Source organism: Streptomyces sp. NPDC047869 (assembly GCF_040704065.1).
Classification (GTDB): Bacteria; Actinomycetota; Actinomycetes; order Streptomycetales; family Streptomycetaceae; genus Streptomyces.
Genome location: NZ_JBEYRK010000004.1, coordinates 229,433 through 283,696, shown reverse-complemented (window position 1 = coordinate 283,696; position 54,264 = coordinate 229,433). Strand labels below are relative to the sequence as shown.

58 protein-coding genes and 1 tRNA gene (2 of these 59 only partly in view) are annotated in these 54,264 nt (G+C 71.7%); 29 read left to right on the top strand and 30 right to left on the bottom strand.

The window, feature by feature from the left end; genetic code table 11:
• A protein-coding gene (locus AB0924_RS08160; RefSeq protein WP_358927165.1) for an O-methyltransferase crosses the window boundary here: on the top strand, nt 1-365 show its 3' portion. It extends 304 nt beyond the left edge of the window; 365 of the gene's 669 nt are visible here — the last part of the coding sequence; its start codon lies off the left edge, out of view; the stop codon is at nt 363-365.
• 39 nt (nt 366-404) lie between these two features.
• Here AB0924_RS08160 and AB0924_RS08155 read toward each other — a convergent pair whose 3' ends face one another.
• On the bottom strand, nt 405-797 hold the full coding sequence (locus AB0924_RS08155) for a hypothetical protein (RefSeq protein ID WP_366910954.1): 393 nt from the start codon (nt 795-797) through the stop codon (nt 405-407).
• Nucleotides 798-931: 134 nt separating this feature from the next.
• Here AB0924_RS08155 and AB0924_RS08150 point away from each other — a divergent pair, with 134 nt between their 5' ends.
• On the top strand, nt 932-1,366 hold the full coding sequence (locus AB0924_RS08150; RefSeq protein ID WP_358927167.1) for a DUF1992 domain-containing protein: 435 nt from the start codon (nt 932-934) through the stop codon (nt 1,364-1,366).
• Between the two features lie 25 nt (nt 1,367-1,391).
• On the opposite strand, the gene AB0924_RS08145 is transcribed toward AB0924_RS08150, so the two are convergent.
• Both AB0924_RS08145 and AB0924_RS08140 read right to left on the bottom strand, forming a co-directional pair.
• A complete protein-coding gene (locus tag AB0924_RS08145; RefSeq protein WP_366910953.1) occupies nt 1,392-2,312 on the bottom strand; it encodes a hypothetical protein in 921 nt (306 codons plus the stop codon).
• Between the two features lie 2 nt (nt 2,313-2,314).
• Nucleotides 2,315-2,983, bottom strand: a complete 669-nt coding sequence (locus tag AB0924_RS08140) for a hypothetical protein (RefSeq protein WP_358927169.1) — start codon at nt 2,981-2,983, stop codon at nt 2,315-2,317.
• A 148-nt stretch (nt 2,984-3,131) separates the two neighbouring features.
• Here AB0924_RS08140 and AB0924_RS08135 point away from each other — a divergent pair, with 148 nt between their 5' ends.
• Nucleotides 3,132-3,641, top strand: a complete 510-nt coding sequence (locus tag AB0924_RS08135; protein ID WP_366910952.1) for a GNAT family N-acetyltransferase — start codon at nt 3,132-3,134, stop codon at nt 3,639-3,641.
• On the opposite strand, the gene AB0924_RS08130 is transcribed toward AB0924_RS08135, so the two are convergent.
• Nucleotides 3,628-5,667: an MDR family MFS transporter gene (locus tag AB0924_RS08130; RefSeq protein ID WP_358927171.1), complete on the bottom strand. Its 2,040-nt coding sequence runs from the start codon at nt 5,665-5,667 to the stop codon at nt 3,628-3,630. The two genes, AB0924_RS08135 and AB0924_RS08130, sit on opposite strands and share 14 nt — an antisense overlap.
• Nucleotides 5,668-5,886: 219 nt before the next feature.
• Between AB0924_RS08130 and AB0924_RS08125 the strand changes: the two genes are divergently transcribed.
• Nucleotides 5,887-6,846, top strand: a complete 960-nt coding sequence (locus tag AB0924_RS08125; RefSeq protein ID WP_366910951.1) for a peptidoglycan-binding protein — start codon at nt 5,887-5,889, stop codon at nt 6,844-6,846.
• Nucleotides 6,847-6,937: 91 nt separating this feature from the next.
• Here the strand turns inward: AB0924_RS08125 and AB0924_RS08120 are convergent, their stop codons facing one another.
• On the bottom strand, nt 6,938-7,606 hold the full coding sequence (locus AB0924_RS08120; protein ID WP_366910950.1) for an HAD-IA family hydrolase: 669 nt from the start codon (nt 7,604-7,606) through the stop codon (nt 6,938-6,940).
• Between the two features lie 188 nt (nt 7,607-7,794).
• The gene (locus tag AB0924_RS08115) at nt 7,795-8,376 is read right to left on the bottom strand and encodes a TMEM165/GDT1 family protein (RefSeq protein WP_358927174.1); all 582 of its coding nucleotides are present in this window, start codon (nt 8,374-8,376) and stop codon (nt 7,795-7,797) included.
• Nucleotides 8,377-8,752: 376 nt separating this feature from the next.
• Here AB0924_RS08115 and AB0924_RS08110 point away from each other — a divergent pair, with 376 nt between their 5' ends.
• On the top strand, nt 8,753-9,397 hold the full coding sequence (locus tag AB0924_RS08110) for an HNH endonuclease family protein (RefSeq protein WP_358927175.1): 645 nt from the start codon (nt 8,753-8,755) through the stop codon (nt 9,395-9,397).
• Between the two features lie 100 nt (nt 9,398-9,497).
• Here AB0924_RS08110 and AB0924_RS08105 read toward each other — a convergent pair whose 3' ends face one another.
• The 3 genes from AB0924_RS08105 to AB0924_RS08095 form a co-directional block, all read right to left on the bottom strand.
• Complete coding sequence (locus tag AB0924_RS08105; protein ID WP_358927176.1) at nt 9,498-10,151, bottom strand: VTT domain-containing protein; 654 nt, start codon at nt 10,149-10,151, stop codon at nt 9,498-9,500.
• A 180-nt stretch (nt 10,152-10,331) separates the two neighbouring features.
• Entirely contained in the window at nt 10,332-10,787 is a 456-nt protein-coding gene (locus AB0924_RS08100; protein ID WP_358927177.1) for a DoxX family protein, read from the bottom strand.
• 425 nt (nt 10,788-11,212) lie between these two features.
• Entirely contained in the window at nt 11,213-11,446 is a 234-nt protein-coding gene (locus AB0924_RS08095; protein WP_358927178.1) for a DUF2277 domain-containing protein, read from the bottom strand.
• A gap of 93 nt (nt 11,447-11,539) precedes the next feature.
• On the opposite strand from AB0924_RS08095, the gene AB0924_RS08090 reads away from it, so the two are divergent.
• Nucleotides 11,540-12,493 (top strand): 2-dehydropantoate 2-reductase, encoded by a 954-nt coding sequence (locus tag AB0924_RS08090; protein WP_366910949.1) that lies wholly within the window; start codon nt 11,540-11,542, stop codon nt 12,491-12,493.
• A gap of 72 nt (nt 12,494-12,565) precedes the next feature.
• Complete coding sequence (locus AB0924_RS08085; RefSeq protein ID WP_358927180.1) at nt 12,566-12,919, top strand: hypothetical protein; 354 nt, start codon at nt 12,566-12,568, stop codon at nt 12,917-12,919.
• Nucleotides 12,920-13,050: 131 nt separating this feature from the next.
• Here the strand turns inward: AB0924_RS08085 and AB0924_RS08080 are convergent, their stop codons facing one another.
• Together AB0924_RS08080 and AB0924_RS08075 are read right to left on the bottom strand one after the other, a co-directional pair.
• Nucleotides 13,051-13,857: a hypothetical protein gene (locus AB0924_RS08080; protein ID WP_366910948.1), complete on the bottom strand. Its 807-nt coding sequence runs from the start codon at nt 13,855-13,857 to the stop codon at nt 13,051-13,053.
• A gap of 243 nt (nt 13,858-14,100) precedes the next feature.
• Nucleotides 14,101-14,175 (bottom strand) — tRNA-Val (locus AB0924_RS08075).
• 214 nt (nt 14,176-14,389) lie between these two features.
• Between AB0924_RS08075 and AB0924_RS08070 the strand changes: the two genes are divergently transcribed.
• The 3 genes from AB0924_RS08070 to AB0924_RS08060 all read left to right on the top strand — a co-directional run bounded on the left by AB0924_RS08070 (nt 14,390) and on the right by AB0924_RS08060 (nt 16,759).
• Nucleotides 14,390-15,790 carry a hypothetical protein gene (locus tag AB0924_RS08070; protein WP_366910947.1) on the top strand — a complete coding sequence of 467 codons (1,401 nt, stop codon included), beginning with the start codon at nt 14,390-14,392 and terminating at the stop codon, nt 15,788-15,790.
• A gap of 113 nt (nt 15,791-15,903) precedes the next feature.
• Nucleotides 15,904-16,509 (top strand): DUF4383 domain-containing protein, encoded by a 606-nt coding sequence (locus AB0924_RS08065; protein WP_358927183.1) that lies wholly within the window; start codon nt 15,904-15,906, stop codon nt 16,507-16,509.
• Nucleotides 16,510-16,540: 31 nt separating this feature from the next.
• Nucleotides 16,541-16,759 (top strand): zinc ribbon domain-containing protein, encoded by a 219-nt coding sequence (locus AB0924_RS08060; RefSeq protein ID WP_366910946.1) that lies wholly within the window; start codon nt 16,541-16,543, stop codon nt 16,757-16,759.
• On the opposite strand, the gene AB0924_RS08055 is transcribed toward AB0924_RS08060, so the two are convergent.
• The 3 genes from AB0924_RS08055 to AB0924_RS08045 are packed head-to-tail and all read right to left on the bottom strand — an operon-like array spanning nt 16,760 to nt 21,238.
• The gene (locus AB0924_RS08055) at nt 16,760-17,590 is read right to left on the bottom strand and encodes an HAD family hydrolase (protein ID WP_366910945.1); all 831 of its coding nucleotides are present in this window, start codon (nt 17,588-17,590) and stop codon (nt 16,760-16,762) included.
• Entirely contained in the window at nt 17,590-20,049 is a 2,460-nt protein-coding gene (locus tag AB0924_RS08050; RefSeq protein ID WP_366910944.1) for a phosphoribosyltransferase, read from the bottom strand. The genes AB0924_RS08055 and AB0924_RS08050 overlap by 1 nt, the downstream gene beginning before the upstream one ends.
• A 22-nt stretch (nt 20,050-20,071) precedes the next feature.
• On the bottom strand, nt 20,072-21,238 hold the full coding sequence (locus tag AB0924_RS08045; protein WP_358927187.1) for an HpcH/HpaI aldolase/citrate lyase family protein: 1,167 nt from the start codon (nt 21,236-21,238) through the stop codon (nt 20,072-20,074).
• Between the two features lie 176 nt (nt 21,239-21,414).
• On the opposite strand from AB0924_RS08045, the gene AB0924_RS08040 reads away from it, so the two are divergent.
• Entirely contained in the window at nt 21,415-22,224 is an 810-nt protein-coding gene (locus AB0924_RS08040; protein WP_366910943.1) for a TerD family protein, read from the top strand.
• Nucleotides 22,225-22,227: 3 nt separating this feature from the next.
• Here AB0924_RS08040 and AB0924_RS08035 read toward each other — a convergent pair whose 3' ends face one another.
• From AB0924_RS08035 to AB0924_RS08010, 6 genes are all read right to left on the bottom strand, one after another.
• Nucleotides 22,228-22,965: a Tellurium resistance gene (locus tag AB0924_RS08035; protein WP_358927376.1), complete on the bottom strand. Its 738-nt coding sequence runs from the start codon at nt 22,963-22,965 to the stop codon at nt 22,228-22,230.
• 178 nt (nt 22,966-23,143) lie between these two features.
• The gene (locus tag AB0924_RS08030; protein WP_358927189.1) at nt 23,144-24,283 is read right to left on the bottom strand and encodes a DUF475 domain-containing protein; all 1,140 of its coding nucleotides are present in this window, start codon (nt 24,281-24,283) and stop codon (nt 23,144-23,146) included.
• A 255-nt stretch (nt 24,284-24,538) separates the two neighbouring features.
• Nucleotides 24,539-25,117 (bottom strand): TerD family protein, encoded by a 579-nt coding sequence (locus AB0924_RS08025; protein ID WP_358927190.1) that lies wholly within the window; start codon nt 25,115-25,117, stop codon nt 24,539-24,541.
• Nucleotides 25,118-25,215: 98 nt separating this feature from the next.
• On the bottom strand, nt 25,216-25,791 hold the full coding sequence (locus tag AB0924_RS08020; RefSeq protein WP_358927191.1) for a calcium homeostasis/redox stress adaptation protein: 576 nt from the start codon (nt 25,789-25,791) through the stop codon (nt 25,216-25,218).
• Nucleotides 25,792-25,905: 114 nt separating this feature from the next.
• A complete protein-coding gene (locus tag AB0924_RS08015; RefSeq protein WP_358927192.1) occupies nt 25,906-26,364 on the bottom strand; it encodes a peroxiredoxin in 459 nt (152 codons plus the stop codon).
• Between the two features lie 126 nt (nt 26,365-26,490).
• Nucleotides 26,491-26,928, bottom strand: coding sequence for a DUF3052 domain-containing protein (locus AB0924_RS08010; RefSeq protein WP_358927193.1), 438 nt, complete (start codon nt 26,926-26,928; stop codon nt 26,491-26,493).
• A 406-nt stretch (nt 26,929-27,334) separates the two neighbouring features.
• Here AB0924_RS08010 and aceE point away from each other — a divergent pair, with 406 nt between their 5' ends.
• The gene (gene aceE / locus AB0924_RS08005; RefSeq protein WP_358927194.1) at nt 27,335-30,082 is read left to right on the top strand and encodes a pyruvate dehydrogenase (acetyl-transferring), homodimeric type; all 2,748 of its coding nucleotides are present in this window, start codon (nt 27,335-27,337) and stop codon (nt 30,080-30,082) included.
• 87 nt (nt 30,083-30,169) lie between these two features.
• Nucleotides 30,170-30,913 carry a potassium channel family protein gene (locus AB0924_RS08000; protein WP_358927195.1) on the top strand — a complete coding sequence of 248 codons (744 nt, stop codon included), beginning with the start codon at nt 30,170-30,172 and terminating at the stop codon, nt 30,911-30,913.
• Nucleotides 30,914-31,309: 396 nt separating this feature from the next.
• Here the strand turns inward: AB0924_RS08000 and AB0924_RS07995 are convergent, their stop codons facing one another.
• Together AB0924_RS07995 and AB0924_RS07990 are read right to left on the bottom strand one after the other, a co-directional pair.
• Nucleotides 31,310-31,618 carry a small hydrophobic protein gene (locus tag AB0924_RS07995; protein ID WP_174266320.1) on the bottom strand — a complete coding sequence of 103 codons (309 nt, stop codon included), beginning with the start codon at nt 31,616-31,618 and terminating at the stop codon, nt 31,310-31,312.
• 236 nt (nt 31,619-31,854) lie between these two features.
• Complete coding sequence (locus tag AB0924_RS07990; RefSeq protein ID WP_358927196.1) at nt 31,855-33,474, bottom strand: MFS transporter; 1,620 nt, start codon at nt 33,472-33,474, stop codon at nt 31,855-31,857.
• A gap of 113 nt (nt 33,475-33,587) precedes the next feature.
• On the opposite strand from AB0924_RS07990, the gene AB0924_RS07985 reads away from it, so the two are divergent.
• From AB0924_RS07985 to AB0924_RS07975, 3 genes are all read left to right on the top strand, one after another.
• Entirely contained in the window at nt 33,588-34,214 is a 627-nt protein-coding gene (locus AB0924_RS07985) for a TetR family transcriptional regulator (protein WP_358927197.1), read from the top strand.
• A gap of 92 nt (nt 34,215-34,306) precedes the next feature.
• A complete protein-coding gene (locus AB0924_RS07980; protein ID WP_366910942.1) occupies nt 34,307-35,524 on the top strand; it encodes an alpha/beta hydrolase in 1,218 nt (405 codons plus the stop codon).
• Between the two features lie 66 nt (nt 35,525-35,590).
• Nucleotides 35,591-36,445, top strand: a complete 855-nt coding sequence (locus AB0924_RS07975; protein ID WP_358927199.1) for a DUF4429 domain-containing protein — start codon at nt 35,591-35,593, stop codon at nt 36,443-36,445.
• Nucleotides 36,446-36,466: 21 nt separating this feature from the next.
• Here AB0924_RS07975 and AB0924_RS07970 read toward each other — a convergent pair whose 3' ends face one another.
• Nucleotides 36,467-36,922: a MerR family transcriptional regulator gene (locus tag AB0924_RS07970; protein WP_366910941.1), complete on the bottom strand. Its 456-nt coding sequence runs from the start codon at nt 36,920-36,922 to the stop codon at nt 36,467-36,469.
• 96 nt (nt 36,923-37,018) lie between these two features.
• Here AB0924_RS07970 and AB0924_RS07965 point away from each other — a divergent pair, with 96 nt between their 5' ends.
• Both AB0924_RS07965 and AB0924_RS07960 read left to right on the top strand, forming a co-directional pair.
• Nucleotides 37,019-37,489 carry a GNAT family N-acetyltransferase gene (locus AB0924_RS07965; protein ID WP_366910940.1) on the top strand — a complete coding sequence of 157 codons (471 nt, stop codon included), beginning with the start codon at nt 37,019-37,021 and terminating at the stop codon, nt 37,487-37,489.
• Nucleotides 37,490-37,507: 18 nt separating this feature from the next.
• Nucleotides 37,508-38,329 carry a serine hydrolase domain-containing protein gene (locus AB0924_RS07960; protein ID WP_358927202.1) on the top strand — a complete coding sequence of 274 codons (822 nt, stop codon included), beginning with the start codon at nt 37,508-37,510 and terminating at the stop codon, nt 38,327-38,329.
• Nucleotides 38,330-38,375: 46 nt separating this feature from the next.
• Here the strand turns inward: AB0924_RS07960 and AB0924_RS07955 are convergent, their stop codons facing one another.
• On the bottom strand, nt 38,376-39,032 hold the full coding sequence (locus AB0924_RS07955; RefSeq protein ID WP_358927203.1) for a pirin family protein: 657 nt from the start codon (nt 39,030-39,032) through the stop codon (nt 38,376-38,378).
• A 75-nt stretch (nt 39,033-39,107) separates the two neighbouring features.
• On the opposite strand from AB0924_RS07955, the gene AB0924_RS07950 reads away from it, so the two are divergent.
• The 5 genes from AB0924_RS07950 to fabF all read left to right on the top strand — a co-directional run bounded on the left by AB0924_RS07950 (nt 39,108) and on the right by fabF (nt 44,078).
• Nucleotides 39,108-40,313, top strand: coding sequence for a helix-turn-helix domain-containing protein (locus AB0924_RS07950; protein ID WP_358927204.1), 1,206 nt, complete (start codon nt 39,108-39,110; stop codon nt 40,311-40,313).
• Nucleotides 40,314-40,402: 89 nt separating this feature from the next.
• Nucleotides 40,403-41,350, top strand: coding sequence for an ACP S-malonyltransferase (locus AB0924_RS07945; protein WP_366910939.1), 948 nt, complete (start codon nt 40,403-40,405; stop codon nt 41,348-41,350).
• A gap of 17 nt (nt 41,351-41,367) precedes the next feature.
• On the top strand, nt 41,368-42,399 hold the full coding sequence (locus AB0924_RS07940; protein ID WP_358927206.1) for a ketoacyl-ACP synthase III: 1,032 nt from the start codon (nt 41,368-41,370) through the stop codon (nt 42,397-42,399).
• A gap of 80 nt (nt 42,400-42,479) precedes the next feature.
• Entirely contained in the window at nt 42,480-42,728 is a 249-nt protein-coding gene (locus AB0924_RS07935) for an acyl carrier protein (protein WP_133921367.1), read from the top strand.
• Between the two features lie 87 nt (nt 42,729-42,815).
• On the top strand, nt 42,816-44,078 hold the full coding sequence (fabF, locus tag AB0924_RS07930) for a beta-ketoacyl-ACP synthase II (RefSeq protein ID WP_358927207.1): 1,263 nt from the start codon (nt 42,816-42,818) through the stop codon (nt 44,076-44,078).
• A gap of 112 nt (nt 44,079-44,190) precedes the next feature.
• Here the strand turns inward: fabF and AB0924_RS07925 are convergent, their stop codons facing one another.
• Nucleotides 44,191-44,685, bottom strand: coding sequence for a DUF3145 domain-containing protein (locus tag AB0924_RS07925; protein ID WP_351659796.1), 495 nt, complete (start codon nt 44,683-44,685; stop codon nt 44,191-44,193).
• A gap of 256 nt (nt 44,686-44,941) precedes the next feature.
• Between AB0924_RS07925 and AB0924_RS07920 the strand changes: the two genes are divergently transcribed.
• The gene (locus AB0924_RS07920; protein ID WP_358927208.1) at nt 44,942-45,844 is read left to right on the top strand and encodes an SGNH/GDSL hydrolase family protein; all 903 of its coding nucleotides are present in this window, start codon (nt 44,942-44,944) and stop codon (nt 45,842-45,844) included.
• 14 nt (nt 45,845-45,858) lie between these two features.
• Nucleotides 45,859-46,830, top strand: a complete 972-nt coding sequence (locus AB0924_RS07915) for an aldose epimerase family protein (RefSeq protein WP_358927209.1) — start codon at nt 45,859-45,861, stop codon at nt 46,828-46,830.
• A gap of 168 nt (nt 46,831-46,998) precedes the next feature.
• Here AB0924_RS07915 and AB0924_RS07910 read toward each other — a convergent pair whose 3' ends face one another.
• Genes AB0924_RS07910 through AB0924_RS07900 form a run of 3 tightly spaced genes read right to left on the bottom strand, consistent with a single transcriptional unit; the run spans nt 46,999 to nt 48,630 of the window.
• Nucleotides 46,999-47,331: a YrdB family protein gene (locus AB0924_RS07910; RefSeq protein ID WP_358927210.1), complete on the bottom strand. Its 333-nt coding sequence runs from the start codon at nt 47,329-47,331 to the stop codon at nt 46,999-47,001.
• A 49-nt stretch (nt 47,332-47,380) separates the two neighbouring features.
• Nucleotides 47,381-48,172, bottom strand: coding sequence for an EI24 domain-containing protein (locus tag AB0924_RS07905; RefSeq protein WP_358927211.1), 792 nt, complete (start codon nt 48,170-48,172; stop codon nt 47,381-47,383).
• 20 nt (nt 48,173-48,192) lie between these two features.
• Nucleotides 48,193-48,630: a MarR family transcriptional regulator gene (locus AB0924_RS07900; RefSeq protein WP_358927212.1), complete on the bottom strand. Its 438-nt coding sequence runs from the start codon at nt 48,628-48,630 to the stop codon at nt 48,193-48,195.
• An 88-nt stretch (nt 48,631-48,718) separates the two neighbouring features.
• On the opposite strand from AB0924_RS07900, the gene AB0924_RS07895 reads away from it, so the two are divergent.
• A complete protein-coding gene (locus AB0924_RS07895) occupies nt 48,719-49,717 on the top strand; it encodes an NADP-dependent oxidoreductase (RefSeq protein WP_358927213.1) in 999 nt (332 codons plus the stop codon).
• Nucleotides 49,718-49,814: 97 nt separating this feature from the next.
• Entirely contained in the window at nt 49,815-50,237 is a 423-nt protein-coding gene (locus tag AB0924_RS07890) for an organic hydroperoxide resistance protein (RefSeq protein ID WP_358927214.1), read from the top strand.
• 66 nt (nt 50,238-50,303) lie between these two features.
• Here AB0924_RS07890 and AB0924_RS07885 read toward each other — a convergent pair whose 3' ends face one another.
• Together AB0924_RS07885 and AB0924_RS07880 are read right to left on the bottom strand one after the other, a co-directional pair.
• Complete coding sequence (locus tag AB0924_RS07885) at nt 50,304-51,464, bottom strand: serine hydrolase domain-containing protein (RefSeq protein WP_358927215.1); 1,161 nt, start codon at nt 51,462-51,464, stop codon at nt 50,304-50,306.
• A gap of 142 nt (nt 51,465-51,606) precedes the next feature.
• Nucleotides 51,607-52,716: a hypothetical protein gene (locus AB0924_RS07880; RefSeq protein WP_358927216.1), complete on the bottom strand. Its 1,110-nt coding sequence runs from the start codon at nt 52,714-52,716 to the stop codon at nt 51,607-51,609.
• A gap of 202 nt (nt 52,717-52,918) precedes the next feature.
• Between AB0924_RS07880 and AB0924_RS07875 the strand changes: the two genes are divergently transcribed.
• Both AB0924_RS07875 and AB0924_RS07870 read left to right on the top strand, forming a co-directional pair.
• Complete coding sequence (locus AB0924_RS07875; protein ID WP_358927217.1) at nt 52,919-54,076, top strand: mandelate racemase/muconate lactonizing enzyme family protein; 1,158 nt, start codon at nt 52,919-52,921, stop codon at nt 54,074-54,076.
• Nucleotides 54,073-54,264 carry the start of an alcohol dehydrogenase catalytic domain-containing protein gene (locus tag AB0924_RS07870; RefSeq protein WP_366910938.1) on the top strand. It continues 822 nt past the right edge of the window, so the window shows 192 of its 1,014 coding nt (coding positions 1-192); the start codon lies at nt 54,073-54,075; its stop codon lies beyond the right edge, outside the window. Before AB0924_RS07875 ends, AB0924_RS07870 begins: the two co-directional genes overlap by 4 nt.

The following is a 54,264-nucleotide window of genomic DNA, read 5'->3' as shown; positions in this document are numbered from 1 at the left end:
TCGCCCGGGCCGGGCTCGAGCGGGTCGCGGAGGTGCGGGTGGGTCCGGCCCTGGAGTCGCTGCCCAAGCTCGCCGACGAGAACCCCGCCCCCTTCGACCTGGTCTTCATCGACGCCGACAAGCCCAACAACGCCCACTACGTGGAGTGGGCGCTGCGGCTGAGCCGGACGGGCAGCCTCATCGTGGTGGACAACGTGGTGCGCGGCGGGCGGGTCGTCGACGCCGACAGCAGGGAGCCGGACGTGGTCGGCACGCGCGAGGCCATCGAGCTGATCGCCGCCCACCCCAGGCTGAGCGGCACGGCGGTGCAGACGGTGGGCAGCAAGGGGTACGACGGATTCGCGGTGGCCCGGGTACTGGGCTGAGCCGCCCCGCCCGCCGCCCGGCCTCTCAGGGCCCGGGGCTCAGACCTCGTGGTAGAAGCCGACGTTGACGCTGCGCGGCGCGGTGCGGTCCTGGACGACGACCTCGCCGGAGCCGCCGCGCGGCAGCGTCACGACGGCGCCGTACGCGACGGTCTGCGCGTACTCGCCGACGATCAGCCGTACCTCGGCGGACGGTTCGGCCTGTGAGCCTCGCAGCCAGGAAAGCTGCCAGGCGCCGTCGGGGCCGCACCGGAACTCCAGGTGGACGCGGGAGACGAACAGCCAGTCCTCGGGGGTGACCAGCCGGCACACCGACGCGTCCCGGCCCACACGCAGCGCGGCGCCCGGCTCGCTGGGCGCGTCGGCCATCGTCATGCCGGCGGTGGCGCCCGTGTCGGCCCCGGAGACGGTGGCCATGGTCAGTTCGAGCACGTGCGTTCCCCCTGAAGATGCTGCGACGTCGAAGAAGCGGCGACATCGGAGACGTCCTTGCGCGGTGGCCGATTTGCCGCACCGCCGCCGCATGATAAAACGCCCGGCCGGGCCGCGTCCGGCACAATGGGCTCATGACCGAGCGAAAGCCACCGGGTGTTCCGTTCGAGTCCTGGGTCGACAAGCAGATCCGGGACGCACAGGGGCGCGGTGAGTTCGAACGGCTGCCGGGCGCGGGTGAGCCGCTGCCCGCCGACCTCGACTCCACGTACGACGAACTGTGGTGGGTCAAGCGGAAGATGGCCCGTGAGGGCCTCGCGGTGCTGCCGCCGGCGCTGGCCCTGCGCAAGGAGGCGGAGGACGCGCTCGTCGCGGCCTACGCGGCGCCCTCGGAGCGGATGGTCCGGAAGATCATCGATGACGTCAACGTGAAGATCCGCGACATGATGTTCAAGCCGCCGCCGGGACCGTTCCTGGGCAAGAAGCCGTACGACGTCGAGGAGGTCGTGCGCGAGTGGCGCCGGCGCAGGGCCGACACCACACGCGCCGAACCGGGCCCGGCGGGCTGAACCGGGCCCGGGGTCGGTGCCCGGTTCAGAGGTGGAGCAGGCGGTCGGCCAGTTCGCGGTAGTCGCGCAGGGCCAGGCGGAGTTGCTCGGTGTCCGTCTGGTGGCCCGGGCCGTCCTCCTCGCCCTTCTGCCAGGACATGCGCAGCGTCCTGCGGCGCCGGGTCACGGCCTCGCCGAACCGCGCGGCGATCTCCTCCAGCGTCCGGTCGGCCTCCTCGACGGCCGAGCGGGGTTCCTCCACGAAGCCGGCGAGCGTCTGGCGCAGTTGCGCCTCCCACTTCTCCGCCTCCTCGTGCGCGAGGAGCGGGGCGTGGCTGCCGGAGTCCTTGCCCTCGGTCCCGGCCCGACCGGTGCCGCCCGTCCGGGCAGCGGCGGGCCCGGAGCGGCCGATGTCCGCCGCCCGGCCCTCGGTCGACGCCGCCTCGGCCGCCGTGACCCCGCCCGGAGCCGGCGCCGCATGCCTGTCGCCGGTCATCCGGTCGCCCGCCACGGAGGCGCCGAACTCCCCTTCACCGCGCGGGCCCGTCCCGGACTCGCGCCGGCCCGTCACGCCCGCGCCTTCGGCGGCGCCGGTGCCGGGGGTGCTGGTGCCGGGGGTGCCGGCCCGGGCGGTGTCCCTCCCGGGGGTGCCCGTCCCAGTGGTTCCGGTCCCGGCACGGCCGATGCCCGCCGCGCTCGTCGTCCCGGCGGCGGCCGTACCCGGGTGAGCCTCCGCGCCGTCCCGCGGCGTGCGGTCGTCTCCCGTCAGCCCCTCCCGGCCAGTGCCGGCCTCTCCGCCGAGCAAGCCCGCTCCGCCCTCGGGGCGGTGCACCGACTCTCCCCGCACGGGCTCGTCCGGGAGCCGCTCACCGGCCCCGCGCCGGTCGTCGGGGTGTCGCCCGGCACCGGTGACGTCGTCTTCGGCCGGGTAGCTCTCGGCACCCGCCGCATCCCTGTCCCGGGCCATGGTCAGGCTCCCCTCGGGTGGCTCTTGCCGAACATCCCCGGCTTGCCGGACGACCGGTGCCGGGTGTCGTCGCCCGTCCCGGTGGCGACGTCGGAGCGGTGGCCGGTCGCCGGGGCGGAGTCGTTCATCAGGTCGTCGAAGAGGGCACGCGCGTCCATCAGAGCGGTGCGCAGCTCCTCGGTTCCGGCGGCGGACTCGCCCGCCCCGCCCGGGCCGGCCTGGCTCACCCGGTGCACCCGCCGGTAGCCCTCGACGTGCTGGGCGTGGTGCACGGACAGCGCGGCGAGCTGCTCCTCGTAGCGGCCGCCCTCCGGGTAGCCGCGGAAGGCGGCGAGATCCGACAGCAGCCGGTCGGCCTCGGCCACCGCCTCTCGGGGCGCCTCGACGAACCGCTCCTGCACGGCCGTCCAGCGAGCGCCGTACTGTTCCCGCTCGGCGGGCTCCAGGGGTCGTTCACGCAGCTTGCCGTGGCGCTCCAGACGCTCGGTCAGCTCGCGCTCGGCGGCCTTGGTGTCGCCGTCGTGCCGGGCCACGGTCCGCTGGTACTCGGGCCCGAAGCGCCGCTTCAGGTCCGGTCCGCCCTGCCGGCCGCGGCCGCGCGTTATCAGGATGGCGGCGAGGACCAGGGCCGCCACGACCACGATCACAGCGATGATCATGCCTGTTGACATGGTTGCCTTCCGGAATCGGACCGGCCCCGCTGGCCGGCTCTCCTTTCGTGTGACCCGGAAGTCGGCGCACAAACGGTGGCCCACCGGCGAAGCGGCGCACGCATATCCGGTTGCGCCCGCCACCCGCCGGCGGCGCACAATCCCCGGCATGACGTGGACGATCGCCCCGGAACCGCACGACTCCCCGGCCGCCGCCGCCCTGTGGCGGGCGTACTACACGGAGGTCAGCGACCGCTGGTACCTGCTGCACGAGGGACGCCGCACCGCGCCGGAGGAGCTGGAACGGGGGATCGCGGCCCGTACCGGCGCCGAACTGGGCCCGCCCACCGGGCGGTTGCTGCTCGGCCGGTACGACGGCGAACCGGCCGGTTCGGCGGGCGTACGGCTGCTCGGCCCGGACACCGCCGAACTGACCCGGGTGTTCGTCACCGAGGGGATGCGCGGAAGGGGCGGGGCGGCGCTCCTGGTCGCCGCCGCCGAGGATGCAGCCCGCGCGCTCGGTGCCACGGCGCTGGTCCTCGACACCCGCGGCGACCTGGTCGAGGCACGTGCCCTGTACGCCCGGCTCGGCTACACGGAGACGGCACCCCACAACGACGACCCGTACGCCGAGCACTGGTTCCGCAAGGAGCTGCTGGAACCCGTCAACCGGCCTTGACCACCGTGCCGTTGTGCGGCCGCTCGCGTTCCGAGCCGCACAGTTCGTCGGTCAGCTCCTTCACCAGCCGGGTGAGGTCGGTGGACCGGCCGGGGCCCCACCAGTCGCCGAGCAGTTCGGCCAGGGACTCCTCGCGAGCCTTGGCGAGCCGTTCGGTCACCTCGCGGCCGGACGCGGTCAGCACCAGGTCCAGGCCCTCCCGCTCGGCCAGGCGCCGCTCCTCGACCTGACGGGCGGCGGCCAGGACGGCCTGCAGCGGCACCGGACAGCGCTCGGCGAGCACACCGGGCTCCACCGAGCCGTACCGGCGGATGCGCAGCAGCAGCCAGCTGGCGGCGGGCAGCAGGTCGTACCCGGCCCGCTCGGTGATGTCCCGGTAGATCTCGCGGCGCCCCTCGCGGGTGCCGAGCACGGACAGCGCGCGGCTCACCTCGTCGTGGGAGGAGCGTTCGACCGGGTTCGGCGGGATGGTCTCGGAGACGTCCGGCGCGGTGACCGAGCCGCGCAGCCGGTCCTCCTTCAGGAACCAGGCCAGGACGAAACCCAGGAGGGCGACCGGGGCGGCGTACAGGAACACGTCGGTGATGGCGGACGCGTACGCGTGCAGCGCCGCCGGGCGCAGCGGGGGCGGCAGGGCGGCGATGCCGCGCGGGTCGGCCTTCAGGGCGTCGGGCGAGGCGCCGGGCGGCAGCCGGACGCCGCGGAAGGCGTCGGTGAGCTTGTCGGCGAGGCGGCCGGCGAAGACGGTGCCGAAGATGGCGACGCCGAAGGAGGCGCCGATGGAGCGGAAGAAGGTGACGCCGGAGGTGGCGACGCCCAGGTCCTCGTACGTCACCGCGTTCTGCACGATGAGGACCAGGACCTGCATGACCAGGCCGAGGCCCAGGCCGAAGACGAAGAAGTAGGCGCTCATCTCGGCGGTCGGGCTGTGCTCGTCGAGCCGGTGCAGCAGGAGCAGGCCGATGGCGGTCACGGCGGTGCCGGCGATCGGGAACACCTTCCAGCGGCCGGTGCGGCTGACGATCTGCCCGGAGACGGTGGAGGACAGCAGCAGGCCGATCACCATCGGCAGCATGTGGACACCGGACATGGTCGGGGAGATCCCGTGCACGACCTGGAGGAAGGTCGGCAGGTAGGTCATCGCGCCGAACATGGCGAAGCCGACGATGAAGCTGATGACGGCGGCCAGGGTGAAGGTGCGCAGGCGGAACAGCTTGAGCGGCAGGACCGGTTCGGCGGCCCGGCGTTCCACCGCGACGAAGGCGGCGGCGAGCACGGCACCGAGCACGGCGAGCCCGATGATCTGCGGCGAAGCCCAGTCCCATGTCGTGCCGCCGAGGGAGGCGACCAGCACCAGGCAGGTGGCGACCGAGGCGATCAGGACGGTGCCGAGGTAGTCGATGACGTGGTGGGCGGCCCGGCGCGGGATGTGCAGGGCGGTGGCGATCACGGCGAGGGCGACGACGCCGACGGGCAGGTTGACGTAGAACACCCAGCGCCAGCTCAGGTGCTCGGTGAACAGGCCGCCGAGCAGCGGCCCGAGCACGCTCGTGGCGCCGAACACCGCGCCGAACAGGCCCTGGTACCGCCCGCGTTCCCGGGGCGGCACGATGTCGCCGACGATCGCCATCGACAGCACGATCAGTCCGCCGCCGCCCAGCCCCTGCAGCGCCCGGAACCCGATGAGCTGCGGCATGTTCTGCGCCATTCCGCACAGCGCGGATCCGATGAGGAAGAGGACGATCGCGGCCTGGAACAGCTTCTTGCGCCCGTACTGGTCGCCGAGTTTGCCCCACAGCGGGGTCGCGGCGGTGGAGGCCAGCAGGTAGGCGGTGACGACCCAGGACAGGTGCTCGAGCCCGCCCAGGTCACTGACGATCGTGGGCAGCGCGGTCGCCACGATGGTCTGGTCGAGTGCGGCCAGCAGCAGCCCGAGCAGCAGGGCGCCGATCGAGACGAGCGCGTTTCCGGATACGTGCTCGGCGGCCGTCGCGTCCTTCGCCGTGCCGTGCGTGTCCAGGGCCATGGAGACCTCCCGGGGCTCGATGCGCCTCTTCCATCCTGAGTGGTGTCACCACTTATGGCCCGTTGAGTCCCGCGGTTGTCCATTGAGTCCCGCGGTTGCCCATTGAGTCCCGCGGTTGCCCATTGAGTCCCGCGGTTGCCCATTGAGTCCCTTGAGTCCCTGCGGTTGTGGAGGAAGTCTGCATATCCTCTGAAGCTCGCGAGGGGACGGGGCGAGAACATGACGGAGTCGAGCGGCCACACCTGCCCGGAGTGCGGCGCGCCCAGAGGGCCGGACAACACGCCGTCGTGCGACTGCACGCGGCGGGCGTCCGAGGCGCTGCGCGAGACGCGCACGGCCGAGGCGGCCGCGGCGGAGGACTTCGACCCGCTGCGCATACGGCCGTACGTGGAGGTGGGGGGCCGGGACGGGGACGGTCCGGCGGAGAAGACGCCGGCCGAGGAGGCGACCCTGCCGGGCAGGGAGGCCTCGGCGGTCAGGGCGGCCCCCGCGGATGAAGCGGCCGTGGCGGAGGCCATCCGGGTGAGCGGGCCGGCGGCGCAGGGCGCCGCGTCGCACGGGCCCGGCACGAGGGACTTACAGCCGTACGGGGACTTGGGCGCGGAGCCGTTCCCGGCCCCGTCGAGACCCGTCGGCCGGACCCGCCGACGCCGTACCGCCCTGCTGTGCGTGGCGGGCGCCGGCGTGGTGGTGGCCGCCGTGGGCCTCGCGAGCGGGGCGTTCTCCTACCAGGAACCGTCCCGGGACCGGTCGGCGCCGCAAGTACGGGAGAGCGTGCCGGACGAGGCGCCGGCATCGCCGGGCTCCGCCTTCTCGTCCGGGACCGCGTCCCCGTCGGCCGCCCGCCTGCCGGCGCCCACACCCTCCCCGCCCGTGACGACGACCCCCTCGGCGTCCCGCAGCGCCTCCCCTCCCGCCCCCTCGGAAACGGCGTCGGGCAGTCCCGGCCCGACCGCCACGGCGCTGGTCCTGCGCCGCGGCGACCAGGGCCTGGAGGTCATCGACCTGCAGACCCGGCTGAGCGCGCTGAACCTCTACCCCGACCACATCGACGGCGTGTACACGCGCCCGGTCGAGGACGCCGTACGCACGTACCAAGTGGCCCGCGGCATCCGCGGCGACACACTCGGGGTCTACGGCACGGCGACCCGCGCGAGTCTGGAGTCGGAGACGTGGTAGCCGCGGCCCTTTGAGGCGGCCGCTTGCACAAGGGGGCGCGTCGGGTCGGGGGTGACTGCTCGGAGCCGCGGTGGCTCGGAGCGGGTGCGGCTCAGCCCAGGTGCAGCCGGATCGTTCCGTCCCCGGTGGGTTCCACCCGCACTCCGGTCAGGTCCGGCACCACGACGTCCGGCCCGTGCGAAGCGGCCCGCGCCCCCACGCCGACGACCCGCATCCCCGCGGCCCGTCCGGCCGCGATACCGGCCCCGGAGTCCTCGAAGACGACGCAGTCCGCCGGGTCCACGCCCAGCTCCGCCGCGCCCTTGAGGAACCCCTCGGGGTCGGGCTTGCTCGCCCCCACCGACTCGGCGGTGACACGCACCTCGGGCACCGGCAGCCCAGCGGCGGCCATACGGGCGGTGGACAGGGCCACATCGGCGGAGGTCACCAGGGCGTGCGGGACGCCGTGCAGCGAGGCGAGGAAGGCGCCGGCGCCGGGCACCTCGACCACGCCGTCCATGTCGGCGGTCTCCTCGGCGAGCATGCGGGCGTTGTCGGCGAGATTTTGCTCCACCGGCCGCTCGGGCAGCAGCACCGCCATCGAGGCGTGGCCCTGCCGCCCGTGCACGACCTTCATCACCTCGTCACCGTCCAGCCCGTGCCGCCCCGCCCAGCGCCGCCAGATGCGCTCGACCACGGCGTCCGAGTTGACGAGGGTGCCGTCCATGTCGAGCAGGAGGGCACGGGCGGTGAGGACGGTGGGCGTGGCGGCGGCCGGCATCGGCGGCTCCTCCTTGGGGCTCCCCGGGGACGTGCGTGAAGGGGAGGGGCTGGGTGGAGTGGGGCTGGAGACAAAACGGCCCCGCCCGCCGGTCAGGGAAAACGAGCGGGAGCCACTTTGTTTCTCCACGGTACAAAACATGTCGCGGTACCGCCACCACCACCGGCGAGGGTTCACCGCCCGTTCGCTCAGCCGGCGATGGCCTCGTACAGGCTCCACACGCCCAGACCCAGCATCAGCAGCGCCGCGATCTGCGTGATCAGCCGCAGCGGCACCCGCTTCATCAGGGCCTTTCCGCCGACGATGCCGAGCCCGGCCACGGCCCACAGACCGAGGACCGCGCCGAGGCCGACGGAGACCGGGTCGTCGTAACGGGCGGCGAGGTTGGCGGTCATGATCTGGGTGAGGTCGCCGAACTCGGCGACCAGGATGAGCATGAAGCCGGTGCCGGCGACCTTCCAGAAGGACTGGTCGGCGGGCTTCTTGATCTCCTCCTCGTCCTCGTCCTTCTTCAGCAGCAGCACCGCCGCGCCACCGAGGAAGAGCACACCGGTGAGCGCGTGCACGATCTGCTGCGGGAGCAGGGTCAGCACGCTGCCGGCCGCGACGGCGAGCACGACGTGGAGCAGGAAGGCGGCGGCGACGCCCGCGAAGACGTACGAGGCGCGGTAGCGGGTGCCGAGGACGAGGCCGGCGAGCGCGGTCTTGTCCGGCAGTTCGGCGAGGAAGACGACGCCGAAGACGATCGCCGTCACGGTGATGCTGATCAAGGTCCCTCAATCGGTCGGGGCTGCCCCACCGAGAGCGCTGTACCTCACAAAGGACACCTCGGCACGGCAGCGCACTCGGCGCCCGCGCCTCTGGGGCACGGGCGTGCACTGCTTGCCGAAGGTCTCGCTGGGCGGTCCGCACGGGATCCGCCTCCGGGCGCCGGCTCAGGCTCGCTGAGCAGTATGTCGACGGTCCGGCGAAGAGCTACTCCCCTTCTGCGCCATCCATCCTACGGGATCGAAAGTTCAGCCCTGAACCTTGTCGTGTCATGCACACGACACTAACTTCTAACCGAGCGCTCACCAACCGGCAATACGGCAGCGCGAGCATTCCCACGCCCGCGCTCCAACACCCCCACCCCAAAAGGGAGTTCGCATGTCCCGGTTCTACGCGCGTCGACGACTGAGCATACTCGCCACCCTCAGCGCACTGGTAGCCTCCGTCGCCCTGTTCAACGCCCCGAGCGCCTCCGCCGCCCTGCCCACGCCGGTCAGCGGCGCCACCGCCCGCAGCTACCTCTCCCAGCTGACCGTGGCCACCGAGAACCGCACCGGCTACAACCGCGACCTGTTCCCGCACTGGATCACCATCAGCGGTGCCTGCAACACCCGCGAGACGGTCCTGAAGCGGGACGGCTCGAACGTCGTCACCGACTCCGCCTGCGCCGCCACCAGCGGCAGCTGGTACTCGCAGTACGACGGCGCCACCTGGACCGCCGCCTCCGACCTCGACATCGACCACCTCGTGCCGCTGGCCGAGGCCTGGGACTCCGGCGCGAGCAAGTGGACCACCGCCCAGCGGCAGGCCTTCGCCAACGACCTGACCCGCCCGCAGCTCATCGCCGTCACCGACAACGTCAACCAGGCCAAGGGCGACCAGGACCCGGCCACCTGGATGCCGTCCCGCACCGCGTACCGCTGCACGTACGTCCGCGCCTGGGTACAGGTGAAGTACTACTACAACCTGTCGGTCGACACGGCGGAGAAGTCCGCGCTGACGAACTACCTGGCGAGCTGCTGACCGCCCGCCCCCCACAGCCCTCTCCGGCCGCCGCGAACAGGCGTCCGGGGAGGGCGGCGCCGCACCTGGACCGGGACCGCGCGACCCCACGCCAGGACCGCTACGCCGGCCGCCGCCGCACCAGGAACCCGGCCGCCGCACCCGCGCCGACCAGTGCGGCCACCGAGACGCAGGTGGCCAGCCAGGTGGCGCCCAGCCAGCGGGCACCGAAGTAGCCGAGGGCGACGCTGTAGGCGGCCCAGGACAGGCCGGCCAGCGCGGACCAGGGCACGAAGTCACGGGCCCGGCGGTGCGCCGCGCCCGCGCAGAAGGACACCACCGAGCGGCCCGCCGGCGCGAACCGGGCCAGCACCACCAGGGCCCCGCCACCCCGGGACAGCGCCTCGCCGAGACGTTCCTGCGCGACGGTCAGCCGACGGGAGCGGCCTATCGCCCGGTCCAGGCGCTCCCCGCCCCGCCAGGCCAGCCGGTAGGCGGCGAAGTCACCGAGCAGCGAGGCGGTCGCGGCGGAGAGGATCAGCGCGAGGATGTCCGGCACTTCGTGCGGGACCTGTCCCGTGGCGGCACCCGAGCCCGCGGCCGCCGCCGTGGCCGCCGTGATGACGAGGACACCGCTCGGCAGCACCGGCAGAAAGACGTCGAGCAGCACCGACAGGGCCACCATGACGTAGATCCATGGGCCGGCGGCCAGCGACCCCAGGCTCTCCCACACGACTACTCCCCGTTCCCCCGTGACTCCCCCGATGACAGCCATACAGCGTACGCCGCGGGTGTGACAGGAGGTTCTCAGGGGGCGCACGCGATCGTCACCCCGTTTTTCACGCCCTCCACACCGAGCGGGCCCGACAGCGCCCCACCCCGCGCGAGAGCGGGATGGGGCGCCGTGTCCGTATGCCCGGGCGCGGCACCTTGACGCAGTGCCCCGGTGAGCGGGTCAGGCCGCGATCGGAGCCTGCTCGGCGGAGGGCTGCCGCGTCGCGGCCGTACGCCGGGTGACCAGCCGGTCCAGGCCGAAGGCGCCGGAACCGGTGAAGACGAGCAGGAGGAACGACCAGCAGAACAGGACCGGCAGCTCGCCGCCGTTCTGGATGGGCCACAGCGCGGCCTGCTGGTGGACGTCGAAGTACGCGAACGCCATCGAGCCCGAGGCGATCAGCGCGGCGCCACGGGTGCCGAGACCGAGCAGGACGAGGCCGCCGGCGACGAGCTGGATCACCGCCGCGTACCAGCCGGGCCAGGTGCCGGCCTCGATGGTCCCGCCGTGGGTGCCCATGGCACCGCCGAGGACGCCGAACAGCGAGGCGGCGCCGTGCACGGTGAACAACAGGCCGACGACCACGCGGAACAGCCCGATGACGTACGGCTGAGCGGAGTTGAGACGTGCGGACATGAGGGGGGTCTCCTCTTCGGTTCGGTCGGGCCGGCCGGGGACGGGCCGGTCGTGGGGGCGGCGGTACCGAATGGAGACCCAGGTTAGGTCCACCTAATCGATGCTTGCAAGTTCAACATTTAGCCATGGTTCCGTGTCCGCTCGCGGCGCCTTTCCGGGCGCGAGCGCACGTGGCGGGGCCCGCCCCGCCACGACGCGGGCCGAAAGTGCGACCGAATCCGCTCCCTGCACAGCTGCCCGCCACCGTCACTCGGCGCACGCCGGTCACTGGCGAACTCGGCGTCAACCGCCGTACGGGCGGCGACATGTGACTGCTCGTCAGGGTTTGGCCTCCGACAGGATTCGGCTTCAGATGCGGGCAGCGCCGCGCACCCGAGCGGCGGCCGACCCGCCGCCCGGGACACCCTGGCGCTCGGGAGAGCGCCCTACTCCGCCGCCGTCCGCACGGCCCGCCCCCGCACCTCCAGCCCCCCGAGCAGCTCCGCCGTGGCCTGCGCCACAGCCTCCACGGCCCGTTCGAACACCTCGCGGTTGTGAGCGGCGGGCGCCCGGAACCCCGAGACCTTCCGCACGTACTGCAGCGCGGCGGCGTGGATGTCGTCCTCGGTGGCCTCGTCGGGCAGCACGGGCGGACGCAGCGTCTTGATACTCCGGCACATGCCCCCAGTCTCACGCAACGCGCACACCCCTGGGAGGATCACGCCGAAGGCGGCCACCGAACCCCGGGGCCGACCGACGAGAGGAACTCCCTCATGACGACGAAGCAGACCGGAAGGGCCGGACAGGCCGAGAAGACGGAGAAGCCGGAGCGGACGAGGCTGACCGTGGCCGTGCTGGGCCCCGGCGGCGTCGGCGGCCTCCTCGCCGCCCTCCTGTCCCGCTCCGGCCACCGCGTCATCTGCCTGGCCCGCGAGGACACGGCCGACACCCTGCGCACCGGCGGAATCCAGGTCCGAAGCGGCCAGTTCGGCGACTTCACCGCACCCGTGGAGGCCGACACCGAGCTGCGCGAACCGGTGGACGCCTGCCTCATCACCGTCAAGCACACCGGCCTGGACGACGCCCTCACCCGCGTTCCGCCCGCCGCACTCGGCGACGCCCTCCTCGTACCGCTCCTCAACGGCGTCGAACACCCCGCGACCCTGCGCGCCCGCTACCGCCCCGCTCTCGTGGCCCCGGCGGTGATCCGGGTGGAGACGACCCGGACCGCGCCGGGCGTGCTGGAGCACGACAGCCCCTTCACGGAGATCGACCTGGCGAGCGACACCGCGCCCCGGCCGCGCCTGGACGCGCTCGCCGCGGCCCTGTCCGGCGCCGGCCCCACCACCCGGGTCGTCGAGGACGAGACGGCGGCACTGTGGGCCAAGATGGCGTTCCTCGCCCCCCTCGCCCTGCTCACCACGCGGTACGGCCTCCCTCTCGGCGAGGTGCGCACCCGGCACGACGAGGAGCTGCGGTCGCTGGTCGCCGAGACGGCCGCGGTCAGCCGCGCGTGCGGCGCCCCCGCCGACCCGGCCGGGGCCCTCGCCCGGTACGCCGCCTTCCCGGCCGCCACCAAGTCCTCCATGCAGCGCGACGCCGAGGCGGGACGCCCGCTCGAACTCGACGCCGTCGGCGGGGCGCTGCTGCGCGCGGCGGACCGGCACGGGGTACCGGTGCCGGTGGCGGTCCGCGTCGTCGCGGAGCTGCGCGAGAGCGGCCACTGAGCCGATCGCCCGTTCGACTGAACCTCGCGAATCACCTCGCTACTCAAAATCGAACAGACGTATCATTGCCGCGTGGGTACGTCCTATGACTTTCCGAGTGACCTGCTCGCCGGTCAGGAGGAGCTGCACCAGATACGGGCCGAGCTGTCGGCCCTGCTGAGGCGGCTCCCCTGGTCGGTCGAGCCGCTGGACGGCTTCAGCGACGACAGCGGGTGGCGCAAGACCGAGCGGTCCGCGTCCCCCGGGTGGACGGAGGACGAACAGGCGGAGGTGGAGAAGCTGCGGCAGCGCGAGCACGAACTTGCGGTGTTCGTCAGCACCCACCGCTACTGGTCGGATCTCACCGGCCCGGACCGGGTGGACGCCCGCAGCAGGCTGAAGCACGCACCCGAGACGCCCGAGAAGGAGCGGACGGAGCAGGGCTGACACGCGCCCCGGAGAGCGGGTGCGCACGAGAGGAACCCGGCGGTCGTACCGCCGGGTTCCTCTCGTCCCACGCCCCGGAAGGGCCGGAGCCGGACCGGCTCCGGCAGGCCTCCACGGGCGTCGGCGGGTGCCTAGACGAACACGACCAGATAGCCGTTGCCGCCGTCGCCGCCACTGGTGCCCGCGCTGCTCGCCGGGACACCGCCGTTGCCGCCGTCGCCGCCGCTGCCGTCCCTCGCGGGGGGCGCGACGATGCCGTCCACCGCGGCCCCGCCCGCACCGCCGGTCGAATCGGAGCCGGGCTGCCCGTTCGCGCCGGTCCGGTTCACCGCGACGGCGCTGGTGCAGTAACCAGTGCCGCCGGGACCACCAGCACCCGGTGTGCCGGGGGCGGTGGGGCCGCCGGCCCCGCCCGCACCGCCGCCACCACCGCCGGTGGCGGTGAGCAGGGTGGTGTGACTCGGGGACGTGAAGGTCGTCGCACCGCCGGTGGTGCCGTTGGTGCCGCTCTGGGTGGCGCCGCCCCCGTTGCCGCGCATACCACCGGCGCCCAGGGTCACCCGGTACTGCTGGCCGGGCGTGACGTTGAGGACGCACCAGGTGAAGCCGCCGGCACCGCCTCCCCCACCACCGCCACCGGCCTGCGTCCCCGCGGCACCGCCACCGCCACCGCCACCGCCGCCGGCCCCCCAGGCCTGGACATGGATCTGGGTCACCCCGCGGGGCGGTGTGAAGGTGCCGTTCGCGGTGTACTCCCGCACCCCGTGGATGACCTCGGGCAGCACCGGCCCGGCACTCGGCGTCGGCCCGCCGGCCGCGTGCGCGACGGGCGAGAGGGCCAGCACCTGACCGGTGAGCGCGGCCGCCATCGCGGCGGAGGCGAAAAGGACCCGGCGCCGCACACAGGACCGCTGGGCAGTGACGTTCCGACCGTTCACGTGTTGTGTTCCTTCCCCGCGGCGGGCCCCACAGCTGTCGCGAAGCATGAGAGGGGAGAACTGGGAGGCACTACAGAACGGCCCGCAGGCCCATCGCACTTCCCCCGGGCGGCCCCCGCACCCCGGCAGGGCGCCGATTGACCCGCGCAGGTGATCACAGAGGTCCGGCCGGGCGACAGACCCGCCCCGCCCGGAAGCCGAAGGCCCAGCCCCCGGCGGGGACTGGGCCTTCTCACATCCTCATGGTGGGCGCGGACGGTTTCGAACCGCCGACATCCTGCTTGTAAGGCAGGCGCTCTACCGCTGAGCTACGCACCCTGGGACAGGTCGACAGCCTACATTGTCCCGACGCCTGCCCTGCAAGCCCGAGCGGGAGTGTGGGCAGGCGAGCCGGACTCTCCGACCGGTGTGCGTTCCGGGTGCGGTCGGTGAAAGTCCCGCGCCCTGCGGCGAACTGATCGGCTCGTGTGTTCGTCTTCAACAGGTGGGAGAATGACACCAGGCAGGGCGGATCACAGCACGGGAGAGGGATGTGAGGGCGACACCGGGCACGCCATCCACGCAGTCGTACCCGCCGTCGCCGACCGGACGGACCCGGCGTGGGTCCGCGGGGGTTCGTGACGTCCTGACGCTGATGAGCGTGCCGTTGGTGGTGGCGCTGGTGCTGCCGGCCGCCTTCGCCGGGGGCGGCACCCGGCGGTGGTTCGGCGGGCGTGCGGAGAGTCAGCGGGCGGAGGCGCAGGCGGCGAAGGACGCCGCGGCCGCCGCGTTCTACGAACTGGACACCGCCCAGCGGGATCTGCGGATCTCGGTGGAGACCATCACGGCCGTCGACGACTCTCCCGCCGCCCGGCGCGCCGTCGCCGACTTCGAGGCGCTGGGCGCGCGCATCGACGAGGTCAGTCAGCGGTACATCCAGGCCGTCGACGCCCATGACCTCGACCGCGACGGTCTGGAGGCCGCCACGGCCGCCCGGGCGCGGAGCGAGCTGACCGCCGCCAAGGACGAACTGCTCCGGGTCAAGCAGGAGCTGGACCGTTTCGGCGACTCGCTGGGGCCGTTGCTGGGCAAGGCCGAGACCCAGCTGGCCCGGCTCGCGCCGGCCGTGGAGCGGGCCCGGCAGGCGCTGCTGGGGGCGAGCAACGCGCTGGACGCCGTGCGGGGGAAGGGTCTGGCGGCGGATGATCTCGCCGCCCGGCTCGCCGCGCTGTCCCCGGAGCTGACGAGGCTGAACCAGGGTGCCGGGCAGCACGGGGTGCCGCAGACGCTGGAGCGGGCCGAGCGGGTGCAGCGGGAGGCCGCCGCGATCCGGGCCGAGGCCGAGCGGTTGCCGGAGCGGGCCGCGGAGATCGATCACCGGCTGGTCAGTCTGCGCACCCGCGCACAGGCGCTGACCACCCGGGCGGGGCAGGTCGACCCGGTGCTGAGTGAGCTGCGGCGGCGGTTCGCGGCGGCGTGCTGGCAGGATCTGCAGCAGGTGCCGGCGCAGGCCGCGGAGAACGTGCGGCAGGCCGAGCTGAAGCTGCGCGAGGCGCAGGCGGCACGGGAGGCGCAGCGGTGGCCGGACGCCACGTCGCTGCTGTCGACGGTGCGGGCGCTGCTGAACAGCACCGACGAGGCCGTGTCGGCCGCCGGTGACCGGCTCGCCCGGCTGAACGCCGTGCAGAAGGATCCGCAGGCGGAGACGGAGCGGACCCGGTTCGCGATCCGGGATGCGCAGCGGCTGGCCATGACGGGGCGTACGACGCCCGATCCGCGGCATGCGCGTCCGCTGGACGACGCGGTGGGACGGCTGGAGCGGGCGGTCGGGTCGCTGGGGGGGCGGCACCCGGACTACTGGCACTTCCTGACGGAGACGGAGGCGGTGCGGCAGACGGTGGCCGGTGTGGTGTCGCGGATCCGCGAGGAGCGCGGGGGCGGCGCGGGCCGCTGAGCCGGGGTCCCGGTGTGGTTCCGGGGCGCCGATGCGTGTGGTGGCGGTTCGGGGTGGGCAGGCGGATGCTGGATGGACGGATGGCCTCCGCTAGCGCCCGACAGGAGGCGGACATGGCCACACACGCAGTGCACACGAGGCCTCGACGGCAGATCCAGTTCGACAAGCATCTGCCCGTCGACCACCGGCTGAACACGGTCTACCGCATCGGGGCCGGCCTGATCGGCGCCTTCCTGCTCGTCTTCGGCATTCTGGGTCTGATCGACCAGATCGGTTTCTTCAACACCGGCGGTGACAGGGTCATCGGGCTGAACACCAACGGCACGCTGAGTGTGCTGTCCATCGTCGTCGGGGTGATCCTGCTGGCGGGCATGGTGATCGGCGGGAACGTGGCGTCCACGCTGAACATGGTGTTCGGGGTGCTGTTCCTGCTGAACGGTTTCCTGAACCTCGCCCTGCTGGACGGCGACTACAACTTCCTGGCGTTCCGGATCCAGAACGTGATCTTCAGCTTCATCGTGGGTCTGCTGCTGATGACGTTCGGCATGTACGGCCGGGTCGGTTCGACCCTGCCGCCCGACAATCCGTACTACCGGGCCCGTCATCCCGATCCGGCCACCGAGCCTGTGGGCCGTGAGCACGAGACCGGTACTCCACCGGTGACGATGCCGCTGCCGGGCAAGGAGGAGGGCGGGTCCGGCCGTCCCGGTCTGCGGTGAGTCGGGAGCGGCTGCCGGTTACTCTGGGCGCATGCCTCGCTATGAGTACCGTTGCCGGACCTGCGGTGACACTTTCGAACTGAGCCGTCCGATGGCGGAGTCCGCCGCCCCCGCCGCCTGCCCGGCGGGCCATGACGACACGGTGAAGCTGCTGTCGACGGTGGCCGTGGGCGGTACGGCCGCCGCCCCGGCCACCGCGCCGGGCACGGGCGGTGGCGGCGGCTGCTGCGGCGGGGGCTGCTGCGGCTGATCAGCGGGACGGGCCGGCCGGTGTTTCGCCCCGGGCGGCCCGCAGGAGCTCCCGGGTGATCCGTTCGCCGGCGAGCACGCCCCGCTCGGGCAGGGCGGTGATGGCCGGTGCGGTCCACTGACTGTCGGCCAGTTCGCCGTGTCCGGGCCGCCAGCCCCGGTCGGCGGCGAGGAGCAGGTCGGCGTCGAGGAGGGAGTCCCCGGCCGCCAGGGTCAGCTCCGCTCCGGTGCGGCGGGCGACCTCGCGTACGGCCGCGCTCTTGGTGAGCGGCTTGGGGACGGCGTAGATCTTGCGGCCCTGGAGGGAGACCGTCCAGCCGCGGGGCTCCGCCCAGGCCGCCAGTTCCTTCACCCAGTCCTCGGGGAGCAGTTCGCGCTCGACGACGAGGTAGGCGAAGAGGTCCTCGGCGATCCGGTGCTTGCGGACCCAGACGGGGTCGGCGGTCCGCATCAGGTGCTCGCGGATCTCGTCCAGCGGCGCGCACTCGTCGGCGAGGCGTGCCAGTACGCGCGCGTGCCAGTCGTGGTCGGTGGCCCCGTCGACGAGCAGGTGTCCGCCGTTGGCGCAGATCGCGTAGGCCGGCTGGGGGCCGGGCAGGTTGATGCGCTGGTACTGCTTGCGGGTCCGGGTCGTGGTGGGCACGAAGACGGCCGCGTCGCCGAGGTCGGTGAGCAGCTGGGCCGCCGTCTCGGTCATGTAGGACAGGGGTCTGCTCTCGTGGACCTCGACGCAGAGCAGGCGGGGGGCCCGTGCGTCGGGCATGGTCAGGGCCAGGGCGGCGGCGGAGTAGATCAGGGTGCGGTCGAGGTCGCTCGCCACGAGTACCGGCATCAGACGTTCACCGCCCGGCCGTCGGCGCCGGTGGCGCCCCGGGTGTACTGGGGGTGGATGAGTCCGACGCAGGTGTAGGGCAGTTCGCCGACCTCCTCGACCGGTACGCCGCGTTGTTCGGCGAGCAGGCGTACGTGGTCGAGGTCGGGGCCGGCGCCGGCCTTGGCGAGGATCTTCCAGGGCACGCGGCGCAGCAGTACCCGGGTGGTCTCGCCGACGCCGGGTTTGACGAGGTTGACGTCGTGGATGCCGTACTCCTCGCTGATCCGCTCGACGGCCCGCCAGCCGGCCCAGGTGGGGGTTCGGTCCTCGGTCATGAGTTCCTTGACGGCGCTGTCGACGGTGCCGGTGACTTCCTGGAAGCGGGCGCCGACGGCGTCCAGGAAGGTCATGGAGAGGTCGGCGCCGGCGAGTTCGCGGTAGAACTTCGCGCCGTGGAAGTCGCCGGGGCCGACCAGGTCGGCGCGCAGGACGGTGCGGGAGATCAGGCCGGAGACGGTGGAGTTGAGGCAGGCGGAGGGGATGAGGAAGTCCTCGCGGGTGCCGTAGGTGCGTACGCAGGAGCCGGGGTCGGCGAGGACGGCGATCTCCGGGTCGAAGCCGGTGATGCCCTCGGTCTTCTCGAACTCCTCTATCGCCTGGGCGAGTTCGCGGGTGATGGCGCCCTTGCCGGTCCAGCCGTCGACGAAGACGACGTCCCGGGGGTCGTGGTGGGCGGCCAGCCAGCGCAGCGCGTTGGCGTCGATGCCGCGGCCGCGGACGATGGAGACGGCGTAGTGCGCGAGGTCCAGGCCGTGCCGGAACTGGGCCCAGCGGCGCATCAGGATGCCGACGGGGGTGCCGGCGCGGGCGAGCGACACCAGTACGGGGCGGGGTGAGCCCTCGTTGAGGACGGTCTCGGTGACGACTCCGACGGCGTGTGCGATCCGGGCGGCCGAGGCGTCCAGGGCGGCGTGGAACAGCTGCTGGTACTGCTCGCTGGGCTGGTATTCCACGGGGAGTGATTCGGCGTAGTGGGCCCCGCCGCTCTGGATGGCCTCCTCCCGCTCCTCGGTCGGCGCCTCGAGGGTGACGTCCGAGAGGTCCCGCAGCAGCCAGCCGACCTCGTCGGGCGGGTACGAGGAGAAGGCGGGGCCGCGGAGGGGCTCGGACAGCATGGCCGGCCTTTCGGAGGTGGTGGAGGGGGCCGTGGGGACGTAGGAGGGGACGACGGCGAGCAGGACGTGCGGGGTGTGGGCGGCGAGGCGGGCCGGCAGGCCGTCGCGGGCGTGCAGTGCGGGGGTGTCGGCGACCGAGTCGACGACGGCGACGACGGCGTCGAAGCCGGCGCCCGCGACGTTGTAGGCGTATCGCTCGCCGGGGCCGTCGGCGGGGTCGTCGTGGGCGGGGAAGACCAGGCGGGTGCGGATCGCGTAGCCGGGGTCGTCGACGGCGAGGACGGGTGAGCGGGTGGTGGTGGAGAAGCGCACCTCGGTGTCCGGGGCGATCTGCTCCAGTTCGCGGGCGAGGCGCAGCGGGGCGTACATCAGCTCCTCGAAGCCGAGCACGAGGACGTGCCGGGCGCCGGCGGGCAGTGCTTCGGCGATCCGGGCCGCCATGGCGGGCAGGGCGGCTTGCAGGCGGGCGCGGTGCGCGGGGGTGAAGCCGTGCCGGCCGCCGTCGGGCAGGCCGTGGGGCCAGCGCAGGTCGACGCGGGTGATCCGGCCGCGGGGCGGTTCGGGTGTCTCGTCGGGCCGGGCGGTCTCGTGCTGTGCGACGAGCTCGCGGCCCCGGTCGAGGACGTCGTCGGGCAGCCGTACGGTGCCGGAGGCGGCGGCGATCAGGTCGACGCGGGCGCCGATGCCGTCCGCGAACCGGTGCAGGCGTGCGGTGTCCTCGGGTGAGCGCATGTCGACCAGGGCGACCACCACGTACCGCGCGCGCGGGTGGCGGGCGTGCAGGTCGCGGATGGTGTTGAGGACCGTGTTGCCGGTGGAGAACTCGTCGTCGACCAGGACCAGCGGGCCGTCGCCGGACAGCAGGGCGGGGTCCTCGGGGAGCAGCAGGTGGGAGGTGGCGTGGCTGTGGGACTCCTCGAAGCCGCCGGCGGGGGCGATGCCGGTCACGGGGCGGCGGGTGGAGTGCAGGTACGGGGCGAGGCCCAGGCCGTCGGCGACCGCGTGGCCGAGGCCGGTGGCGGTCTCCGCGTAGCCGAGGACGACGGCGGAGGCGGCCGCCGTCTCGCCGAGCAGCGCGCGGACCCGGCGGCCCAGCCGGAATCCATGGCCGTAGACCACGGAGGGTGACTGGGGTACGTGTTTGCCGAGCACGTTGGAGACCAGCAGGTGGGCCCGCTTGGGGTTGCGGCGCAGCGCGAGTCCGAGCAGGTCCGGCAGCCCGTCGTCGCCCTCCAGTCCGACTCCGAGCCGCTCGGCGACCCAGGTGCCGGACCAGACCCCGTCGTTCACTGCGTTGTTCATGCGTTCCTTGGGTTGGGAGGGGTCAGCCGGGTATTCCGGCGGTGAGCAGTTCGACGAAGCCGACGTCCTCGCCGGCCACGCCGAACACCTCGGCGCGCAGGAGGGTGCGTTCGGCCCAGGCGCGGTGCGGTTTCACTTCGTTCATCTTGTTCGTGTAGGCCGACCGGAGTACACCCCCGCCGCCGCGTTCCGGCCGGAGGATGTCCGCCGCGTCGCTGAACTCCTCGTGGCTGACCACGGACAGCGCGTGCACGGGCAGGACGTGGGAGGGGTGGATGCAGGTCTTGCCGAGCAGGCCGTTGGCCTGGTCGAGGGAGATCTCCCGGAGCAGTCCGTCCATGGCGTGCTCGATGAGCTTCTCGCGCAGGTCGACGGCCTGCACCTCAAGGAAGGGGCTCTGCCGCAGCTGTGGCTTGAACATGCGCTCGGGGACCCGGAAGTACTCCCAGACGGGGCCGGTGACGGTGAATCCGCTGCCGTCGGCGCGGCCGAGCATGTTGACGACGTCGGCGATCACGGAGGCGACGATCTGGACGTCGTAGGCGGTCATGTCGGGGGCCCGGCGCAGGCCGTAGGAGGAGCAGAAGTCGGTGACGCCGAGGCGCAGGGCGAGAACCCGGTCGCGGTGCTTGCCGACGGCGCGGGCGATGCCCTCCAGAGTGTCCACTCGGCTCTCGCGGTAGAGCAGCTCGGGCGACTCGAGGACGGGCATGGCGAAGAGCCGGCGTCCGCTCTCGGCCTCGGCGAGGGCGAGAGCCTCGAGGAAGGGGTTGCCGCGTTCCTCGGTGAACTTGGGCAGGACGAAGCCGGACAGCAGCCGTACGGAGGGTCCGAGGCGCCGGACGAGGTCGGGGATCTGTTCGGGGATCCGTACCCGGATGAACAGCAGGGGCGGTTCGGCTCCCGTGCGGGAGTCGAGCTCGGCGAACTGCCGGACGAGGTTCTCCTCGCCCTCGGCGACGTCCGCGTCGCTGATGGAGTCCTCCAGGCACAGCACCATCGAGACCACGCCGTTGCCGGCCTGTTTGACGATGTCGTCGGCCAGTTGCGGCCGGGTGGCCGGGCTGTACAGCGTGGCGCCCAGGGCCGCGGAGAGCAGCCGGCCCGGGGAGTCGGCGGTGAACTCGCACGGCTCCTGATGGAAGAGACGCTTCCGCACCTCGGGGGCGATGTGCCCGAAATGACGCATACGGCTCCTTAGGGGTCCGGGTCGGACCTCTGGATTCGGTAAAGGGTGGCCGGTAATAGTACGTAGGGATCCATGTCGGAGGTTCCCTCCGGCCATGAACTTCCGGTAACCGGCCCGCGTCGGCGCCACCACACCCCGCATTGTCGTGGCCAGGACCCAGAAGGCAGGATGACGGCATGACGCACGCGATGCTGAAGGGGTCCAACGTCCCGCTCGAGGCCACCACGGTGCGCGCCGTGCTGCGCTGGACGCCCGGGCAGGGGGTTCCGGACGTGGACGCCTCGGCGCTGCTGCTGGGCCAGGACGGCCGTGTGCGCTCCGACGAGGACTTCGTGTTCTACAACCAGCCCCGGCACCCCTCGGGGAAGGTCTGGCGGCTGGGCAAGAAGCGGGCCCCGGAGGGCCTGACGGACACGATCCAGTCCGATCTCGCGGGTGTGGAGCCCGGTGTGAGCCGTGTTCTGCTGGTCGCCTCGGCGGACGGGGTCTCCTTCGACCAGGTCCCGGCCCTGTGCATCCTGCTGTACGACGCCGCCGTCGCCGACGGGGAGCCGCTGGCCCATTTCGAGATCAAGCCGGAGACGGGTGCGGAGACCGCCCTGATCTGCGGTGAGCTGTACCGGCGCGGCGAGGGCTGGAAGTTCCGCGCGCTGGGTGAGGGCTATTCGAACGGTCTGCGGGGCCTGGCCACGGACTTCGGTATCTCGGTGGACGAGTCGGAGGTGGAGGAGCCGCGGCAGGCCCCGCCGGAGACGACGTCCCAGCCCCTTCCGCCGGAGCGGCCGACGACGGCGGTGCCGGCCCAGCCGGCGTACGGCTATCCGCAGACGGCGTCGCCCCGGCAGCCGGCGTACGGCTATCCGCAGCCGGCCTCGGGGCTGCCCGCCTACGGCCATCCCGAGGCCCAGCCGCATCCGGCGCCGGCGGCTCCGCTGGACCCGGACTTCCGGCTGCCGCCCCAGGGGCCGCAGTTCATCGGCCGGTAGGGCTTACTGCTCCACCTTCGACTTGTAGCCCCGCCCCCAGGTCAGTCCCCATCCGTACAGCCGGTCCAGTTCGCCCTGGAAGCCGTAGACGAACTTCACCTCGCGCCGGACGACCAGTTCCCCCTTCACGTTCTCGATCATCACGACCGCGCAGGACCGGGCCTGGGGGTGGCGTTCGTCCAGGCCTATCTCGATGCGGGGCCCGTTGCTGGGGTAGAGCGTGACGATGGCGTGGGTGCGGTCGAAGGCCGGTGTGCGGTCGTAGATGTACACGAACACCAGCAGCCGCTTGATGGCGTCCCGGTGGTCCAGGTTGACGTACATGGTCTCGCCGGACGCCGAGCCGAACCGGTCGTCGCCGCTGAGCTTGATGTACGGCGGCGCGTTGACGTCGCCGAGGTAGCCGCCGAGGGGCTGGACGACCCCCTTGGTGCCGTCGGTCAGCTCGTACAGGCAGCCCAGGTCGAGGTCGACGTTGACCATGCTCTCCCCGTGGCCGAGCACCTCCGGTGGCTTCAGTGCCCGGAAGGGGTGCCGGAAGAGGCTGGTGCGCTGGGTGACGTCGAAGTCGGAGGTCCGCATCCGCCAGGTCAGGTTGACGCGCAGGTGGCCGGTGGCCGCGTCCTGTTTGGTGAGGGACACCTGCTGGTGCCGCCGGGTCAGTTCGATCGCGTTGCTCGCGGCGCTGCCCGAGTCGAACTCGGCGGCGCGTCCGCCGCGCAGCCCGTCGAAGAATCCCATTCCCGCCCCCAGGTACTCGTCTCGAACGCCGTCGGGGCGGCCGACCACGTCGGCCGCCCCGATCAGAGCGTTCCTCACGGCGCGGGGCGTCACACCCCGTCACGTCCCTGATCTTGCCCCTACGGCCTCCCGCCGGTCCGATCCGGACGAACGGGGCCCCGGGGGCCCATCAGGGCGGTCAGACCCCGGAGGAGACCTCCGCCTTCTCGTCGGAGCCCTCGCCCGCCGCCGCGAGGGCGCGGTTGCGTCGGACGGAGGACCAGAAGGACCAGGCGATCAGGACGACGCCGACGAGACCGGTGATGACCTCGTTGATCTCGTACTGGATCGTGACCATGAGGATCACGGCCAGGGCGCCGATGGCGTAGTGGGCGCCGTGCTCCAGGTAGACGTAGTCGTCGAGGGTGCCCTGGCGGACCAGGTACACGGTCAGGGACCGGACGTACATCGCGCCGATGCCGAGGCCGAGGGCCATCAGGACGATGTCGTTGGTGATGGCGAAGGCGCCGATCACACCGTCGAAGGAGAAGGACGCGTCCAGGACCTCGAGGTAGAGGAACATGAAGAACGCCGCCTGGCCGGCCAGGACGACCGGCGAGCGCTTCTTGCCGGAGCGTGCGGCCTCTTCCTCCTCCTCGTGCTCGCGCTCCTCCTGCTCCTCGAGCCGGTCCTCGAAGAAGCCGGAGAGGCCGCCGACGATCATGTAGGTGATCAGGCCGGCGATGCCGGCGATCAGGACCGTCTGCGCCTTGTCGACGTGGGCGCCGCCGTGCTGGTGGGCGTGGGTCGCGAAGGTGAAGGCGGTGATGAGCAGGACGATCAGGGCGATGCAGACCGACAGCATGTCGACCTTGCCGAGCTTGGCGAGCGGCCGCTCGATCCAGCGCAGCCACTGGATGTCCCGGTCCTCGAAGATGAAGTCCAGGAAGATCATCAGCAGGAACATGCCACCGAACGCGGCGATCGCCGGGTGGGCGTCGGTGACGAGTTCCTGGTAGCGGTCCTTGTTGTTGAGCGCGAGGTCGACGGCCTCGATCGGGCCCATCTTGGCGCTGATCGCGACGATGACGACGGGGAAGACCAGCCGCATACCGAAGACCGCGATGAGGACGCCGACGGTGAGGAAGACCTTCTGCCAGAAGGCGTTCATCTTCTTCAGGATTCCGGCGTTGACCACCGCGTTGTCGAACGACAGCGAGATCTCGAGGACGGCGAGGATCGCCACGATCCCGAAGGCGGTCCACCCCCCGTAGAACGCGGCCGCGACCAGGCCGAGCGCGGTGACCGCGAACGACCAGCCGAAGGTTTTCAGAAGCACTGGCTACCCCATCATGTTGTGGGGGCACCTCCCAGACGATGTCTGGGGGGAGAGTTTCCCCCGCGCCGTACTCGGCTTTGCTAAATGTTGACCACGAGTCTAGAGGGGCGCTCCGCCGACGGGGGCGGGGAGGGGACCTCCGTCACAACGCCGCAGGTCCCCGCCTCGTGCCGACAGCGCGCCCCGGCCCCTCGACGGTCATGGGGACGGGAGAGGTGGACCCGGAGACCTCGTTCGCACACGCCGTGTCCGGCTTCAGGAGACGTTGACCCCGAAATCCAGGGCGATGCCCCGCAGTCCCGACGCGTACCCCTGTCCGACGGCCCGGAACTTCCACTCGCTCTGGTAGCGGTACAGCTCGCCGAAGATCATGGCGGTCTCGGTGGAGGCGTCCTCGCTCAGGTCGTAGCGGGCCAGTTCCTGGCCGTCGGCCTGGTTGACCACGCGGATGAAGGCGTTGGAGACCTGGCCGAAGGTCTGGCCGCGCTCGTCGGCGGCGTGGATCGAGACGGGGAAGATGATCTTCTCGCACTGGAGGGGGACCTTGGTCAGGTCCACCAGGATCGATTCGTCGTCACCCTCGCCCTCACCGGTGAGGTTGTCGCCGGTGTGCTCGACCGAGCCGTCGGGGCTCGTGAGCTGGTTGTAGAACACGAACCAGTCGTCGCCCAGCACCCGGTTCCCGGCGCCGCACAGCAGGGCACTGGCGTCCAGGTCGAAGGGGGCGCCCGTGGTGGAGCGCGCGTCCCAGCCGAGCCCGATCATGACGTTGGTGAGGTTCGGTGCGGCCTTGGAGAGGGAGACGTTGCCTCCCTTGGCGAGCGTGACGCCCATGATGCTGGTCCTCCCCTAGTGGTGCTTGTTTGGTTGTCCTGCACGTCCGGCGCCGCCCGTAAACGGTGCGGCGCCGGAAGCTGGTGCTGTCGTACGCGTCAGACGTTGACGCCGAAGTCCTGGGCGATGCCGCGCAGACCCGAGGCGTACCCCTGGCCGATGGCGCGGAACTTCCACTCCGCGCCGTGCCGGTACAGCTCGCCGAAGACCATGGCGGTCTCGGTGGACGCGTCCTCGCTGAGGTCGTAGCGCGCGATCTCCTGCTCGCCCGCCTGGTTCACCACGCGGATGAACGCGTTGCGGACCTGACCGAAGGACTGCTGGCGGTTCTCGGCGTCGTAGATCGACACCGGGAAGACGATCTTCTCGACGTCGGCCGGGACGCCGACCAGATTGATCTTGATCTGTTCGTCGTCGCCCTCGCCCTCACCGGTGATGTTGTCACCGGTGTGCTCGACCGAGCCGTCGGGGCTCTTGAGGTTGTTGAAGAAGACGAAGTGCTGGTCGCTCGCGACCTTGCCGGCGTTGTTCAGCAGCAGCGCGCTGGCGTCGAGGTCGAAGTCGGTGCCGGTCGTGGTGCGCACGTCCCACCCCAGACCGACGATGACGGCGGTCAGGCCCGGGGCCTCCTTCGTCAGCGATACGTTGCCGCCCTTGCTGAGGCTGACTCCCACGGGTCCTCCATGTGGTGTTCAGGGGCGGGAAGCCCCGTCGTGCTTCGGATATGGGATCAACGTGCCGATCCTAGTGACGGGTTCCCGCTCTCCGCAGGCCCTGACCCCGGAGGATCACAGGGTGTCGAGCGCCTTCACGTACTCGTTCAGGTCCCGGGCGTCCGGAAGTCCGTTGACCACGGTCCACCGCACGACGCCCTCCTTGTCGATGATGAAGGTGCCCCGGACGGCGCAGCCCTTGTCCTCGTCGAAGACGCCGTAGGCGCGCGAGACGTTGCCGTGCGGCCAGAAGTCGCTCAGCAGCGGGTACTCCAGGCCCTCCTGCTCGGCGAATACGCGCAGGGTGTGGATGGAGTCGTTGGAGACGGCGAGGAGCTGGGTGTCGCGGTCGGCGAACCTCGGCAGGTTGTCGCGCAGCTCGCACAGCTCGCCGGTGCACACGCCGGTGAAGGCGAAGGGGTAGAAGAGCAGCACCACGTTCTTCTCGCCGCGGAAGTCGGCGAGGTTCACGGTGCGGCCGTGGTTGTCCTTGAGCTCGAAATCGGGCGCCTTGTCGCCGACCTGGATCGCCATCGTCGTGCATCCCTTCGGTGGGCTGTTCGGGTCAGAGCGCGGCAAGCGCTCGGCTCCACCCTACGCAGCGATCACCGGGGGGTCCGCGGCGGCCGGACCGGGCCCTCGGGCCCGGTCCGGCGGCGGTCACTTCTTCGACTTGGCGGCCTTCGGCGTCGCCAGGCGGCTGCCGCTCCAGTCCTTGCCGACGCTGACGCTCTTGGACGCGGTCAGGCCGGCGGTGGTCGCGGCCTCCGAGATGTCACTCGGCTCCACGTACCCGCTGCGGCCGGTCTTCGGCGTGAGCAGCAGGATGGCGCCACCCTCCTCGATGTACGTCGTGGCATCGACGAGCGCGTCGGTGAGATCACCGTCCTCGTCGCGATGCCACAGCACGACGGCGTCGGCCACGTCGTCATATTCCTCGTCCATCAGGTCGCCCTCGATGGCTTCCTCGATGGCCTCGCGGAGCTCCTGATCGACGTCGTCGTCGTAGCCGATCTCCTGGACCACCTGCCCGGGCTGGAACCCCAGCCTGGCGGCAGGGTTCGTCCGCTCCTCCGCGTGGTCCGCGGTCGCGCTCACGGTTTGCCTCCTGATCAGTCTTGGTGAATATCTCAGCCACGCGCGTGCGCGAAGCATTGGCCGTAGTCCACACGGGCGGGACGGATCGCGCAAGTACCCGGCCGTCCGGACCGCCGAAACGGTGACGATCCCGGCCGTGTCGGCGCAACTCCTGGCACCGTATCCCGATTCATCGCGACCCACATCACACGCTTGTGCCCGCTTTGTTCCATTCGGAATCATCCAGTCAAACGACTCTCGAACAAGTTTGGCAAGCCTGTCACACCTCGGGCGTATCGTTGCGTTTTGACCGACCCTGTGTGCTGGTTACCCCACGGTAGAGATGACGTACGCCTTCCCGAGGTACACGATGGGGAACGGTGTAGGCACGAGTGAAGAAGTGGCCCTCCGACAGGTAAGGAACAGCGTGGCTTCCGGATCCGATCGCAATCCGATCATCATTGGCGGCCTTCCGAGTCAGGTGCCTGACTTCGATCCCGAAGAGACCCAGGAGTGGCTCGACTCCCTCGACGCCGCGGTCGACGAGCGCGGCCGGGAACGGGCCCGGTATCTCATGCTCCGCCTGATCGAGCGGGCCCGCGAGCGGCGCGTGGCCGTGCCCGAGATGCGCAGCACGGACTACGTCAACACGATCCCCACCCGGGCCGAGCCGTTCTTCCCGGGCAACGAGGAGATCGAGCGCAGGATCCTCAACGCGACCCGCTGGAACGCCGCCGTGATGGTCTCGCGGGCCCAGCGCCCCGGCATCGGCGTCGGCGGTCACATCGCCACCTTCGCCTCCTCCGCCTCGCTGTACGACGTGGGCTTCAACCACTTCTTCCGCGGCAAGGACGAGGGCGACGGCGGCGACCAGGTCTTCTTCCAGGGCCACGCCTCCCCCGGCATCTACGCGCGCGCGTACCTGCTCGACCGCCTCAGCGAGAGGCAGCTGGACGGCTTCCGGCAGGAGAAGTCGAAGTACCCCGACGGCCTGTCCAGCTATCCGCACCCGCGCTCCATGCCGGACTTCTGGGAGTTCCCGACCGTCTCCATGGGCCTCGGCCCGCTCGGCGCGATCTTCCAGGCGCGGATGAACCGCTACATGGAGGCGCGCGGCATCGCCGACACCTCCAAGTCGCACGTGTGGGCGTTCCTCGGCGACGGCGAGATGGACGAACCGGAGTCGCTCGGCCAGCTGAGCATCGCCGCGCGCGAGGGCCTGGACAACCTGACCTTCGTGGTCAACTGCAACCTGCAGCGCCTGGACGGCCCGGTGCGCGGCAACGGGAAGATCATCCAGGAGCTGGAGTCGGTCTTCCGGGGCGCCGGCTGGAACGTGATCAAGCTGATCTGGGACCGCTCCTGGGACCCGCTGCTCGCGCAGGACCGGGACGGCGTGCTGGTCAACAGGATGAACACCACGCCGGACGGCCAGTTCCAGACGTACGCGACCGAGACCGGCGCGTACATCCGCGATCACTTCTTCGGTGACGACCACCGGCTGCGCGCGATGGTCGAGAACATGAGCGACCACCAGATCCTGATGCTGGGCCGCGGCGGTCACGACCACCGGAAGATCTACGCGGCCTTCAAGGCCGCCGTGGAGCACAAGGGCCAGCCGACCGTCATCCTGGCCAAGACGGTCAAGGGGTGGACGCTGGGCCCGAACTTCGAGGGCCGCAACGCCACGCACCAGATGAAGAAGCTGACGGTCGACGACCTCAAGCGCTTCCGCGACCGGCTGCACCTGCCGATCTCCGACAAGGAGCTGGAGTCCGGCGCGCCGCCGTACTACCACCCGGGCCGGAACTCCGAGGAGATCCAGTACATGCACGACCGGCGCCGGCAGTGCGGCGGGTACGTGCCGACCCGGGTCGTCCGCTCGAAGCCGCTGGCGCTGCCGGACGACAAGACGTACGCGACCGTGAAGAAGGGCACCGGTCAGCAGTCCATCGCCACGACCATGGCGTTCGTGCGGCTGCTGAAGGACCTCATGCGGGACAAGGAGCTCGGCAGGCGGTTCGTGCTGATCGCGCCGGACGAGTACCGCACGTTCGGCATGGACTCGTTCTTCCCGAGCGCGAAGATCTACAACCCGCTCGGCCAGCAGTACGAGGCGGTCGACCGTGATCTGCTGCTCGCGTACAAGGAGTCGCCGACCGGCCAGATGCTGCACGACGGCATCTCCGAGGCGGGCTGCACGGCCTCGCTGGTCGCGGCCGGTTCCGCCTACGCCACGCACGGCGAGCCGCTGATCCCGGTGTACGTCTTCTACTCGATGTTCGGTTTCCAGCGCACCGGTGACCAGTTCTGGCAGATGGCCGACCAGCTCGCACGCGGATTCGTACTGGGCGCGACCGCCGGGCGTACCACCCTGACGGGTGAGGGTCTGCAGCACGCGGACGGCCACTCGCAGCTCCTCGCCTCGACCAACCCGGCGTGCGTGGCCTACGACCCGGCGTACGCCTACGAGATCGCGCACATCGTGCAGGACGGCCTGCGCCGGATGTACGGCAGTGACGCCGAGCACCCGCACGGCGAGGACGTCTTCTACTACCTCACCGTCTACAACGAGCCCATCCGGCACCCGGCCGAGCCGGCGAACGTGGACGTCGAGGGCATCGTCAAGGGCGTGTACAAGCTGAGCGAGGGCACCGGCGGCTCGATCCCGGCGCAGATCATGGCGTCCGGTGTCGCGGTGCCCTGGGCGCTGGAGGCCCAGCGGCTCCTCGCCGAGGAGTGGAACGTCAAGGCGGACGTGTGGTCGGCGACCTCGTGGAACGAGCTGCGGCGTGAGGCCGTGGCCTGCGAGCAGCACAACCTGCTGCACCCCGGGGAGGAGCAGCGGGTGCCGTACGTGACGCGGAAGCTCAGCGGCTCCGAGGGGCCGTTCGTGGCCGTGTCCGACTGGATGAGGTCGGTGCCGGACCAGATCGCGCGCTGGGTGCCGGGGACGTACCAGTCCCTCGGCGCGGACGGCTTCGGCTTCGCCGACACCCGGGGCGCGGCGCGGCGGTTCTTCCACATCGACGCGCAGTCGATCGTGGTGGGGGTGCTGACCGAACTGGCCCGGGAGGGCAAGGTCGACCGGTCCGTGCTGAAGCAGGCCATCGACCGGTACCAGCTGCTGGACGTGTCGGCGGCGGATCCGGGGGCGGCGGGCGGCGACGCGTAGCGCCGCGCGGCCCGTGACCGGGAACTGGGCGTGAGGGCGGCGGAGCCGGAGTCTCCGTCGCCCTCACGTCTTCCTTACGATGCGGCCATGGAGACGAATGCGGCGCAGGCGCGGTGGGAACGGCTCACCCAACGGCCCCTGCTGGCGCTGGCCGTGGCGTTCGCCGTCGCGTACGCCGTGCCCATCGTGGACGGTTCGGCGGGGCACTCGCTGACGGCCCTGTGCACGGGCGTGGAGTGGGTGGTGTGGGGCGCCTTCGCCGTGGACTACCTCATGCGGCTGGCGCTCGCGCCCCGGCGCAGGGACTTCGTGCGCCGGCACTGGCCCGATCTGTGCGCGGTGGTGCTGCCGGTGCTGCAGCCGCTCAGGCTGCTGCGGCTGGTGTCGACGCTGCTGCTGGTGGGGCGGCGGGCGCGGATGGCTCCGCAGATCCGGCTGACGACGTATGTCGTGGGGTCGGTGATCGGGCTGCTGATGTTCGGGTCGCTGGCGGTGCTGTCGGTGGAGCGGGAGTCGCCCGACGGGAACATCCGGACGCTGGGTGACGCCGTGTGGTGGTCCTTCACGACGATGACGACGGTGGGGTACGGGGATCACGCGCCGACCACCGGGCTGGGACGGATGATCGCGGTCGGGCTGATGCTGTCCGGGATCGCGTTGCTGGGTGTGGTGACGGCGAACATCGCGGCGTGGTTCATCTCGCGGTTCGAGAAGGACGACGTGGAGGAGCGGCGGCAGACGGAGGCGATCGCCGCTCTGACGGAGGAGGTGCGGTTGCTGCGGGCGGAGGTGGCTCGGCTGGCCGGGGAGCGGGAGGGGCAGCGGCGATGAGGGGTGGCTCCGACAAAGGTTGTTGAGTTCGGCTCGCTGCGGTGCCGTGAGGCCTGGCTGAGCCGTGTTCGCTGGTTGCCCCGTGCCTCGGTGAACGTCGCGAGGTTTCGCTTGCCCGCACTGCGGGGTGCCTCCCCCGCTCTCGGCTTCGCTCGAGCGGGGCCCCATCGCCCACCCCGTGCCGCCCTGGGGGTCCCCCAGACCCTTGAGGCACTGGGGGAGGCACGCATGCCCGCAGCTACAGGGGCACGGTTGCCCGCTGCTGCAGCTAGGCGGCTCGGCTTCTTGCGGCCGCGCGGGGGTTCGTTGCCCATAGCTAGGCGGGCGTGGGCACACAAGTGCCCGCAGCTCCGGGCACGGGGCCTGGAGTTGCGGGCGTTGGGGGTGGGGCCGGGGTCAGAGGAGGCCGTGGCCCCACGTGGCCGCGCCGGCCAGGGCGATCAGGGACAGCAGCGTGTCGATCGCGCCCAGGACCAGGGCGACCACGGCCGGGATGTTGCGGTCGGTGGACCATTTGCGGCCCATGGACTGCCAGCCGCAGAACATCGCCACCGGGCCGAGGATGATGCCCAGTGCGAAGAATCCGGCGACCGCGCAGACGGTTCCGATGATCCCGAGCGTCGCGCGGTCCGGCCCGGTCCGCTGCCACGAACGGCCGCGTGACCGGGGGTACCCGCGCGTTCCGTGCCCGAAGCCAGCCATCATCAACTCCCTGGTGGTCATGGACAGTTCGGCCTCAAAGGGCGGGTACCCCGGTTTTCCCCGGACAGACCTGCGCGCGCTGCCCCCCTCCAGCAGCGCGCGCCGCGGCCCGGCGGTCCCCGCATGCCCTGCGGAGGACCTGACCCACTGTGACCTGCGGCGCGCGCCCGGAGCGAGGGATCTTGAGCGGAGTCACCCTGATGAGCGAACTCCGCCGGGAAGAGGCATGAAACGCGGCGTCAGATGTGACCGACTCCCGCGCCCGCCTCCGCGTTCTCGCCCCGCTTGGTGAGGAACGCGACCAGCACCGCGACCGCCGCCACGCCCGCCGCGACCAGGGAGGCGAGGCTCATGCCGGAGATGAAGGTGTCGTGGGCGACCGTGGTGATCTTCGCGACGAGAGCCTCCGGCATGCCCTTGGTCACCGGCGCCACGCCCACCTGGACCGCCTCGGAGGCCTGGTCCAGCTGCTCCGGGGTCAGCTTCGGCAGCCCCGCGCCGGCCCAGTTGTCCGGCAGCTCGCTGTCGACCCTGGAGGCCATCACGGCGCCCAGCACCGCCGTACCGAGGCTGCCGCCGATCTGCATGGCCGCCTGCTGCAGGCCGCCGGCCACACCGGACAGCTCCATGGGCGCGTTGCCCACGATCACCTCGGTGGCGCCGACCATGACCGGCGCGAGGCCGAAGCCCAGCAGGGCGAACCAGACCGACATCAAACCGCTGCCGGTGTCGGCCTTCAGGGTCGACATGCCGTACATGGCGATGGCGGTCGCCGCCATGCCGCCGGCCAGCGGGATGCGCGGACCGAGCTTGGTGATCGCGGCGCCCGCGAGCGGGGAGCCGACGATCATCATGCCGGTCAGCGGAAGCAGGTGCAGACCCGCGTCGATGGGGCTCATGCCGTGGACGTTCTGGAGGTAGAACGTCACGAAGAACAGGCCGCCCATGAAGGCGATCGCCATCAGGACCATCAGGACGACACCCGCGGACAGCGGGATCGAGCGGAACATGCCCAGCGGGATCAGCGGCTCGGCGACCCTCGTCTCCCAGACCGCGAACAGGACGAACAGCAGCGCCGAGGCGCCGATGAAGCCCCAGGTCTTGACGTCGCCCCAGCCCCAGGTCGGCGCCTTGATGAGCGCCCACACCAGGCAGAACATCGCGCCGGACAGCAGCACGATGCCCGGCAGGTCGAAGGAGCGCGGCGCGTTCTCGGCGCGGTGGTCCAGCAGGATCAGCAGGCCCAGCAGCAGGGCGAGGACGCCGACCGGCACGTTGATGAAGAACACCGACTGCCAGTTGACGTGCTCGACGAGGACGCCGCCGAGGATCGGGCCGCCCGCGGTGGAGGCACCGATGACCATGCCCCAGATGCCGATCGCCATGTTCAGCTTCTCGGCCGGGAAGGTGGCTCGCAGCAGGCCGAGCGCGGCCGGCATCAGCAGCGCGCCGAACAGGCCCTGGAAGACGCGGAAGGTGACGACCGCGGCGATGCTGTTCGACAGGCCGATGGCGCCCGACGCGGCGGCGAAGCCGGTCACGCCGATCAGGAAGGTCTGCCGGTGGCCGAAGCGGTCACCCAGCTTGCCCGCGGTGATCAGGGAGACCGCGAGGGCGAGGAAGTAGCCGTTGGTGATCCACTGGACGTCGGCGAAGCTCGCGTCGAGGTCCTTCTGGATGGCCGGGTTGGCGATGGCCACGATGGTGCCGTCGAGGGCCACCATCATGACCCCTACGGCGACGGTGATGAGGGTGAGCCACGGGTGGCCGCGCAGCCCCGCGGCCGGGGTCGGCCCCGGCGGGTCGGTCGACGCCCGGTCCCCCGGTCCCGTCGTGTCGATGGTGGTCTGACTAGTCATACCTTCGAGGCTAGTGTCAGTCGCTGACAGTTGACAAACCAATTCACAAGTCGGTAACTGACACGACACCAGCGCATAGCCTGAGCTGGAAGGACATTTCACGGGAGAGGCCAATGGAGACGCTGCGCGACCGCAAGAAGCGGCGTACTCGGGAGGCGCTGCTACGGGCCGCTCTCGAACTTTTCACCACACAGGGCTACGAGCGCACCACCGTCGACGAGATCGCCGAGGCCGTCGACGTCTCGCAGCGCACCTTCTTCCGCTACTTCGCCGGCAAGGAGGAGGTGGCCTTCGCGGTGCAGGACATGACGGAGGCACTGTTCGTGGAGGCCGTACGGGCGCGGCCGGCCCACGAGGCGCCGATGGAGGCGCTGCGGCAGGCGATCCTGGAGGGCTGGGAGGCGATACGCGAGACGGTCGACTCGGCCGTTCCGGTGGAGCTGTACCTGCGCATGTACCGGACCATCGAGTCGACGCCCGCGCTGCTCGCCGCCCATCTGCGGCGCTCCGTGACCACCGAGGAGACGATCGCGCGACTGCTCGCCGCGCGGGAGGGCGTCGACGTGGAGACGGATCCGCGGCCACGGCTGGCCGTGGCCGTGTTCGGCGGGGTGATAAGGGTCACCGAACGGCAGTGGTGCACGGGTGACGACTTCAGTCTGGAGGCGATGAGGCGTCTGACGGCGTCGTATCTGGACCAGTTGGGCTCGGCGCTCACCGGGAACTGGCGGAACGTCTGAGGACGTCGCGGGAGCGTTCGACCTTTACCGAAACGTGATACCCATCACTCGGTTACCCCGAGACCCTCCCGTTCTCCTAGTGTGTCCTCCCAGTGACTTCCTTCGACACCTCCCCGCCCCTCAACGTCTGGCGCGCCATGCTCGCGCTGTCCGTGGTGTTCGTGATGCTCGCGACCACCGGCTGGACCGCCATGCGCACCCACCGGGAGCCGACCGCGCTGCAGCACTCACTCGACAAGTGGGAGCACGGCACGCTGCGCGGCCTGCACCTGCCGGACCCCGAGGCGGCCCCCGCGCGCCTCACCCGGTTCTTCGCCTCGCTCACGTCGCACGAGCGCGACCGGCTGGCCCACCGCTACTCCCTGGCGGTCGGCAACATGAACGGCGCCCCCGCCAAGCTGCGCTACCGCGCCAACCGCATCGCGCTGGGCCAGGCGCGTGAGGTCGAGCGCGAGCGCATGCACGACAGCCGGATCAGCAGGGCCGGACAGCAGGACGCGGGCCAGCGGATGGAGCGCTACGAGGCGCTGATGCGTCCCGGCCGGCACATCCTCGCCTTCGACCCCGCGGGCTCGGGCCGGGTCGCGGAGGTGTTCGGCAGCCTCACCAAGGCCGACCGGATCTCCGTCGTCGTCCCCGGTGTCGACACCGACCTACTCACCTTCCAGCGGACGTACCGCAGGTACAGCGCCCCGGTCGGGATGGCCAAGGCCCTGTACGCGGCCGAGCGGGCGGAACGCCCCTCGACGCGCACGGCCGTGATCGCCTGGGCCGACTACACCGCACCGGACGGACTCGGCGTGGACGCGGCCACCGGACTGCGCGCCGAGGAGGGTGCCGTCCGGCTGAACGCGCTGCTGCGCGGCCTGCCCGGCCGGGCGCCGGTGTCGATGTTCTGCCACAGCTACGGCTCGGTGGTCTGCGGGGTCGCCGCGCAGGGCATGCCGGACCGGGTGTCCGACCTGGCGGTGGCCGCGAGCCCCGGCATGCGCGCCGCGAGCGCCTCCCGCCTGGGCACCTCGGCCCGGGTGTGGGCGATGCGGGACGCCAGCGACTGGGTGCAGGACGTGCCGTATCTGGAACTCGGCGGGCTGGGCCACGGCGCCGACCCGGTGTCCTCGGCGTTCGGCGCGCGGGTCCTGTCGGCCCATGACGCGCAGGGCCACAGCGGCTACTTCCAGCCGGGCACGGACAGCCTGCGCAACCTCGCGCACGTCGGCGTCGGCGCGTACGACGCGGTGACGTGCGCACGCGAAGACGATGCCTGCCGGGCGGATCTGCCCCGCACGACGACGGCCGGACGCGCGTAGAAACAGCAGGAAGTGCGGTCTGCGCGGGTGGCGACGGAGGAGCACGTGCCGCATACGATGAACCGCATGGGTGACGTACTGGCGGGTTTTCATGCCGTCTGGGAGTTCGAGTCCGACTCCGTGCTCATCCGTTACGAACGGGGGATTCGGACACCCAGACTGTTCCAGGCGCTGGGCGAGCGGCGCATTCCGCTGGCCGCGGTCGAGGAGGTGACCCTCACGCCCGGCAAGCGCGGCTCCGTCGTCCTGCGGCTGCGGCCGCGCCCCGGCGCCGATCCGCTGATGGACGCGGCGGCCGGGCAGCTGCGGGAGGGCTCCGACCCGTACCGGCTGGTGCTGCCGGCCGAGCGGGCGACCCTCGCCGAGTACTACGCCGACGAGCTGAGACCGCTGCTGACCGAGTCCGGGCCGGAGCCCGCCGAGCGCTGCCTGGTGGCCGCCCCCGAGGCCCCGCTGCACTTCAAGGCGTACGACGGGAAGGCGTCCTTCGACGGGACCTCCGTGCAGTTCCGCTGGTCCTGGACGGGTGCGTCCTCGGCGAAGTGGAAGGCCGGGGACCAGAGTTGGCCGGTCGCCGACCTCAGCGGAGTGGAGTGGCGCTCGCCGGAGGTCTTCGAGGGGCATCTGCGCCTGGTACCCCGCGAGAACGGCTCCACCCCTCCCGCGCAGCCCGACCAGGATCCCGCGGCCGTCGTCTTCGGTCTCGGCTACGGGCCGGTGCACGAGTCCCTGCCGTTCGCCGCCGCCGTCCTCGCGGCGCTGCGGACCCGGGGGCCGGTACCGGTGGCGCCGGCCCCGTCCCGGCGGGACCCGGCCGACATCGCCGAGCGCATCCGGCACCTCGGGGAACTGCACCGGGCGGGCCTGGTCACCGACGAGGAGTTCTCCTCGAAGAAGGCCGAGCTGCTGGCCGAGCTGTAGCGGTCCCGCGCGGCCGGCGGGTCAGCGCTCCGTGGCGTAGAAGCTGATCTTCCGGTCCAGTACCGCCAGGGTGTCGTGCAGTTCCGCGATCCGGGCCAGGACGTCCCGGCGGGTCGACTCGAGCAGTTCCTGGCGCTCGGCGTAGGTGCTCTCGCCCTCCCGCACCAGCTCCGCGTACCGGACCATGTCGGCCACCGGCATGCCGGTCAGCCGGAGCTTGTTCACGAACTCCAGCCAGTCCAGGTCCCGGTTGCTGTAGCGGCGCTGACCGGTGTGCGAACGGTCGACGTGCGGCATCAGGCCGATCCGCTCGTACCAGCGCAGCGTGTGCGCGGTCAGACCGGTGAAGGCGACGACCTCGCTGATCGTGTAGCGGTCCTGGCCTTCGGGGCGGGGGTGGGGCCGGGGCGGGGCGGAGCAGATGTCGGCGGGGGTGGCTTGTTCGGCGGCCGCTGGCGTGGTCTGCATCACCGTCATGCCCCAACGCTATGGCCTTCGAGTGCACTCCAGGCAAGCGACTCCGGTGAGAAAAGGGAGAGACGGCTCCCGGGGCCGGTGATTAGCGTGCGCGGCATGACTCTCGTACGCCGGGCCGAGCCCGAGGACGCCGCGGAAGTGCTGCGGCTGCGCCAGGTCATGATCGACTCCATGGCCCACGCCGACCGGTCCACCGACTGGCACACCGAGTCCCTCCCCACCCTGCGGGCGAGGCTCGCGGAGCCGGAGGGGGACTTCGTGGCCTTCATCGTGGACCATCCGGAGCGGCCGGGGACGCTCGCCGCGCTGGTGGCGGGCACGCTCGACTACCGGATCGGCCGGGCGGCCAACCCGCTCGGCACCGTCGGGTACGTCTTCAGCGTCGCCACCGACCCGGACGCCCGCCGGCGCGGGTACGCGCGCGCGTGCATGGACACGCTCCTCGGCTGGTTCCGCGAGCGCGGCGCCGACCGGGTGCAGCTCACCACGTCCACCGAGGGCGCGCCGCTGTACACCTCGCTGGGCTTCCGGCCCAAGCCCGACCCGTTGCTGGAGCTGTGGCTCTGAGCGCATAGGCTCGGCCCCATGTCGTTGAACAGCCTGGCGTCGATCGAGAACTGGCCCGTCCCCACCGCCGCGGCGGGCGTGGTCCGCGCGGACGGCACGGTCGTGGGCACCCACGGCCCGGACGGGCAGCGGTTCCCCCTCGCCTCGGTCACCAAGCCGCTGGCGGCGTACGCCGTGCTCGTCGCCTACGAGGAGGGCGCGATCGAGCTGGACGAGCCGGCCGGCCCGCCCGGCGCCACCGTCCGCCATCTGCTCGCGCACACCTCCGGGCTGGCCTTCGACGAGCACCGGGTGATGGCTCCCGCCGGGGAGCGGCGGCTGTACTCCAACGCGGGGTTCGAGCAGCTCGGCGACCATGTCGCCAAGGCGACGGAGATCCCGTTCGGCGAATATCTGCGGCAGGCGGTGCTGGAGCCGCTGGGCATGACGTCGACGACCCTGGACGGCTCCCCGGCGAAGGACGGGGTGTCCACGGTCGGGGACCTGCTGCTTTTCGCCGCCGAGATCCAGGCGCCGCGGCTGCTGGATCCGCGTACCGTCGCGGAGGCGATGACGGTGCAGTACCCGGGCACGAAGGGCGTCCTGCCGGGGTACGGGCACCAGAACCCGAACGACTGGGGGCTGGGGTTCGAGATCCGGGACTCCAAGTCGCCGCACTGGACGGGGTCTTCGTCCTCGCCGCGGACGTTCGGGCACTTCGGGCAGTCCGGTACGTTCCTGTGGGTCGACCCGGACGCGGAGGCGGCCTGCGTGGCCCTCACCGACCGCGCCTTCGGGCCCTGGGCGGTCGAGGCGTGGCCGGTGTTCACGGACGCGGTGCTGGCGGAGCTGCGGGGCTGAGGCCCGCCGGGACCGGGCCGGCACGCAAGGGCGCCGCCATGCCCGTTCAACCGGCGGTCATCTCCCACATCAGCAGTTCCGCCGACGTCACCGCCACGGCGTCCAGCCCCTCGGCGTCCGTGATGCGGGCCGAGTCCCCCTCGCCCAGCGCCTCCTCCGCCAGCGTGATCTCGCCCCGGACCACGTGGACGTACACCTGGGGCGCGTCCGGTACCGCCGTGCGCTCCCCCGCCGTCAGGCGGCGGACGTGGAGCATCGCGCCGGCGGCCGGGAGGGCGTAGGGGGTGGAGTCGGCGATGCCGGGGATGATCTCGTAGGACGGGTCGCCGCCCGGCTCCAGCGGGGCCAGCCACATCTGGACGAAGGTCAGCGGGGTGTCCGCCTCGTTGCGTTCCACGTGGCGGACGCCCGCCGCCGCGGCGAGGTGCTGGACGTCGCCGGGGCGTACCTTCGTCTCGTGGCCCGTGGAGTCACGGTGGGTCAGTTCCCCCTCGGCCACCCACGTCACGATCTCGGTGTGGCTGTGCGGGTGCTCGTCGAAGCCGGCGCCGGGGGCGAGCCGCTCCTCGTTGCAGGCGATCACCGCGCCGAAGCGCAGGTTGCCGGGGTCGTAGTGCGGGCCGAAGGAGAAGGCGTGGCGGGATTCGATCCCCGCCTGCGGATCCCCTCCGCGGTAGCGCTCGCCGGCGCGCCGTACGTCCATCACAGGCACCACCGTAGACCGCGCACAGCACCCCGCCGACGCATGGTCCCGTCCCGATAAGGCAGTCTTGTCCCCGTGCCCGAACCCGAAATCCGTAGCGGCGAACCCGCAGCGCACGCCGTCCACCAGCACTCCGCGACTCTGAAGCGGCTGGAGAAGTCCTCCGGGAGTCTCGCCGCGCAGGCCATCGCCCGCATGGACGAGACCCTGCCGTGGTACCGGGCCATGCCGCCGGAGAACCGTTCCTGGATCGGGCTCGTGGCGCAGGCGGGCATCGCCGCGTTCACCGAGTGGTTCCGGCACCCGGACGCGCCGCAGGCCATCTCCACGGACGTCTTCGGGACGGCGCCCCGCGAGCTGACCAGGGCCATCACGCTGCGGCAGACCGTGGAGATGGTGCGGACCACCATCGAGGTGATGGAGTCCGCCATCGACGAGGTGGCGGCCCCCGGGGACGAGAGCGTGCTGCGCGAGGCGCTGCTCGTGTACGCCCGGGAGATCGCGTTCGCCACCGCCCAGGTGTACGCCCAGGCCGCCGAGGCGCGCGGTGCCTGGGACGCGCGGCTGGAGTCGCTGGTGGTCAACGCCGTGCTCAGCGGGGAGGCCGACGAGGGCGCCGTCAGCCGGGCCGCCGCGCTCGGCTGGAACTCGCCGGACCATGTGTGCGTCGTGCTCGGCACCGCGCCCGACGGGGACAGCGAGCTGACCGTCGAGGCCATACGGCGGGCCGCGCGCCACGCCAAGCTGCAGGTGCTCACGGGAGTGCTCGGGGACCGGCTGGTGGTGATCGCCGGGGGCAGCCCCAATCCGCTCGCCGTCGCCAAGTCGCTGATCGGGCCGTACGCCGCCGGTCCGGTCGTCGCCGGGCCCGTCGTGCCCGACCTGCTGGCCGCCACCCGGTCCGCGCAGGCCGCGGCGGCGGGGCTGAAGGCGTGTTTCGCCTGGCAGGACGCGCCGCGGCCGGTGCTGGCGGACGATCTTCTGCCGGAGCGGGCCATCGCGGGTGATCCGGGCGCGCGCGAGCAGTTGGTGGAGGAGATCTACAGACCACTGGAGGAGGCGGGGTCGGCACTCCTGGAGACCTTGAGTGTCTACCTGGAGCAGGCGAGCAGCCTGGAGGGCGCGGCGAGGATGCTGTTCGTTCACCCGAACACCGTGCGCTACCGGCTCCGACGTGTGACAGACGTCACCGGATGGTCCCCCTCGGATGTACGATCCGCGTTCACGCTGCGGATCGCGCTGATCCTGGGGCGTCTGGCCGACGGTGAACCCCAGGCCTAGGGTTTTGTGGGGGGCCCACAAAACCCCTACGTGTTCTTCGTCCCTGTCCCCACGGGCGGCTTCGGCCGTCTCCAAGAGAGAGTGTGAGAGTGCTCGTACTCGTCGCTCCCGGCCAGGGCGCCCAGACGCCCGGCTTCCTGACCCCCTGGCTCGAACTCCCCGGTGCCGCGGACCGCGTCGCCGCGTGGTCGGACGCCATCGGCCTCGACCTGGTCCACTACGGCACCCAGGCCGACGCCGACGCCATCCGCGACACCGCGGTGGCCCAGCCGCTGCTGGTCGCCGCTGGGATCCTGTCCGCCATGGCACTGGGTGACATGCCGGAGATCGCGCCCGGCGCGGTCGCCGGCCACAGCGTGGGCGAGATCACCGCCGCCGCTTTCGCGGGCGTCCTCGACGACATCGCGGCGCTCGGCCTCGTCCGCCGTCGTGGGCTCGCGATGGCCGAGGCCGCCGCGATCACCGAGACGGGTATGTCGGCGCTGCTCGGCGGTGACCCCGAGACCTCCGTCGCGCACCTGGAGAAGCTGGGCCTGACGCCGGCGAACATCAACGGCGCGGGCCAGATCGTCGCCGCGGGCACGCTGGAGCAGCTCGCCGCGCTGGCCGAGGACAAGCCCGAGGGTGTCCGCAAGGTCGTCCCGCTGAAGGTGGCCGGCGCCTTCCACACGCGCCACATGGCCCCCGCCGTCGAGGCGCTGGCCGAGGCCGCGGCACGGCTGGCGCCCGCCGACCCGAAGGTCCCCTACGTCTCCAACAAGGACGGCCGCCAGGTCGCCTCCGGCGCCGAGGTGCTGGACCGGCTGGTCGGCCAGGTCGCCAACCCGGTGCGCTGGGACCTGTGCATGGAGACGTTCAAGGAGCTGGGCGTCACCGCCCTCATCGAGGTGTGCCCCGGCGGCACGCTGACCGGTCTGGCCAAGCGCGCGCTGCCCGGTGTGCGCACGCTCGCCCTGAAGACCCCCGACGACCTCGACGCGGCCCGCGCGCTCATCGCCGAGACTGCGACACCTGCCGCTGACGCGGCGAGCGCCTGACAAGGAGCCCAACACCCATGTCGAAGATCAAGCCCAGTAAGGGCGCCCCGTACGCGCGCATCCTCGGCGTCGGCGGTTACCGGCCGACCCGTGTGGTGCCCAACGAGGTGATCCTGGAGAGGATCGACTCGTCCGACGAGTGGATCCGTTCGCGCTCCGGCATCGAGACCCGGCACTGGGCGGGCCCCGAGGAGACGGTCGCCGCGATGTCCGTCGAGGCGGCCGGCAAGGCGATCGCCGACTCCGGCATCGACGCCGAGCAGATCGGCGCCGTGGTCGTCTCGACCGTCTCGCACTTCAGCCAGACCCCGGCCGTGGCCACCGAGATCGCCGACAAGCTCGGCACGAACAAGGCCGCCGCCTTCGACATCTCGGCCGGCTGCGCGGGCTTCGGCTACGGCCTGACCCTCGCCAAGGGCATGGTGGTGGAAGGTTCCGCCGAGTACGTGCTCGTCATCGGTGTGGAGCGGCTCAGCGACCTCACCGACCTGGAGGACCGGGCCACGGCCTTCCTGTTCGGCGACGGCGCCGGCGCGGTCGTCATCGGCCCCTCGCAGGAGCCGGCCATCGGCCCGACCGTGTGGGGCTCCGAGGGCGACAAGTCCGGCACCATCAAGCAGACGGTCTCCTGGGACCGTTTCCGGGTCGGCGACCTCGCCGAACTGCCCCTGGACAGCGAGGGCAACGTCAAGTTCCCCGCGATCACGCAGGAGGGCCAGGCGGTGTTCCGCTGGGCCGTGTTCGAGATGGCGAAGGTCGCCCAGCAGGCGCTGGACGCGGCCGGGATCAGCCCGGACGACCTGGACGTCTTCATTCCGCACCAGGCCAACGTGCGGATCATCGACTCGATGGTGAAGACGCTGAAGCTGCCGGAGCACGTCACGGTCGCCCGTGACATCCGCACCACCGGCAACACCTCGGCCGCCTCGATCCCGCTCGCGATGGAGCGGCTCCTGGCGACCGGGGAGGCGAAGAGCGGCGACACCGCGCTCGTCATCGGATTCGGGGCGGGTCTCGTCTACGCCGCCACGGTCGTTACCCTCCCCTAGGCACTCCGTGCCGGATCTCGCTTCCGGCTCGGTGCAAACTGCCACAAACCGTCTGGATTATCGAAGAAGGAGCGCCTGACATGGCCGCCACTCAGGAAGAGATCGTCGCCGGTCTCGCCGAGATCGTGAACGAGATCGCCGGGATCCCCACCGAGGACGTCCAGCTGGACAAGTCCTTCACCGACGACCTGGACGTCGACTCGCTGTCCATGGTCGAGGTCGTCGTCGCCGCCGAGGAGCGCTTCGACGTGAAGATCCCGGACGAGGACGTCAAGAACCTCAAGACCGTTGGTGACGCCACCAACTACATCCTCAAGCACCAGGCCTGAGTCACTCCTTAGGCCGTCAGGCTGCTAGGCCCCGCCACCCGGCGGTGGCGCCGTCGAATCCCGTTTTCCGTTGGAGAAAGAATTCCCGTGAGCCCGACCAATCGCACCGTGGTCGTCACCGGTATCGGCGCAACCACACCGCTGGGTGGCGACGCAGCCTCGTTCTGGGAGGCCCTGGTCGCCGGCAAGTCCGGTGTCGGCCCGCTCGAGCAGGAGTGGGCGGCCCAGCTGCCGGTCCGCATCGCCGCCCAGATCGCCGTCGAGCCCGGCGAGATCATCCCCCGCCCGCAGGCCCGCAAGCTGGACCGGTCCGCGCAGTTCGCGCTGATCGCCGCTCAGGAGGCCTGGAAGGACGCCGGTTTCACCGCCAAGGCCGGTGAGGACGCGTCCGTCAACCCCGATCGTCTCGGTGCGGTCATCGCCTCCGGCATCGGTGGCGTGACGACGCTCCTGGACCAGTACGACGTGCTCAAGGAGAAGGGCGTACGCCGCGTCTCCCCGCACACCGTGCCGATGCTGATGCCCAACTCCCCGGCGGCCAACGTCGGTATCGAGCTGGGTGCCCGTGCCGGTGTGCACACCCCCGTGTCGGCCTGCGCCTCCGGCGCGGAGGCCATCGGGTACGCGATCGAGATGATCCGCACCGGGCGTGCGGACGTGGTCGTGGCCGGTGGTACCGAGGCCGCCATCCACCCGCTTCCCATCGCCGCCTTCGGCAACATGATGGCGATGTCCAAGAACAACGACGACCCCGAGGGCGCGTCGCGTCCCTACGACGCGGGCCGCGACGGCTTCGTGCTCGGCGAGGGCGCCGGTGTGATCATCCTGGAGTCCGAGGAGCACGCGAAGGCCCGCGGCGCCCGGATCTACGTCGAGGCGGTCGGCCAGGGCATCTCCGCCGACAGCCACCACATCACGCAGCCCGAGCCGTCCGGCAACGGCATCGCGCACGCGCTGCAGAACCTGCTCGACAACACGGACCTGAAGCCGGCCGAGATCGTGCACGTGAACGCGCACGCCACCTCGACGCCTCAGGGCGACGTCGCCGAGATCAAGGCGCTGCGGAAGGTGTTCGGCGACGACGTCGACCACATGGCGATCTCCGCCACCAAGTCGATGACGGGTCACCTGCTCGGCGGCGCGGGCGGTATCGAGACCGTGGCGTCGATCCTGGCGCTGGTGAACCGTACGGCTCCGCCGACCATCAACGTGTCGAACCTCGACCCCGAGGTCAACGCGGACGTGGTGACCGGTGAGGCCCGCGAGCTGCCCGAGGGGCGGATCGCCGTGCTGAACGACTCGTTCGGCTTCGGCGGGCACAACGTGGTCCTGGCCTTCCGGACCGTCTGAGCGCACACGTGAGGAGCCCCCACCGGCCGGTGGGGGCTCTTTCGTGTGTCCCGCGGGTTCCTCCGCGTGTCGGGCCGCTTGTCGAAGGGGTCCCGCGCCGGTCCGGGAGGACTCAGACCACCTGGTGCAGCCAGCGCACCGGTGCTCCCTCACCCGCGTAGCGGAACGGCTCGAGTTCGTCGTCCCAGGGCTTTCCGAGGAGCTTGGCGATCTCCGCCTCCAGGTCGGTCTCCTCGCGCTGGGAACGCGTCAGCGCGGCGCGCAGCCGGTCCTCGGGGATGAGGATGTCGCCGTGGATGCCGGTGACCGCGTGGAAGATGCCGAGGTCGGGGGTGCAGCTGTAGCGCTCGCCCTCGGCGGTGGCACAGGGTTCGGCGGTGACCTCGAAGCGCAGCAGGTGCCAGCCGCGCAGGGCGGAGGCGAGCTTGGAGGCGGTACCGGCCTCGCCCTGCCAGGAGAACTCCGAGCGCCAGGTGCCGGGCGCCGCGGGCTGCCGGATCCAGTCGAGGCTGACGCGCGTGCCGAGCACCCCGGCGACGGCCCACTCGACGTGCGGGCACAGCGCGCGCGGCGCGGAGTGCACGTACAGAACTCCACGTGTCGTCACCGGAACCTCCGGGCAGAGCGGGACATCTTGCGGACTGGCGGGGCGGCCAGGCGCGACGGCCGCGTTGATGGCGAGGCTACCCTGCGGCGGGGCAAGGAGTGTGACGTACCGTCGGTCCCGGTGCCAGGAAACCCGTGCCATTCACCCAGGGGGACGCTTGTACGGGGGTGCGGCGTTCCCGGGTCCCCGGTCCGGGAACCCTCGCGCGTTGTCATGAGAGGGAGCACCGCACCGCCGAGCGAGGGGAGCAGCCAAGATGCGCGAGCCAGGCCACCGGGCGCGGGGCGCCGTCGCCGTCCTGACGGCGGCCGTCCTGACCCTGACGGGGTGTGACGCCTTCGGGGGCGGCGGCGCCGAGGGCAAGAAGGACTCCGGCGCGCCCGCCTCCCGGCCCCCGGCCCGGCCGGCACCGGTGTGGGACCGCAGCCCGGACTCGATCGCCGCGGTCGGCGACTCCATCACCCGCGGCTTCGACGCGTGCGCCGTGCTCTCCGACTGCCCCGAGGTGTCGTGGGCGACGGGCAGCGACGCCGGGGTCGACAGCCTGGCGGTGCGGCTGCTGGGGGTGCGGGGAGCGGCGGAGCGCAGCCGCAACTACGCGGTGACCGGCGCGCGGATGTCAGACCTGCCGCGGCAGATGGCCGGCGCGATCGCCGGGCGGCCCGAGCTGGTGACGGTGATGATCGGCGCGAACGACGCCTGCCGGGCGTCGGTGTCGGCGATGACCCCGGTGAAGGACTTCCGGGCGGACTTCGAGGCGTCGCTGGCCAAGCTGCGTACGGCGTTGCCCAGGACGCAGGTGTACGTGGCGAGCGTGCCGAACCTGCTGCGGCTGTGGTCCCAGGGCCGGACGAACCCGCTGGGCAAGCAGGTGTGGAAGCTGGGCATCTGCCCGTCGATGCTGGCCGAGGCCGACGACCTGACCGGCGTGGCCACGGAGCGCCGGGAGGAGGTGCAGCGGCGGGTGGAGGACTACAACGAGGCGCTGCGGGCCGTGTGCGCCAAGGACCGCCGCTGCCGCTTCGACGGGAACGCGGTGTTCGACTTCCGCTTCGGCACCGGCCAGCTCAGCCGCTGGGACTGGTTCCACCCGAGCCGCGACGGGCAGGCACGGCTTGCCGAGATCGCGTACCGCACTGTCACCGCGCGAAGACCCTGACTAGGGTTTCCCACATGAGCGAACTTTTCTGCACACTTCCCGACGGCACACCGGTGCACCGCTGGACGCTGGAGCGGGCCGGGGTGCGGGTGCGGGTGCTGTCGTACGGCGGGATCGTGCAGTCGGTCGAGGTTCCCGACCGGGACGGGCGTACGGCGGGCGTGGTGCTGGGATTCCCCGGGGTGGAGGGCTATCTGGAGCATCCGGAGCCCTATCTCGGCGCCCTGGTGGGGCGGTACGCCAACCGGATCGCGGGCGGGCGCTTCACGCTGGACGGCCGTGCGTACGCGCTGCCGGTGAACGACGGGCCCAACTGTCTGCACGGCGGGGAGCGCGGGTTCGACAAGCGGGTGTGGGAGGCGGAGCCGGCCGGGGACGGCGTCCGGCTGCGCCGGGTGAGCCCGGACGGCGAGGAGGGCTTCCCGGGCCGGCTGGAGGTGTCCGTGACGTACACGCTGGACGACGCCGGGTCGCTGCGGATCGCCTACGAGGCCGTGACGGACGCGCCCACCGTCCTCAACCTCACCAACCACTCGTACTGGAACCTGGGCGGTTCCGGTCCCACGGGCGGTCACGAACTGCGGCTCGCCGCCTCCCGGTTCACCCCCGTGGACGCGGACCTGATCCCCACCGGGGCCCTGCGGGACGTGACCGGCTCCCGCTTCGACTTCCGCGCGGTCCGCGAGGTCGGGTCCGGCTACGACCACAACTTCGTGCTGGACAAGGGGCTGACGGACGCCGCCGAGGAGGTGGCCGAGCTGCACGACCCGGTGTCCGGGCGGGTGCTCACGGTGGCCACGACCGAGCCCGGGCTCCAGTTCTACACCGCCGACCACCTGGCCGCGCCCTTCGCCCCCGGCGAGGGGGTCGCCCTGGAGACCCAGCACTTCCCCGACTCCCCCAACCACCCCGACTTCCCGGGCACCGTGCTCCGGCCGGGCGAGACGTTCAGGTCCGAGACGGTGTACGGGTTCTCGGCGCGCTGAGACAAGGGACGAGCCCCGGTCCGGAGGTCAGGTTTCCGGCCCGGGGCTGCCCACGGGGGACTTGTCCCGGTCCTGACGTTAATCGCCGCGACCGCCCAGGGGCCCGCGAGAGCACCCCGCACAGCGATCCCGTACGAACCCTTCACAAACGGCCACGCGTCCGCCGCGTCACGCCGGCCGGGCGCGGGCCAGGCACTTGCTCGCCACGCACACCAGGGCGAGGACGGCCGCCCAGGCGGGGGCCCCGGCGGCGCAGAGCGCCGCGACCCCCGCGCCGAACCAGAGCAGTTCGAAGACGAGGCGGGCCGTGCCCTGGAGCTTGAACCGCGCCCTCGGCGACGCGAACAGCCCCCACAGCTCGGCGAGCAGGCCCATCCCGAGGACGCCGACGAGGAAGCCGACCGTGTCGCCGCGGGTGATCCCCCAGTACAGAACGGCGCCGAGGACCGCCAGTTCCAGGAGGAAGAGCACCACGAGATTCACGGCCTTCGCTGTCTTCACGACCGGCAGTATCGCCCGGCGACCCGCGCGGCCACAGGGCGGAAGGGGTTCAGGACGCGATCGGTTCGGTCGTCTCGGCGGGGGCGGGGCCGGCGCTTTCCTCGCCCAGGAGGTCGCGGGCCAGGAGGGTGGCGCCGGCCACCGCGCCCGGCATCAGGAAGACCGCGACGAACGGGAGCAGGAAGGACAGGCCGAGCGGGGTGCCGAAGCCCCAGACCAAGGTCTTGCGGGAGCGCAGCAGAGTGAGTCGGGCGCGCAGGTCCACACCGCGGCGCTGGAGGGCGATGGCGGTCAGTTCCTCGGTGAGGAAGAACCCGGTGACGAAGAAGCCGATCACCGGGACGACCGTCTGGCCGACGAGGGGCAGGAAGCCGGCGGCGAAGAGCAGCACGCCCCACAGCAGGGCCCGGACCAGGATCCGCAGGCTGTCCCGGGCCGAGATCCACAGCTCGCGCCAGAGCGGGAGGCCCGACTCGGGCGCCGTGCCGTCGGGCGAGACGTCCTCGTCGACCTTCTCCGACAGGCTGTCGTAGAAGGGCTGGCCGATCAGCAGGGTGAGGGCCGTGAAGGTGAGGACGGCCAGCAGCAGACCCAGGGCGAACAGGACGGCCGTCAGGAAGCCGCGGAAGAGGCCCTGCCAGGGGCTCCCCCAGTCGTCCGCGAACGGGGTGGCCCAGGCGACCCCGTCCTCGCCCCACACGGCGAGCACGATCAGCGCCGCCGCGTAGAGGACCAGCGTGATCAGGCCCGGCAGCAGACCGAAGCCGTACTGGCGGCCGTGCCGGGCGACCCAGCGCTGGCCCGCCACGAGATAACCGAAACCCACCCCGAGATCGCGCATGGCGGAGACTTTACTAAGTCTCAGGCGTCCAGCATCCGCCGCAGCAGGTCCCGCAGGGTCCGCCGCTCCTCGGCGGAGAGCCCGGCGAGGGGCTCACGCGCGAAGCGCAGGCCCTCGCGCAGGTCCCGGGCGACCCTGCGGCCCTCGTCGGTGGCGGCGGCCAGCTTCACCCGGCGGTCCGTGGGGTCGGGGCGGCGCTCCGCCAGGCCCCGGGACTCCAGCCGGTCGACTATCCCGGTCACGTTCGACGGCTCGCACTTCAGCTTGTGCGCGAGCTTGCGCATCGGCAGCGGCTCCAGCGACAGCAGGCTGAGCAGGCGTGCCTGGGGGCCGGTCAGCGCGTGAGCGGCCGCCGCCTCCTCGTAGTCCGCGTAGAAGCGGGCCACGACGTCCCCGATCAGCTCGACGACCTCCATGGTCAGCTCGTCGGGGCGGCGGGTATTCGGTGGTGTGGCCATGTCGTCCAGGATACCGGGTTGCTTGACATCGTGAAATATTCAGGCTCATTGTTGTTTCAGGTACTGAAGTAAATGAAAGGCGACCCCCATGATCAACCGCGAGTGGCACCTTGTCAGCCGGCCGGTGGGCTGGCCGAAGCCCGAGGACTTCGCCCTGGTCGAGACGCCCGTCCCGACCCCCGGCGAGGGCCAGGTACTGGTGCGGAACGAGTACCTCTCCGTGGACCCCTACATGCGCGGCAGGATGTCGGCGGCCAAGTCGTACGCGGCCCCGTTCGAGCTGGACAAGGTCATGCAGGGCGGTGCGGTCGGCGAGGTCGTCGCCTCCAACGCCGAGGGCATCGCGGTCGGCGACCACGTCCTGCACTTCTTCGGATGGCGCGAGTACGCGGCCGTGGACGCGAAGAACGCCGTCAAGGTCGACCCCCAGGCCGCCCCGCTGTCGACGTACCTCGGCGTCCTCGGCATGACGGGTCTGACCGCGTACGCGGGCCTGCTGCGCACCGCCTCCCTCAAGGAGGGCGACGTCGTCTTCGTGTCCGGCGCGGCGGGCGCGGTCGGCAGCCAGGTCGGGCAGATCGCGAAGCTCAAGGGCGCCTCGCGGGTCATCGGCTCGGCCGGCTCCGACGAGAAGGTCCGGCTGCTGACGGAGGAGTACGGCTTCGACGCCGCCTTCAACTACAAGAACGGCCCCGTGAGCGAGCAGCTGCGCGCGGCCGCCCCCGACGGGATCGACGTCTACTTCGACAACGTCGGCGGCGATCACCTGGAGGCCGCCATCGGGTCACTGAACCTGGGCGGCCGGATCGCCGTCTGCGGCATGATCTCCGTCTACAACAACACCGAGCCGGCCCCCGGCCCGCGCAACCTGGCCCGCCTCATCCAGACCCGCGGCCGTATCGAGGGCTTCCTGGTCGGTGACCACTACGACCTGCAGCCGCAGTTCGTCCAGGAGGTCGGCCCCTGGGTCGCCTCGGGCGCGCTGAAGTACCGCGAGACCGTGGTCGAGGGCATCGAGAACAACCTGGAGGCGTTCCTCGGGGTCCTGCGCGGCGACAACACCGGGAAGATGATCGTCAAGCTCTGACCCTGGCCGGGGCTTTCCGGGATGCGGTAACTTCATTCCGAAATCCGCCGTCGATCGTGGGCGCGAGTCACGGCGGACCGAGGAGGAAGACAACCGCATGCCCATTCAGCAGTCCGACGTCCTGTACACGGCCGTCGCCACCGCCGAGAACGGCCGCGACGGCCGTGTCGCCACCGACGACGGGAAGCTCGACGTCGTCGTGAACCCGCCGAAGGAGATGGGCGGCAGCGGCGCCGGCACCAACCCGGAGCAGTTGTTCGCCGCCGGGTACAGCGCCTGCTTCCAGGGCGCGCTCGGCGTGGTCGCCCGGCAGGAGGGCGCCGACGTCTCCGGTTCGACCGTCACCGCCAGGGTCGGGATCGGCCGGAACGAGGACGGCTTCGGGATCGTCGTGGAGATCTCCGCGGACATCCCGCACGTCGACGGGGCCACCGCGCGGGCACTGCTCGAGAAGGCGCACCAGGTGTGCCCCTACTCGAAGGCGACGCGCGGCGACGTCACCGTGACGCTGGCCCGGTAACGATCGTTGCGCACTGCGGCGGCCGCATCCTTGGACGTGGGATGCGGCCGCCGTCGTACGCCCGTGTCATCCGGCAGCCAGCGCCGCCCGGTGGACGGCCGCCGCCAGCCGGTCGTTCTCCGCGGCCGAGCCGCCCGGGAACGCGAACCGGCGCCTGGTGTAGCCGTAGGCGAGGCCGCTGCGCGGATCGGCGAAGGCCTGGGAGCCGGCGGCGCCGCTGTGGCCGATCGCGCCGGCGCCCAGGAAGGGGTGCCAGGTGTCGGCGGTGTCCTGGAAGCCGAGGCCGTACGACTTGTGGGCCCGGGCCACCAGGTCGTAGCCGGTGGAGTGCGGCTGCCCGAACTCCGCGACCGTGTCCTGCTTCAGCAGCGGGGCCTTGCCGTCCACCTCGCTGATCATCGCCGCGTACATCCCGGCCAGACCGCGCGCCGACGCGACACCGCCCACCGACGCCGGGCCCTGGGCGCGTACCGCGCGCTCGTTCGGCAGCGACTCCAGGTCGGTCGGCTCGGCCGGGTGCCGGTTGAAGGCGATCGAGCCGAGGGTGTGCGGCCCGCTCGGCAGCGCGTCGAGCACCGCCTGCTCCTCGGGGGTGAGCAGCATGGGCAGGGTGGTGCGGAAGCGGGCCTCGCGGGAGGCCGGCAGGCCCAGGTGGAAGTCCAGCCCGTAGGGGGCTCGCACGCGCTCCTCGTACACCTCCTGGAGCGTACGGCCGGTGGCACGGCGGACGACCTCGCCGGTGAGCGCGCCGATCACCAGGGCGTGGTAGCCGAAGGCCGTGCCCGGCCGCCAGAACGGCCGCTGGTCGGCAAGGCGTTCGGCCAGTGCCCGGTCGTCGGCCAGCTCGGCCGTGGTGAACCCGGTGTCGGTGCCGATCAGGCCGGCCCGGTGCGCGAGCAGCTCGCGCAGGGTCAGCGCGCCCTTGCCCTCGGCCCCGAACTCCGGCCAGTAGTAGGTGACCCTGCGGTCCAGCTCCAGCGTGCCGTCCTGCACCAGCAGGGCCACGACGAGGTGCGCGGCGCCCTTGGTGGACGAGAACACGCCGTACAGCGAGTCACCGTCGGCACCCTCGCCCACCCACAGGTCGACCACCCGCCGGCCGTGCACATGGGCGCACAACTGGCCCTCGTAGTCGTCCCGTTCCTCCGCCACGAAGGCGGCGAACTCCTCGCGCACCGCCTCGTAGCCCTCGGCGACCGTGCCGTGCACGGTGATTCCCCGCGTCATCCGCCCTCCTCGACCGAGCCGCTCGCGCGTCGCTCCCTTTTGTGCCCCACGCCCGCATCACCACCTGACGTTCCCGGGATCGGTACGGCGGGGTGCACCCGTTCGACTCAACCGTGTCGAGCGCGGACCGGATTCGCGGGTCCTAGGTGCACCACCACAGGAACCGGTTGCACGTCCTCGTCGGGGACGCGGTGGGGGTCGGGTCCGAGGTCGTCGGGCCGGCCGTCGGGGTGGCGGTGGGCCGGGACGAGGGCTGGGCCGGCGGGGCCGCGGTCGTCGTACCCGCGCCCGAGGTGGCGGACTGCTCCGCGTTGTCACCGGCGGCGGGGGACTTGGAGGACTTGTCCTTCGGGGACTCGGAGGCCGAGGCCGAGGCCGACGGGCCGGAGGACGACGAGGCGCTCGGCGCCGTCGTACGGACGGAGGTGCCGTCTGCGGGAGCCGCCGTGCGGCCCGGGGACGCGGAGGCGCTGCCGCCCTCGGCCGAGGTGTCCCCGGCCGTCGTCGAGGTGTCACCGCTGAAGGGCGCGAAGGTGGCGTCCGTGCCGAGTTCGGCGATGCTGAGCCCGCCGGCGGCCAGCACGAACCCGGTGGCGATCAGCACCGTCCGGCGTCTGCGGCGCCGGTGTGCGGCGGCCTTGCGGTCCCGGCGGCTGGCGTCGGCGACGGCGGGGCCGTCGGCGTCCTGGCCGCCCACGGCTCCCCCGCGGCCCCTGCCCCGGCCCCGCGACTGACGCCGGGCGGCACGGCCCACGGGCTCGTCGTGGGCTTCCGGGTCGTCGTACTCGTCCCGGTCGTGCGCCTCGTCGTCGGCGTGGGCGTCGCCGTAGTCCGCGTGGTCGTCGTGGTCCGCGTGGTCCGCGTGGTCCGCGTGGTCTCCGTACGCGTCGCCCCGGCCGGCGTGCCCGCCGTGCCCGCCCGTAGTCACCTGGCCGTCGGAGCCCGCGTGGTGCCCGGCCGCGCCGTCGTACGTGTAGGCGTCCGGGACCGCCGCGGCGCCGAACTGCTGCGGTACGCGCACGTCCTGCGCCGCCGGGTGGGTGAGACCGCCGGAGTGCCCGGGTGCGTGCGTCGCGGGCCCGCCGCCGTGGCCGGCGTACGCGTGCCCCGCCGGGGCGCCGGTGTGGGCCTCCTGGCCGTACGGACCCGCCACCGCGCCCGCGCGCGGGGCGGAAGGCTGGGCCGGTGCGCCACATCCCGGGCAGGCCAGGGCGCCGTTGAGGTGCCGTTGGCACGGGTGGCAGAAGTCCATGACGCCGGAAGACTAGATTCCCCGCCGGTCACGTAACCAGGCACCTCTGTGAAGGTTTCGTGCGGGACCGAAAAGGTTCCCGAAAGTCATGTCGAAACTGTTACCTGTTCGACCCATTGACACCCCCGCCACGCCGTCCTTACTGTCACGCCAGCATTTCGAACGAGTGACGAAATCTCGAACAGTCTGAGGGGCAACTGCCGTGCGCATCACCGGAATCAGCACGCACGTGGTCGGGACACCGTGGCGCAACCTGACCTACGTCCAGGTGCACACCGACGAGGGGATCACGGGAGTCGGCGAGACCCGGATGCTCGGCCACACCGACGCGCTGATCGGCTATCTGCGCGAGGCCGAGGCCAACCACATCCTCGGATCGGACCCGTTCGCTGTCGAGGACCTCGTGCGGCGGATGAAGTACGGCGACTACGGGCGGGCCGGCGAGATCGTCATGTCAGGCATCGCGGTCGTCGAGATGGCCTGCTGGGACATCAAGGGCAAGGCGCTCGGCGTGCCGGTGTGGCAGCTGCTGGGCGGCAAGGTCACCGACCGGGTCAAGGCGTACGCCAACGGCTGGTACACCACCGAGCGGACGCCGGAGGCGTACCACAAGGCCGCCCAGGGGGTCATGGAGCGCGGCTACAAGGCGCTGAAAATCGACCCCTTCGGCACCGGGCACTTCGAACTGGACCACGAGCAGACCCTGTACGCGGTCTCCCTCATCGAGGCCGTGCGGGACGCAATCGGACCGGACGCCGAGCTGATGCTGGAGATGCACGGCCGCTTCTCCCCCGCCACCGCCGTCCGGCTGGCGAAGGAGATGGCGCCCTTCAAGCCGGCCTGGCTGGAGGAGCCGTGCCCGCCGGAGAACCTGAAGGCGCTGGAGAAGGTGGCCGCCAAGGTGGACATCCCGGTCGCCACCGGTGAACGCATCCACGACCGCATCGAGTTCCGCGAGCTCTTCGACAGCCAGTGCGTCGACATCATCCAGCCCGACGTCGGCCACATCGGCGGCATCTGGGAGACCCGGAAGCTGGCCGCCACCGCCGAGACCCACTACATGCTCGTCGCCCCGCACAACGTGGGCGGGTCCGTGCTGACCGCCGCCTCGCTCCAGGTCGGCTTCACCTCGCCGAACTTCAAGATCCTGGAGCACTTCAACGACTTCGCCGACGCGGACATCAAGAAGGTGGTCAAGGGGGCCCCGGAGGTCGTGGACGGCTACTTCCACCTCTCCGACCGGCCCGGTCTCGGCGTCGAGCTGGACACCGACGCGGCCGCCGAGTTCCCGCAGCAGCAGGCCCGGTTCGACCTGTGGGCCGAGGGCTGGGAGCAGCGCAAGCCGAAGGACACGAAGTGACCTCGCCGGGTTCGCAGGTCCTCATCGAGGCGCCGGGCGTGCACCGGGTCGAGGAGCACACGCCCCGGCAGCCCGGTCCCGGCGAGGCGCTGATCGCGGTGCACGCGGTGGGCATCTGCGGCAGCGACCGCGAGGTGTACCAGGGCAACCGGCCTCCGGGGTACGTCCGTTACCCGCTCACGCCCGGC

What these genes read in the sequence shown, in the direction of transcription:
- AB0924_RS08150 (WP_358927167.1), top strand. Translation starts at nt 932, where the DNA reads ATGACCGAGCGAAAGCCACCGGGTGTTCCGTTCGAGTCCTGGGTCGAC.
- AB0924_RS08145 (WP_366910953.1), bottom strand. Translation starts at nt 2,312, where the DNA reads ATGGCCCGGGACAGGGATGCGGCGGGTGCCGAGAGCTACCCGGCCGAA.
- AB0924_RS08140 (WP_358927169.1), bottom strand. Translation starts at nt 2,983, where the DNA reads ATGTCAACAGGCATGATCATCGCTGTGATCGTGGTCGTGGCGGCCCTG.
- AB0924_RS08135 (WP_366910952.1), top strand. Translation starts at nt 3,132, where the DNA reads ATGACGTGGACGATCGCCCCGGAACCGCACGACTCCCCGGCCGCCGCC.
- AB0924_RS08130 (WP_358927171.1), bottom strand. Translation starts at nt 5,667, where the DNA reads ATGGCCCTGGACACGCACGGCACGGCGAAGGACGCGACGGCCGCCGAG.
- AB0924_RS08125 (WP_366910951.1), top strand. Translation starts at nt 5,887, where the DNA reads ATGACGGAGTCGAGCGGCCACACCTGCCCGGAGTGCGGCGCGCCCAGA.
- AB0924_RS08120 (WP_366910950.1), bottom strand. Translation starts at nt 7,606, where the DNA reads ATGCCGGCCGCCGCCACGCCCACCGTCCTCACCGCCCGTGCCCTCCTG.
- AB0924_RS08110 (WP_358927175.1), top strand. Translation starts at nt 8,753, where the DNA reads ATGTCCCGGTTCTACGCGCGTCGACGACTGAGCATACTCGCCACCCTC.
- AB0924_RS08105 (WP_358927176.1), bottom strand. Translation starts at nt 10,151, where the DNA reads ATGGCTGTCATCGGGGGAGTCACGGGGGAACGGGGAGTAGTCGTGTGG.
- AB0924_RS08100 (WP_358927177.1), bottom strand. Translation starts at nt 10,787, where the DNA reads ATGTCCGCACGTCTCAACTCCGCTCAGCCGTACGTCATCGGGCTGTTC.
- AB0924_RS08095 (WP_358927178.1), bottom strand. Translation starts at nt 11,446, where the DNA reads ATGTGCCGGAGTATCAAGACGCTGCGTCCGCCCGTGCTGCCCGACGAG.
- AB0924_RS08090 (WP_366910949.1), top strand. Translation starts at nt 11,540, where the DNA reads ATGACGACGAAGCAGACCGGAAGGGCCGGACAGGCCGAGAAGACGGAG.
- AB0924_RS08065 (WP_358927183.1), top strand. Translation starts at nt 15,904, where the DNA reads ATGGCCACACACGCAGTGCACACGAGGCCTCGACGGCAGATCCAGTTC.
- AB0924_RS08060 (WP_366910946.1), top strand. Translation starts at nt 16,541, where the DNA reads ATGCCTCGCTATGAGTACCGTTGCCGGACCTGCGGTGACACTTTCGAA.
- AB0924_RS08055 (WP_366910945.1), bottom strand. Translation starts at nt 17,590, where the DNA reads ATGCCGGTACTCGTGGCGAGCGACCTCGACCGCACCCTGATCTACTCC.
- AB0924_RS08050 (WP_366910944.1), bottom strand. Translation starts at nt 20,049, where the DNA reads ATGAACAACGCAGTGAACGACGGGGTCTGGTCCGGCACCTGGGTCGCC.
- AB0924_RS08045 (WP_358927187.1), bottom strand. Translation starts at nt 21,238, where the DNA reads ATGCGTCATTTCGGGCACATCGCCCCCGAGGTGCGGAAGCGTCTCTTC.
- AB0924_RS08040 (WP_366910943.1), top strand. Translation starts at nt 21,415, where the DNA reads ATGACGCACGCGATGCTGAAGGGGTCCAACGTCCCGCTCGAGGCCACC.
- AB0924_RS08035 (WP_358927376.1), bottom strand. Translation starts at nt 22,965, where the DNA reads ATGGGATTCTTCGACGGGCTGCGCGGCGGACGCGCCGCCGAGTTCGAC.
- AB0924_RS08025 (WP_358927190.1), bottom strand. Translation starts at nt 25,117, where the DNA reads ATGGGCGTCACGCTCGCCAAGGGAGGCAACGTCTCCCTCTCCAAGGCC.
- AB0924_RS08015 (WP_358927192.1), bottom strand. Translation starts at nt 26,364, where the DNA reads ATGGCGATCCAGGTCGGCGACAAGGCGCCCGATTTCGAGCTCAAGGAC.
- AB0924_RS08000 (WP_358927195.1), top strand. Translation starts at nt 30,170, where the DNA reads ATGGAGACGAATGCGGCGCAGGCGCGGTGGGAACGGCTCACCCAACGG.
- AB0924_RS07995 (WP_174266320.1), bottom strand. Translation starts at nt 31,618, where the DNA reads ATGATGGCTGGCTTCGGGCACGGAACGCGCGGGTACCCCCGGTCACGC.
- AB0924_RS07990 (WP_358927196.1), bottom strand. Translation starts at nt 33,474, where the DNA reads ATGACTAGTCAGACCACCATCGACACGACGGGACCGGGGGACCGGGCG.
- AB0924_RS07985 (WP_358927197.1), top strand. Translation starts at nt 33,588, where the DNA reads ATGGAGACGCTGCGCGACCGCAAGAAGCGGCGTACTCGGGAGGCGCTG.
- AB0924_RS07975 (WP_358927199.1), top strand. Translation starts at nt 35,591, where the DNA reads ATGGGTGACGTACTGGCGGGTTTTCATGCCGTCTGGGAGTTCGAGTCC.
- AB0924_RS07970 (WP_366910941.1), bottom strand. Translation starts at nt 36,922, where the DNA reads ATGACGGTGATGCAGACCACGCCAGCGGCCGCCGAACAAGCCACCCCC.
- AB0924_RS07965 (WP_366910940.1), top strand. Translation starts at nt 37,019, where the DNA reads ATGACTCTCGTACGCCGGGCCGAGCCCGAGGACGCCGCGGAAGTGCTG.
- AB0924_RS07960 (WP_358927202.1), top strand. Translation starts at nt 37,508, where the DNA reads ATGTCGTTGAACAGCCTGGCGTCGATCGAGAACTGGCCCGTCCCCACC.
- AB0924_RS07955 (WP_358927203.1), bottom strand. Translation starts at nt 39,032, where the DNA reads ATGGACGTACGGCGCGCCGGCGAGCGCTACCGCGGAGGGGATCCGCAG.
- AB0924_RS07940 (WP_358927206.1), top strand. Translation starts at nt 41,368, where the DNA reads ATGTCGAAGATCAAGCCCAGTAAGGGCGCCCCGTACGCGCGCATCCTC.
- AB0924_RS07935 (WP_133921367.1), top strand. Translation starts at nt 42,480, where the DNA reads ATGGCCGCCACTCAGGAAGAGATCGTCGCCGGTCTCGCCGAGATCGTG.
- AB0924_RS07920 (WP_358927208.1), top strand. Translation starts at nt 44,942, where the DNA reads ATGCGCGAGCCAGGCCACCGGGCGCGGGGCGCCGTCGCCGTCCTGACG.
- AB0924_RS07915 (WP_358927209.1), top strand. Translation starts at nt 45,859, where the DNA reads ATGAGCGAACTTTTCTGCACACTTCCCGACGGCACACCGGTGCACCGC.
- AB0924_RS07905 (WP_358927211.1), bottom strand. Translation starts at nt 48,172, where the DNA reads ATGCGCGATCTCGGGGTGGGTTTCGGTTATCTCGTGGCGGGCCAGCGC.
- AB0924_RS07900 (WP_358927212.1), bottom strand. Translation starts at nt 48,630, where the DNA reads ATGGCCACACCACCGAATACCCGCCGCCCCGACGAGCTGACCATGGAG.
- AB0924_RS07895 (WP_358927213.1), top strand. Translation starts at nt 48,719, where the DNA reads ATGATCAACCGCGAGTGGCACCTTGTCAGCCGGCCGGTGGGCTGGCCG.
- AB0924_RS07890 (WP_358927214.1), top strand. Translation starts at nt 49,815, where the DNA reads ATGCCCATTCAGCAGTCCGACGTCCTGTACACGGCCGTCGCCACCGCC.
- AB0924_RS07885 (WP_358927215.1), bottom strand. Translation starts at nt 51,464, where the DNA reads ATGACGCGGGGAATCACCGTGCACGGCACGGTCGCCGAGGGCTACGAG.
- AB0924_RS07880 (WP_358927216.1), bottom strand. Translation starts at nt 52,716, where the DNA reads ATGGACTTCTGCCACCCGTGCCAACGGCACCTCAACGGCGCCCTGGCC.